Here is a 57,671-nt window from a genome sequence, read left to right as displayed (position 1 = left end):
CTTGAAATACATCAAAAAAGGGATAAAAACAAAAACTGTTTTTATCCCTTTTTTTTAACTTTAAGGTAATTTTTATTCTCTTGGCAAAAACACTTCAGCCATCATACATCGTGCACTTCCACCACCGCAAGCTTCAATGGTATCTAAACTAGAACTTAAAATCTCTGCATGCTTCTCTAATTGCTCAATTTGCTTAGGAGTTAAACTCTGATGTGCCGAAGCACTCATTACGATATATTTCTTATCGTTTGTTCCTCTAACTTCTAACATATTGCCTGCAAAATTATTCACTTGAGCTTCTGTAATTAAAATGATTTCTTTTTTATCAGCTTTCAAATTCTCAAGAACCATTTTACGCTCTTTTTTATCATCTATAGAATCTGCGCAAATTACAGCAAAGGTTTCTCCCAAACACATCATAACATTAGTATGATAAATTAACTTGCGTTCACCGTCAACAGTTTGGAATGCTTCAAAAATTACGGGAGCATAATCAAAATCTTCACAGAATTCTATAAACAATTCTTCATCAGCGCGAGGAGATAAAGCACAATATGCTTTTGCATTGGCACGATCTAAAAGTAGACTTCCAGTTCCCTCTAAAAAATAACCATCATCTTCTGCAGAAGTGTAATCCATTATATTAGAAATTTCAAATCCCTTTTTTTCAAGGATATCTAAAATATCTTCGCGACGTTCCTGACGGCGATTTTCAGCAAACATAGGATAAAGTGCGACATCGCCATTTTCATGAAACGAAACCCAGTTGTTTGGAAAAATACTATCTGGAGTATCAGTTTCTAAAGTATCCTCTATAACTGTAACATCGACTCCTACTGCTCTAAGTTTTTCTACAAAAGCATCAAACTCCTGTTGTGCTTTTGCGTTTACTGTACTTGGTAAAAGTCTATCTAACACTTTTTGATAATAATTATTTACAGCGGTCTGCTCATTCATTCTGAACGCAACCGGCCGAATCATCACAATTGCATTTGTTGTTTGTTTCATTTTTTATATTTTGTTTCAGGTTTTATGTCAGGTTAAGAAAAACTTGAAACCTGAAATTTAAAACGATATTTAATCTCTAATTAATGGCAAAGTTGAACATCTTAACAATCCTTCTTGTTTTGCAATTTCAGCATAAGGTATTTCTTCAACAATAAATCCGTTTGCTCGAAGCCAATTGTTTAGTCGTGTGAAGTTTTTCTCGGAAACCACTACATTTTCATCAATTGAAAACACATTAGAAAACATATTATACATTTCATTTCTTTCGATATGAAATAAATTTTCTTTTCCAAAAAGATTGACTAGATAAGTGTAATCCGCTTCCTCGCGGAAACCTCTTTTGTAGATAATTCCTTTATTTTTCCCTACAGGCTGAAAACAGCAATCTAAATGTAAGGCGTTATCACGAGCCTCAAGTTTTGATTTAACTAAATCAAATTCCTTGACAATTTTATTAGGAAACAACTCTTTAATAAAATTTACACCTTGCATATTGGTTCTTGCAGTAATGTAATCTTTGTAATCACTTCCTTTATAAGTCCCTATAAAAATATGATCATTCCAAAGCATAACATCCCCTCCTTCAATATGCACTTCTTCAGGCGGACGAACCACTTTTAGAGGATCTATTTGATCAATTATGTATTGAATCGCATCTAATTCACGCTCTCTATCAGGTAAAATATTTGATTTAACAAAAGTATCATCAATTACAAAACCAATATCTCTCGCAAAGATCTGATTGTAATTTTCAATCATTTCTGGGCGATAAACTTTTACATCATACTTTTGAAAAACAGCATTAAAAGCTTCCATTTCAGCAACCATATCTTTTTCAACCGGATATGTCCCTGCTTTAATATGTTCCAATGATTTAGGATCATAGGCTTCATCTAAAGTTGGAGTTGGCCCATTATGAACCGCAGAACCCAAAACTACGGCCCGCAGTCTTGAAGTTTCGTTCTTTATATTTAATTGCAACATAATTCTATTATATTTTAAACAAAGATAAAAAAAGCTTTACAGTTAAGTAAAGCTTTAGTTTTTTTATTTATTAGACTTGAAGTCTCTTAAAGGGTGTCCAGTATAAATTTGTCTAGGCCTTCCAATTGGTTCTTTGTTTTCACGCATTTCTTTCCATTGTGCGATCCATCCTGGCAATCTTCCAATTGCAAACATTACTGTAAACATATCTGTAGGAATTCCTAATGCTCTGTAAATAATTCCAGAATAGAAATCTACGTTTGGATATAAGTTTCTTGATTTGAAGTATTCATCTTCAAGAGCAGCTGCCTCTAATTTTTTAGCAATTTCAAGAATTGGATCTTCAACACCTAAAGTTTCTAAAACTTCTTTAGCTGCTTTTTTAATGATTCTTGCTCTTGGATCAAAGTTTTTATAAACTCTATGACCAAATCCCATTAAACGGAAAGGATCATTTTTGTCTTTTGCTTTAGCTAAGAATTTATCTGTGTCACCACCATCTTTATTAATTTCTTCTAACATTTCAAGCACTGCCTGGTTTGCGCCACCATGAAGCGGCCCCCATAATGCTGAAACACCTGCAGATATAGAAGCAAATAATCCAGCATGAGACGAACCTACCATTCTTACAGTTGAAGTAGAACAGTTTTGCTCGTGATCTGCGTGAAGAATAAACAACTTATCTAATGCATCAACTACAACAGGATTTGCTGAATAAGGCCCTGTAGGCAATTTAAACATTAATTGCATAAAGTTTTCTACATAACCCTGTGTATTATCATAATAATTCAATGGGTAACCCATCGATTTTCTATAAGTCCAAGTAGCAATTACAAGGAATTTACCCATTGTTTTGCAAATCGCCTCGTACATTTCTTTCTCATTCTCAACGTTTACTGCTTTTGGATTAAATGCTGTTAAAGCACTTGTCAAAGCAGATAAAACTCCCATTGGATGAGCTGTTTTTGGAAAACCATCAATGATATTTTTCATTTCTTCGTTTACCAAAGTATGTTTTTTGATACCATTTTCAAACTGCTCCAATTGTTGAGCAGTTGGTAATTCGCCAAAAATCAAAAGATAAGAAACCTCTAAAAAGTTAGCTTTTTCAGCTAAGTCTTCGATTGAATATCCTCTGTAACGCAAAATCCCTAATTCTCCATCCAAGAAAGTGATTTCACTTGTACAAGATCCAGAGTTTTTATAACCTGGGTCAATTGTAATAACACCAGTTAAATCACGTAATTTGTTAATATCGATAGCAGATTCATTTTCGCTTCCAGTAATTACAGGAAGTTCAATTTTCTTACCATCTACTTCTAATGTAGCTATTTTTGACATAATATAATCGGAAATAATTCTTTAAAATAATAATTTATCAAATCTAAGGAATTTAAGACTAATTAAAAAAAGAATCCTGCTATGAATTTGTTAAAACTCCAAAAAAAACCATTCGAACAAACGAATGGTTTAATCTTAACATATAACTCTTACAATTATTTTATCTTGAAAGCGTTTAAGCCAGGGAAATAAGCAGTACTTCCTAATTCCTCCTCAATTCTTAATAATTGGTTGTATTTTGCCATACGATCTGAACGAGAAGCTGAACCAGTCTTAATTTGACCACAGTTTAATGCAACAGCTAAATCAGCAATTGTATTATCTTCTGTTTCTCCAGAACGATGAGACATCACTGAAGTATATCCAGCATTTTTAGCCATATTTACAGCAGCAATAGTTTCTGTCAAAGTACCAATTTGGTTTACTTTAACTAAAATTGAATTTGCAATTCCTTTTTCAATACCTGTAGACAAACGAGCAACGTTTGTAACAAATAAATCATCACCTACTAATTGTACTTTGTCTCCAATTTTTTCAGTTAAGTATTTCCATCCATTCCAATCATCTTCATACATACCATCTTCGATAGAGATAATTGGATATTTAGCAGCAAGTTCAGCTAAATAATCAGCTTGCTCTTCAGAAGTTCTGATTTTTCCAGTTTCACCTTCAAATTTAGTATAATCGTATTTTCCGTTTACATAAAATTCAGAAGCCGCACAATCAAGAGCGATCATAATTTCGTCTCCAAAAGTATAACCCGCTTTTTCAACTGCTAATTTAATAGTATCTAAAGCATCTTCAGTACCACCAGCTAAGTTTGGAGCAAAACCTCCTTCATCACCAACAGCTGTACTTAAACCTCTGTCGTGTAATACTTTTTTCAAGCTATGGAAAATTTCAGTTCCCATTTGCATAGAATGTGTAAAAGAAGTTGCTTTTACAGGGAAAATCATGAATTCTTGGAATGCGATAGGCGCATCAGAGTGAGAACCACCGTTGATGATATTCATCATCGGAACAGGTAAAGTATTAGCAGAAACTCCACCTACATATCTGTATAATGGCAACCCAAGTTCATTAGCAGCAGCTTTTGCAGCAGCAAGAGAAACTCCTAAAATTGCATTAGCTCCTAATTTTGATTTATTTGGAGTTCCATCTAAATCAATCATCAATTGGTCAATTGTGTTTTGTTCAAAAACAGAAGTTCCAACTAATTCTTCAGCAATAACAGTATTTACATTATTCACTGCATTCAAAACTCCTTTTCCAAGATAAGCTTTACCTCCATCACGTAATTCAACAGCTTCGTGCTCTCCAGTTGATGCTCCAGATGGAACAGCAGCTCTACCTAAAACTCCGTTTTCAGTTACTACATCAACTTCAATAGTAGGATTTCCTCTAGAATCAAGAATTTGTCTTGCGTGAACTTTAATTATAATACTCATTATTTTTATTTTTTTATTAATAAATTATATTTTTTTTCGAAATTATAAAAATATTTAATACTTAAAACGTATTTAAAATAATAAACACCTTTATTTATTAACTACATCGTTTTAGACGAAGCTGATTCTATATTCTCAACAAACTGATCGAACAAATAAGAAGAATCATGTGGTCCAGGACTAGCTTCTGGATGATATTGTACTGAAAAACAATTTTTAGTTTTCATTCTCATACCCGCAACAGTTCCGTCATTTAAATGTACATGTGTAATCTCCAATTCTGGGTGATTTTCTAATTGCTCTTTCTTAACTGCAAATCCATGATTCTGAGAAGTAATCTCTCCTTTACCAGTTAAAATATTTTTAACCGGATGATTAATTCCTCGGTGTCCATTAAACATTTTATAAGTTTCAATGCCATTAGCAAGACCAATTACTTGATGTCCTAAACAAATTCCAAATAAAGGTTTATCGTTTGCAAGAATTTGTTTTGCAACTTCAATTGCTCCAAAAAGTGGATCTGGATCACCAGGTCCGTTTGACAAGAAATATCCATCTGGATTAAATGATGCTAAATCCTCATAAGTAGAATTGTATGGAAAAACTTTTATGTAACAGTCTCTCTTAGCAAGATTTCTCAAAATATTCTTTTTAATTCCAAGATCTAAAGCCGAAACTTTATACTTAGCATTCTCTTCTCCAAAATAATACGGTTCAGTTGTTGACACTTTAGAAGCCAACTCTAATCCTTCCATATTTGGAACATCAGCTAATTCTTTCTTCAAGTCTTCTATAGAAGTTCCATCAGTACAAATAACAGCATTCATAGCACCATTATCACGAATATAACTAACAAGAGCTCTAGTATCTACATCAGAAATACATATTAGATTTTGTTTCGCGAAATAATCTTCTAAACTCTCAGAAGCTCTTTCTCTTGAAAAGTTAAAGCTAAAGTTTTTACAAACTAAACCAGCTATTTTAATGCTTTCAGACTCTATCTCTAAATCATTTACACCATAATTACCAATATGTGCATTAGTAGCCACCATTATTTGACCAAAATAAGAAGGATCTGTAAAAATCTCTTGATACCCAGTCATTCCAGTATTAAAACATACTTCACCGAAAGTTTTACCGCTAATACCGATAGATTTTCCATGAAAAATAGTTCCGTCACTAAGTAATAAAATGGCGCTTTGTCGTGTTGTGTATTTCATTCTTTAATTTGTATTGTTTTTAATCGTATTATGAAACCTTTAAAGTTTCACTTGTAATTAGATATTTTGCAAATTTACTTCTTTAAAAGAGTGCTGCCAAGATTTTTTAAAAATTTCATTAATAAAAATAAAACCAAGACATTTAAAAAAGTTAAATTTTAATTTCCTCTAAAAAAATCAAAAAAAAAGGATAAACTAAAAATTAGTTTATCCTTGATTTCTATAGAATCATTACTTTCATAATTATTCAGAAGCTTCAGTAGTCGTTTCTGATTCAGCAGCAGGAGCTTCTGGAGTAGTCTCCTCAGCTTTTTTAGCTTTACCACCACGACGGCTTTTTGCTTTTTTAACTTCTTTTTTACCACCATTGTAAAGTTCATTGAAATCTACAAGTTCGATCATTGCCATATCAGCATTATCTCCCAAACGATTTCCAACTTTAATGATACGAGTGTATCCACCTGGACGGTCACCAACTTTAGCAGCTACGTCTCTGAACAAATCAGTTACAGCATATTTACTACGTAAGTAAGCAAAAACAATACGACGATTGTGAGTCGTATCTTCTTTTGATTTTGTGATTAAAGGCTCAACAAATTGTTTAAGCGCTTTAGCCTTAGCAACAGTAGTGTTAATACGTTTGTGCTCAATAAGAGAACAAGCCATATTAGCTAACATAGCTTTTCTATGTCCAGTCTGTCTGCTTAAGTGGTTGAATTTTTTTCCGTGTCTCATGACGTGTTTTTTTTATCTTCATCTTGCTACAATCCGCTATGGAGAGCAAAATATGAAGTAAATTATTCTTTATCTAATTTGTATTTAGCTAAATCCATTCCGAAAGTTAAATTTTTAACTGCAACAAGTTCGTCAAGTTCAGTTAAAGATTTTTTACCAAAATTACGGAATTTCATTAGGTCATTTTTATTGAACGATACTAAATCACCAAGTGTATCAACTTCAGCCGCTTTCAAGCAATTTAATGCTCTCACAGATAAATCCATATCAACAAGCTTAGTTTTAAGCAATTGTCTCATATGCAATGACTCTTCATCATACGATTCTGTTTGTGCAATTTCGTCAGCCTCAAGTGTAATTCTTTCGTCAGAAAACAACATGAAATGGTGAATTAAAACTTTTGCAGCTTCAGTAAGAGCATCTTTTGGATTAATAGATCCATCAGTTTTAATTTCAAAAACCAATTTTTCGTAATCTGTTTTTTGCTCTACACGGAAGTTTTCAATTGCATACTTTACATTTTTTACCGGAGTAAAAATAGAGTCAGTAAAAATTGTTCCAATTGCAGCATTCTGTTTTTTGTTCTCCTCAGCAGGAACGTATCCTCTACCTTTTTCGATTGTTAAATCGAAGTTCAATTTGATTTTAGAATCTAAATTACAGATAACAAGGTCTGGATTCAAAACTTGGAAACCTGAAATAAATTTTTGAAAATCACCTGCTGTCAATTGATCTTTACCAGAAACAGAAATAGTAACTGATTCATTATCGATATCTTCGATCTGACGTTTGAAACGTACTTGTTTTAGATTAAGGATAATTTCGGTAACATCTTCAACAACACCTGAAATAGTAGAAAACTCATGATCTACACCTTCGATACGAACAGATGTAATTGCATAACCTTCTAATGCTGAAAGCAAAACTCTTCTAAGTGCATTACCAACTGTCAATCCATAACCAGGTTCTAAAGGTCTAAATTCGAATTTACCTTCAAAATCGGTTGAATCGATCATGATAACTTTATCGGGCTTTTGAAAATTAAATATTGCCATAAATTTCGACTAAGTCAATTATTATTTGTTGTACAACTCTACGATTAATTGTTCTTTAATGTTTTCTGGAATTTGAAGTCTTGCAGGTACAGAAACAAAAGTTCCTTCTTTAAGATCATTGTTCCAAGTAATCCATTCATAAACATGACTTGAATTTGATAAAGAACGTTCGATAGCTTCTAAAGATTTAGATTTTTCACGAACTGCAACTTTATCACCAGGCTTAAGGTGATAAGAAGGAATATTTACAACCTCACCATTAACAGTAATGTGTCTGTGAGATACTATTTGACGAGCACCTCTTCTAGATGGAGCAATTCCCATTCTAAAAACAACATTATCTAATCTTGCTTCACATAATTGTAATAAAACCTCACCAGTTACTCCTTTAGTTGCTGATGCTTTTTCGAATAAATTTCTGAATTGTTTTTCTAAAATTCCGTAAGAATATTTAGCTTTTTGCTTCTCCATTAACTGAACAGCGTACTCAGATTTTTTTCCTCTTTTTTTAGCCATCCCGTGTTGTCCAGGTGGGTAATTTCTTTTTTCGAAAGATTTATCATCTCCGAAGATTGCTTCGCCAAACTTACGAGCGATTCTTGTACTAGGACCAGTATATCTTGCCATTTTAAATTGTTTAAGATTGAGATTATGAATTCAGGTCTTATCCTTCGATAATCTATATTCAATCTAGGTTATACTATAATTTTTGAGTATTAAACTCTACGTCTTTTAGGAGGACGACATCCGTTGTGAGGCATTGGAGTAACATCGATAATCTCAGTAACTTCAATTCCACCGTTATGAATAGAACGGATAGCAGACTCACGTCCGTTTCCTGGTCCTTTTACATAAACTTTTACTTTTTTAAGTCCAGCTTCAAGAGCTACTTTACTACAATCTTCTGCTGCCATTTGAGCTGCGTACGGAGTATTCTTTTTAGAACCTCTGAAACCCATTTTTCCAGCTGAAGACCAAGCAATAACTTCACCTTTCTTATTTGTCAAAGAAATAATAATATTGTTAAAAGTAGAAGAAACATGAGCTTCACCCGTTGATTCAACGATAACTTTACGTTTTTTTGCAGTTGCTTTAGCCATATTACTTATTATTTAGTTGCTTTTTTCTTGTTAGCAACAGTTTTTCTTTTTCCTTTTCTAGTTCTAGAGTTGTTTTTAGTTCTTTGACCTCTTAATGGAAGACCAGATCTATGACGAATTCCTCTATAACAACCAATATCCATTAAACGTTTGATGTTCAAAGAAACTTCAGAACGTAATTCTCCTTCAATTTTGAATGCTCCAACAGCTTCACGAATTGCTCCGATCTCGTCATCATTCCAATCTTGAACTTTTTTATCTTGGCTAACTTGAGCTTTTTCTAAAATCTCAATAGCTCTACTTTTTCCTAATCCGAAAATATAGGTAAGTGCAATAACACCTCTTTTGTTTTTTGGGATATCTACCCCTGCTATTCTTGCCATAATTATCCTTGTCTTTGTTTAAATCTAGGATTCTTTTTGTTTATTACGTACAATCTCCCTTTTCTACGCACGATAATGCACTCGGCACTTCTCTTTTTTACTGATGCTCTAACTTTCATAGTGAATATCCTTTAATATCGATAAGTAATTCTTGCTTTTGACAAATCGTAAGGACTCATTTCTAGTTTCACTTTATCACCAGGTAATAATTTGATATAATGCATACGCATCTTTCCAGAAATATGAGCAATTACAATATGTCCATTTTCTAACTCCACACGGAACATCGCATTTGATAATGCTTCAATGATTGATCCGTCTTGTTCTATTGCTGATTGTTTTGCCATAAATATATTAAGCTACTGCTTTTCTATTTTTACCAGTCTTCATTAAACCATCATAATGCTTGTTTAACAAGTATGAATTGATTTGTTGAATAGTATCTATTGCAACTCCAACCATAATTATTAATGAGGTACCTCCAAAAAACATTGCCCAAGATTGTTGTACATCCATAATACTTACAACAATAGCTGGGAACACAGCAATCAAAGCAAGGAATAAAGATCCTGGGAAAGTTATTAAAGACATCACTTTATCAAGAAACTCAGAAGTTTCAGCACCTGGACGAACGCCCGGAATAAAACCACCGCTTCTCTTTAAATCATCAGCCATCTTGTTAGTAGGTACGGTAATTGCAGTATAAAAGAATGTAAATACAATAATTAAAGTTGCAAAAACAAAATTATACCAAAAACCAAACATATTACTAAATGCACCAACAATTGATTGTGATGTATCTGATTTAGACAATCCAGCTACAGCTGCAGGGATAAACATAATTGCCTGAGCAAAAATGATTGGCATAACTCCAGAAGCATTAAGCTTTAGAGGAATCCATTGTCTATTACCGCCTGCCAAATCTTGCTCATAATCTCCAGTTGTAGTACGACGAGCGTATTGAACCGGGATTCTACGTACTGCCATTGTAAGCAATACACAAGAAATGATTACCAATAACCACACAATAATTTCAATAACTAACAACATTGGACCTCCATTGTTATTGGTAACTCTCGTTGTAAACTCTTGTATAAAAGCTTGTGGTAAACGAGCTAGAATACCAACCATAATTAATAATGAAATTCCATTTCCAATACCTTTATCTGTAATTTTCTCACCCAGCCACATAGCAAAAATAGTACCAGTTACTAAGATGATAACAGACGAGAACAAAAATTCAGGAGAATTAAAGCCTAGTAGAAATGCACTACTAGGCAATGTTCTGTATAAATTATAGATATAAGTTGGACCTTGAACCAGTGTAATAGCTATAGTCAACCAACGAGTGATTTGATTAATCTTTTTTCTACCACTTTCTCCATCGTTCTGAAGTTTTTGCAAATATGGAATCGCAATTCCCATTAACTGAACAACAATAGATGCAGAAATATAAGGCATAATACCTAAAGCAAAAACTGAAGCTTTAGAGAAAGCACCTCCTGTAAACATGTCTAGGATAGATCCTAAACCATTTTTAGTTTGTCCCGCTAAACCTGTTAATTGAGTTGCATCAATTCCAGGAAGCGTAACGTGTGCACCAAAACGATATACTAAAAGCAACCCTAATGTAATTAAGATTCTGTTTTTCAGTTCTTCGATTTTCCAAACATTACTTATTGATTCAATAAATTTCTTCATCTTAATAGATAAGTTATATAGTTACAGCTTCTCCACCAGCAGCTTCAATAGCAGCTTTTGCAGTAGCAGTAAATTTGTGGGCAGTTACTTTTAATTTTGCTTTCAATTCTCCTCTACCTAAAATCTTAACGATTTCATTTTTGGTAGCTAGACGATTTGCTACGAAATCTGTCATAGAAACAGAATCAGTAATCACACCATTGTCTACTAACAATTGAAGCGTATCTAAATTAACACCTTCGTATTCTTTACGATTGATGTTTGTGAAACCAAACTTAGGCACACGTCTTTGAAGTGGCATTTGCCCTCCTTCAAAACCAATCTTTTTAGAATAACCAGAACGAGATTTTGCTCCTTTGTGACCTCTTGCAGCAGTGCCACCTTTTCCAGAACCTTCTCCTCTACCTAATCTTTTATTTTGATTGTGTGTAGATCCTTCAGCAGGTTGTAAGTTACTTAAATTCATAACAGTATTTGTTATTTAGCTTCTTCTACAGAAACTAAGTGTTTAACTTTGTTTATCATCCCAAGGATAGCAGGATTTGACTCATGCTCCACAACTTGTCCCATTTTACGTAGACCTAAAGCTTCTAAACCTCTCTTTTGAGAAAGAGGACAGTTGATCTTGCTTCTTACTTGTTTTACTAATAATTTAGCCATAATTTCCTTGATTAACCTTTAAAAACTTTTTCTAAAGAAACTCCTCTTTGTTTTGCAACAGTATGAGCGCTTCTCATTTGTAATAAAGCATCAAAAGTTGCTTTAACTACGTTATGTGGATTTGATGATCCTTGAGATTTTGATAATACGTCGTGAATACCTACTGATTCAAGAACTGAACGAACAGCTCCACCAGCAATAACTCCTGTACCATGAGAAGCAGGAATTAAGAATACACGTGCACCACCAAATTTTCCTTTTTGTTCGTGAGGAACTGATTGCCCATTCAAAGGAATTTTTACTAAATTTTTCTTAGCATCTTCTACTGCTTTCGCAATTGCTTCAGAAACGTCTTTAGATTTTCCTAATCCATGACCAACTACTCCATTTTCATCACCTACAACTACAATAGCAGAAAAACCGAAAGCTCTACCACCTTTTGTAACCTTAGTAACACGATTAACACTTACCAGACGATCTTTAAGTTCAAGACCACTTGGTTTTACCAATTCTACATTTTTGTATTTAGACATAATATATTAGAATTTAAGTCCAGCCGCTCTTGCGCCTTCTGCTAATGATTTAATACGACCGTGATATAAGTATCCACCTCTATCAAAAGTGATGGTTTCAATCCCAGCTTTTAACGCTTTCTCTGCAACTAATTTTCCAACAGCAGCAGCGATTTCAACGTTAGTACCTTTTCCTATTTCTTTTTCTCTTGAAGATGCAGCTAATATAGTAACTCCATTTACATCATCAATAAGTTGAGCGTAAATTTCTTTATTACTTCTAAATACAGATAGTCTTGGGTTAGCAGCACTACCACTAATCGATTTTCTAATTCTGAATCTAATTCTCTGTCTTCTATCAGATTTTGTTAATGACATAATCTTATTTTTTAAGCTGATTTACCTGCTTTTCTTCTTAATACTTCACCCACAAATTTAACACCTTTTCCTTTGTATGGCTCTGGCTTACGGAAACCTCTGATTTTCGCAGCTACTTGACCTAAAAGTTGTTTGTCAAATGATGTTAATTTTACGATTGGGTTCTTACCTTTTTCAGATATTGTCTCTAAAGCTACTTCTGGAGCAATTTCTAAAACAATATTGTGAGAATATCCAAGAGCTAAATCTAATTTTTGACCTTGGTTTGAAGCTCTATAACCAACTCCAACTAATTCTAGTTCTTTAGTAAAACCTTCAGATACACCAACAATCATATTATTGATCAATGATCTGTATAATCCGTGTTTTGCTCTTTGGTCTTTATGATCAGATGATCTTTCAACTGAAACTTGATCACCTTCAACTTTAACAGTTACGTCCGAAAACTCCTGAGTCAGTTGACCTTTTTTTCCTTTTACTGTAATAATACCGTCTTTAACTTCAACAGTTACACCAGCAGGGATTACAATTGGGCTTTTACCTATTCTTGACATCTTATCTAGTGTTTAAAATTAGTATACGTAACAAATTACTTCACCACCTACATTTAACTGCTTAGCTTGTTTTCCAGTCATTAAACCTTTTGATGTAGAAACAATAGCAATTCCTAATCCGTTAAGGATTCTAGGTAATTTGGCAGCACCAGCATACTTACGTAAACCTGGTTTACTAATTCTTTGGATATCTTTAATCACAGGCTCTTTAGTATCTTTATCGTACTTTAAAGCAATTTTGATAGAACCTTGAACAGTGTTCGTTTCAAATTTGTAACTCAAGATATAACCTTGATCAAATAAGATCTTAGTTATTTCTTTTTTAAGATTAGAAGCTGGAATTTCAACAACTTTGTGGTTTGCAGCCACAGCGTTACGAACTCTAGTCAAATAATCTGCAATAGGATCTGTATACATATGTATTTGATTGCGATTATGGTTTTCGGGAGACACCCGTCTCCCGAACCTTTAATCAATTAAAATTATTTTTTGGTTTGCAAAAGTAATAACTTATTGCGAGATTACCAAGATGCTTTTTTTACTCCAGGAATTAACCCATTATTAGCCATCTCACGGAAAGTTACACGTGAAATACCGAATTGACGGATATAACCTCTTGGTCTACCTGTTAATTTACAACGATTATGCAAACGAACTGGTGAAGCATTTTTAGGTAATTTTTGTAAGCCTTCATAATCTCCAGCTTCTAATAAAGCTTTTCTTTTTTCAGCGTACTTAGCTACCGTTTTCTCTCTTTTAACCTCACGGGCTTTCATTGATTCTTTAGCCATGTCTTAATTCTTTTTAAAAGGTAATCCTAATTCAGCCAATAATGACTTTGCTTCCTTGTCTGTTTTTGCAGTAGTAACAAATGTAATATCCATTCCTGAAATTTTGTTTACTTTGTCAATATCAATTTCTGGAAAAATGATTTGCTCTAAAACTCCAAGATTGTAGTTACCTCTTCCGTCGAAACCTGTAGCTTTGATACCACTAAAATCTCTAACACGCGGTAAAGCAGAAGTAATAAGTCTATCTAAAAACTCATACATTCTTTCACCACGCAAAGTAACTTTTGCTCCAATAGGCATCCCTTTTCTCAATTTGAATGACGCAACGTCTTTCTTTGAAATTGTAGATACTGCTTTTTGTCCAGTGATCTTTGTTAACTCATCAACCGCATAGTCAATAAGTTTTTTATCAGATACAGCTGCACCAACTCCACGGCTCAAAACGATTTTTTCAAGTTTAGGAACTTGCATTACGTTTGTATATCCGAACTCTTCTTTAAGAGCAGAGATTACTCTACTCTTATATTCTTCTTTTAGTCTAGGTGTATATGCCATTACTATAGTACTTGATTAGATTTTTTTGAAAATCTTACTTTCTTATCTCCTTCTACTCTAATACCAACTCTAGTTGTTTCCTTAGTTTTAGGATCAATTAGAGAAATGTTAGAAATTTGAATAGAAGCTTCTTTCTTAACGATACCACCTTGAGGGTTTTTAGCACTTGGTTTTGTATGTTTCGAAACCATGTTTACACCTTCAACTATCGCTTTATTTTTCTCACGGTAAACACGTAAAACTTTACCTTCAGCACCTTTATGGTCTCCAGCAATAACTCTTACGATATCTCCTGATTTTATTTTTAGCTTTATCATCTTAAAACGAATTAAAGCACTTCTGGTGCTAATGATACAATTTTCATGAATTGTTTTTCACGAAGTTCTCTTGCTACCGGACCAAAAACACGAGTTCCTCTCATTTCCCCTGCAGCGTTCAAAAGAACACATGCATTGTCATCGAAACGGATATAAGAACCATCAGCTCTTCTCACTTCTTTTTTGGTACGCACAACAACTGCAGTTGAAACAGCTCCTTTTTTCACGTTACCGTTTGGAGTTGCATCTTTAATAGATACTACAATCTTGTCACCAACAGAGGCATACCTTCTTTTGGTACCTCCTAAAACACGGATAGTTAAAACTTCTTTTGCTCCCGTGTTATCTGCTACTTTTAGTCTTGATTCCTGTTGTACCATAATTATTTAGCTCTTTCTAAGATTTCAACTAATCTCCAACATTTTGTTTTACTTAAAGGACGCGTTTCGCTAATTCTTACAGTATCTCCAATGTTACAGTCGTTTGTTTCGTCGTGTGCAACATATTTCTTAGTTTTCAACACGAACTTACCGTATAATGGGTGTTTTACTTTTCTTACTTCAGCAATAACAATAGATTTATCCATTTTATTTGAAGTAACAACACCTATTCTTTCTTTTCTTAAATTTCTTTTTTCTTCCATCTTTCAGCAGAATACAATTATTGTAACTCTCTTTTAGTTAACTCTGTAGCCAATCTTGCAACTGTTCTTCTAACGCTTCTAATTTGAAGTGGGTTAGCAATTGGAGAAATAGCGTGAGCCATTTTTAGGTCAGCATATACTTTCTTAGTTTGACTAAGTTTTTCTTGCAACTCCGCTGCAGAAAGATCTTTTATTTCTGATTGTTTCATAATAAATATTAATTATGCTTCGAAATCTCTAGCAACGACGAACTTAGTTTTTACTGGAAGTTTTTGAGCTGCAAGACGCAAAGCCTCTTTTGCAACTGACAATGGAACTCCTCCAACTTCAAACATAATTCTTCCTGGTTTAACAACAGCAGCCCAATACTCAACTGCTCCTTTACCTTTACCCATACGTACTTCAAGAGGTTTCTTAGTGATAGGTTTGTCTGGAAATATTTTAATCCATAATTGTCCTTCTCTCTTCATGTAACGAGTTGCAGCAATACGCGCAGCTTCGATTTGACGAGAAGTTAAGAACATTCCATCTTCATGTACAGATTTAATACCAAACATTCCATTAGAAAGTTCATGCCCTCTTTGAGAGTTACCTTTCATTTTACCTTTTTGTACCTTACGGTATTTTGTTCTTTTAGGCTGTAACATTTTTCTTTAGTTTAAAAATTTACTTTCTTTTACGAGCGTCTGGTTTTCCACCTTTATTAAAGTTAGATTTACCTCTAGGGGCATCTCCACCTTTACCACCGCCAGTACCAGATTGTTTTTTATCCATTCCAGCAAGTGGAGAAAGATCTCTCTTTCCATAAACTTCACCTTTCATGATCCATACTTTGATACCCATTCTACCATAAGTAGTGTGAGCTTCAGCCAAAGCATAATCAATATCAGCTCTGAAAGTTGATAGAGGAATTCTACCTTCTTTGAAACCTTCTGAACGTGCCATTTCAGCTCCATTCAAACGACCAGAAATCAAAACTTTGATACCCTCAGCATTCATACGCATAGAAGCTGCAATAGCCATCTTAATTGCACGTCTGTAAGAGATACGGCTTTCGATTTGACGAGCGATGCTAGTCGCCACAAGATAAGCATCTAACTCAGGTCTTTTAATTTCAAAGATGTTGATTTGAACCTCTTTGTCAGTAACTTTCTTAAGTTCTTCTTTTAACTTGTCTACCTCTTGTCCACCTTTTCCGATAATGATACCAGGTCTAGCAGTAGTGATAGTAACGGTTACAAGTTTCAAAGTTCTCTCGATGATTACTTTTGATACACTAGCTTTTGATAAACGAGCGTGGATATACTTTCTGATTTTGTGATCTTCGGCTAATTTATCACCGTAATCATTTCCACCATACCAGTTTGAGTCCCACCCTCTGATGATACCAAGTCTATTTCCAATTGGATTTGTCTTTTGTCCCATGCTGCTTAAGAATTGCTTTGTGTGTTATTGATAGCTCCAAGCACGATTGTTACGTGATTAGAACGTTTTCTGATTCTGTGTGCACGACCTTGTGGAGCTGGACGAAGTCTTTTTAACATCATTCCACCATCTACTCTGATCTCTTTAACAAATAAACCAGCTTCTTCTAAATTACCTTCACTATTTTTTTGCTCCCAGTTGTTGATTGCAGATAATAATAGTTTTTCTAATTTTCTTGAAGCTTCTTTAGAACTGAATCTTAAAATGTTAAGTGCTCTTTCTACCTTCTGACCTCTTACCAAGTCCGCTACTAAGCGCATTTTTCTAGGTGAAGTAGGGCAGTTATTCAATTTTGCGAAAGCAATAGACTTATTAGCCTCTTTTCTCGCATCTGCTGTTTCTCTTTTACGAACTCCCATTGCTTCTTATTTTTTACCTTTATTTTTTGCTCCAGCATGACCTCTAAAAGATCTAGTTGGTGAAAACTCTCCTAATTTGTGACCTACCATGTTTTCTGTTACGTAAACTGGTACAAATTGACGACCGTTATGAACTGCGATAGTTTGTCCAACGAAATCTGGAGTAATCATTGAAGCTCTAGACCAAGTCTTAACAACTGCATTTTTACCACTTTCTACGTTTTCCTGAACTTTCTTGTCTAATTTATAATGAACGAAAGGTCCTTTTTTTAATGAACGTGCCATATCTTATTATTTCTTTCTACGTTCTACGATATACTTGTTACTCGGGTTTTTCTTAGAACGAGTTCTGTAACCTTTAGCTGGCAATCCGTTTCTTGAACGTGGGTGCCCTCCAGAAGAACGTCCTTCACCACCTCCCATAGGGTGATCAACTGGGTTCATCGCTACTGGTCTAGTTCTAGGTCTTCTTCCTAACCATCTTGTTCTACCTGCTTTTCCAGATACAACTAATTGGTGATCAGAATTAGAAACAGCTCCAATTGTAGCCGAACAAGTTAACAAGATCAATCTTGTCTCACCAGATGGCATTTTAATTGTAGCGTATTTCCCGTCTCTTGCCATTAACTGAGCAAAAGTTCCAGCTGAACGAGCGATAACCGCTCCTTGTCCTGGACGTAACTCAATACAAGATATAACAGTTCCAAGAGGAATTCTGCTTAAAGGTAATGTATTACCAATTTCAGGTTGAGATTCTGGACCAGAAACTAATTTCTGACCAACTTTCAATCCGTTTTGAGCAATAACATAAGTTTTCTCACCATCAGCATAAGCTAATAAAGCGATAAATGCAGTACGATTTGGATCGTATTCGATTGATTTCACTGTAGCCGGAATTCCGTCTTTAGTTCTTTTGAAATCAATAATACGATATCTCTGCTTGTGACCACCACCCGTATAACGCATGGTCATCTTTCCTTGACTATTTCTACCTCCAGAGTTTTTTATCGGCGCTATCAAAGAGCGTTCCGGCTTATCAGTTGTAATGGCGTCATAACCATTCACAACTCTAAATCGCTGACCTGGGGTAATAGGTTTTAATTTTCTTACTGACATTTTTCTATCTTAGATATTGTTGTAAAAATCAATTGTTTCTCCTTCTTGTACTTGAACAATTGCTTTTTTAATTGCATTTGTCTTTCCACTGATTAAACCACTTTTAGTGTATTTAGTAGATCTATCTGGTCTCACATTCATTGTGTTAACAGAAACGATAGTTACTCCATAAGCAGCTTCAACAGCTTTCTTAATCTGAACTTTGTTTGCTTTTTTGTCAACAACGAATCCGAAGCGGTTTAGAACTTCACTTTCTTTGGTTACTTTTTCAGTTACTATAGGTCTAATTATGATACTCATACTCCTATTATTTACTTAAATTTTCTTCAATTAACTCCAAAGAACCTTCTAAAAGCACCAAATTATTAGTGTTTAATATTGCGTAAGTGCTTAATTCTGAGCTAGTTACGACATTAGAAGCCTTTAAATTGCGTGACGACAAATATACATTTTTATTTGACTCTCCCAACACAAATAGAGATTTTTTATTTTCTAACCCTAAAGCTTTCAAAACGTTAATGAAATTTTTAGTGTTTGGCGCTTCAAAATTAAAGTCTTCAAGAACGATAATATTCGACTCTTTTGCTTTGATTGAGAAAGCTGATTTTCTTGCCAATCTTTTTAAGCCTTTATTCAATTTAAATGAATAACTTCTTGGTCTTGGTCCGAAAATTGTTCCACCACCTTTAAACAATGGATTCTTGATACTTCCTGCACGAGCAGTACCAGTTCCTTTTTGTTTTTTAATCTTACGTGTACTACCAGTTACTTCAGCTCTTTCTTTAGCCTTGTGAGTACCTTGTCTTTGATTAGCAAGATATTGCTTAACATCAAGATATACAGCGTGATTGTTTGGTTCAATTGCGAATACTGAATCAGAAAGTTGAACTTTTCTACCAGTATCTTTTCCGTTGAAATCTAATACTTTTACTTCCATTACTTCTGAATGATTACATAAGAGTTTTTGTGACCAGGAATACACCCTTTAACAACAAGCAGGTTCTTTTCAGCAACTACTTTTAAAACTCTAAGGTTTTGAACTTTTACATTATCTCCTCCCATTCTTCCAGCCATACGCATTCCTTTGAATACTCTAGATGGATAAGAAGAAGCTCCCACAGAACCTGGCGCTCTTAAACGGTTGTGCTGACCATGAGTAGCTTGTCCAACACCACCAAAACCGTGACGTTTAACAACACCTTGGAAACCTTTACCTTTAGACACACCTTGTACATCTACAAATTCTCCTTCTTCAAAAATAGAAACATCAATAAGATCTCCTAATTTTTGTTCAGTTGCAAAATCTTGGAATTCAACGACTTTTTTCTTAGCAACAGTTCCAGCTTTTTTAAAGTGCCCTAAAGCAGCTTTAGTAGAATGTTTCTCGTTTTTGTCATCGAAACCTAGCTGCAACGCTTCGTACCCGTCAACACCTTTGGTTCTGACTTGGGTAACAACACATGGACCAGCTTCGATTACTGTACAAGGAATGTTTTTCCCGTTTTCGTCGAAAATACTAGTCATGCCGATTTTCTTACCAATTAACCCAGACATAAATATTAATTATTAATTACTAAAATTCCCTTCAATTTGAAAATAACAGAAATTTCCAAACAGGGAGTGCAAAAGTAGACATTAAAATTGAATATACCAAACAGTTAGAAAAATTAAATCGCTCATTATCAAAATCCAAGAGCTTAACTCACAAATAATAGATCTTAATTTCCACCAAAGAATAAATCACAAAACACAAAAACAAAATAAAGTTATCAACAAAAACAGCGCTTAAAATTAAAAGAAAAACTTCGGCAAGTACCTAAACGAAAGACCTTTCAGCAAAAAACACAACATTTACATAAACCGAAAGCAGCAAAAATTTAACACCAAAACCAAAAGAAGGACAACAAAAAAAGCGAGACATTTCTGTCTCGCTTTTTATATATAAAATATAATAAAAATTATACTTTTATTTCCACTTCAACACCACTTGGCAATTCAAGTTTCATTAAAGCATCAATAGTTTTAGATGAAGATGAATAAATATCAATCAATCTCTTGTATGACATTACTTCAAATTGTTCTCTCGCTTTTTTGTTAACGTGCGGAGAACGCAACACAGTGAAAAGTTTTTTGTGAGTTGGCAACGGAATTGGACCTGTTACAACTGCTCCAGTAGTTTTTACTGTTTTTACGATCTTTTCAGCAGATTTATCTACCAACATGTGATCGTAAGATTTTAGTTTTATTCTGATTTTTTGACTCATTTTCTTAAAATTAAGCGTTACCTTTTGCTTTTTTGATTACCTCTTCTGAAATATTAGAAGGTGTTTCTGCATAGTGAGAAAACTCCATTGTTGAAGTAGCTCTACCAGAAGATAAAGTTCTTAACGTAGTTACGTATCCAAACATTTCTGACAAAGGCACATCAGCCTTAATAGTTTTAGCACCATTTCTATCACCCATATCATTAACCTGACCTCTACGACGGTTCAAGTCACCCACGATATCACCCATGTTTTCTTCTGGAGTAATAACCTCGATTTTCATGATTGGCTCAAGAATAACAGCTCCAGCAGCACGTCCTGACTCTTTATAACCCATTCTTGCAGCTAATTCAAAAGATAATGCATCAGAATCCACAGGGTGGAAAGATCCATCAGTTAAAGTAACTTTTAAACTATCCACAGCATAACCTGCTAACGGACCAGTTTTCATAGCTTCTCTAAATCCTTTTTCAACAGCAGGGATATATTCTTTAGGAACGTTACCACCTTTTACAGCATTGATAAATTGTAATCCAACTGGAACTTTACCATCAACTTCATCAGCAGGCTCGATTGTAAATACGATATCACCGAATTTACCACGACCTCCAGATTGTTTCTTGTAAGTCTCTCTATGTGTTGCAGATCTTGTAAACGCTTCTTTATACTCAACTTGAGGCTCACCTTGGTTCACTTCAACTTTAAATTCACGTTTCATACGATCTACTAAGATATCTAAGTGAAGCTCACCCATACCTGAAATAATAGTTTGACCAGAAGCCTCATCAGTTCTAACTGTAAATGTAGGATCTTCTTCAGCTAATTTAGCTAAAGCCATACCCATTTTATCAACGTCAGCTTTTGTTTTTGGCTCGATAGCAATACCAATTACAGGATCAGGGAATTTCATAGATTCCAAGATAATTGGATTCTTTTCATCACAAAGAGTATCTCCTGTTTTAATATCTTTAAATCCAACAGCAGCACCAATATCTCCAGCCTCAATAAATTCGATTGGATTTTGTTTATTAGCGTGCATTTGGTAAATACGAGAAATTCTTTCTTTGTTACCAGAACGAGTATTTAAAACGTAAGAACCAGCATCTAAACGCCCAGAGTAAGCACGGAAAAAAGCTAAACGACCAACGAATGGGTCAGTAGCAATTTTAAATGCTAAAGCAGCGAACGGCTCCTTAACATCTGGCTTACGCAAGATTTTAGTCTGATCTTCTTCTAATAAATCAGCATCATCAGGGTGAATCCCTTCAATACCTTCTTTATCTAATGGAGATGGTAAATACTTACAAACTGCATCCAACATAAACTGAACACCTTTGTTTTTGAAAGATGAACCAGCAAGCATTGGAATAATTGCCATATCAATAGTAGCAGCTCTTAATGCATTGTTGATTTCTTCCTCTGTAATAGAGTTTTCATCTTCCATATATTTATCCAAAAGATTCTCATCATAAGTAGCAATCTCTTCGATAAGAATTGAACGATAATGCTTCACATCATCAATCATATCTGCAGGAATATCAACGATATCAAAAGTAGCTCCTTGAGTTTCATCATGCCATACAATAGCCTGATTTTTAACTAAGTCAACGATACCTTTAAAATCAGCCTCATCACCAATAGGCAAAGTAATTGCAACCGCATTCGATTTCAACATATCTTTTACCTGTCCGCAAACTGCCAAAAAGTTAGCACCTTGACGGTCCATTTTATTTACGAATCCCATACGAGGAACTCTATATTGATCAGCAAGTCTCCAGTTTGTTTCTGATTGAGGCTCAACACCATCAACAGCACTAAACAAGAAAACTAAACCATCTAATACACGTAAAGAACGGTTTACTTCTACAGTAAAGTCAACGTGTCCAGGAGTATCAATAATATTAAAGTGATATGGTAATGATTCTGGAAGAACTTTACCTTGCTCAGTTGGAAAATTCCAAGTACAAGTTGTAGCTGCAGAAGTAATTGTAATACCTCTTTCTTGCTCTTGTGCCATCCAGTCCATTGTCGCTGCACCATCGTGCACCTCACCAAGTTTGTGTGACTTTCCAGTATAAAAAAGAATACGCTCTGTTGTTGTTGTTTTACCAGCATCAATATGAGCAGCAATCCCAATATTTCTTGTATATTTTAAATCTCTAGCCATTTCTTACGAATTAAAATCTAAAGTGAGAGAATGCTTTGTTAGCCTCTGCCATTTTGTGAGTATCCATTCTTTTCTTAACCGCAGCACCTTCTTCTTTAGCAGCAGCTAAACATTCTGACGCTAAACGTTGTGCCATAGATTTTTCATTTCTTCTTCTAGAATAAAGTATTAACCACTTCATTGCCATAGAAATTTTTCTATCTGGACGAATCTGCATTGGAATTTGGAATGTAGCTCCACCAACTCTACGACTACGTACTTCTACGTGAGGCATAACGTTTGTTAAAGCATCTTTCCAGATCTCTAATGAAGTTTTCTCATCATTTTGCTTTTTAGATTCAATGATATCAATTGCATCATAAAATACTTTAAAAGCTGTAGATTTCTTACCATCCCACATTAAGTTGTTCACAAAACGCGTTACTAATTGGTCGTTAAACCTCGGATCTGGTAAAAGTGGTCTTTTCTTTGCCGCTCTTTTTCTCATGTCTTTTTCTTAAAAGTTTTTAAATTACTTTTTTGCTTCTTTTGGGCGTTTAGCACCGTACTTAGATCTTCTTTGCGTTCTTCCTGCAACTCCTGACGTGTCAAGCGCTCCACGAACGATATGATATCTAACACCTGGTAAATCTTTTACCCTTCCGCCTCTAACTAATACTATCGAGTGCTCTTGTAGATTGTGTCCTTCTCCAGGAATGTAAGCATTCACCTCATTACCATTTGTCAAACGTACACGCGCAACTTTACGCATTGCAGAGTTTGGTTTTTTTGGTGTAGTAGTGTAAACACGCGTACAAACCCCTCTTCTTTGAGGACAAGAATCTAAAGCAACCGATTTACTCTTCTTAGTTATCTGAGTTCTTCCTGTTCTTACTAATTGTTGAATTGTTGGCATAATTAATACTAAAAATTATTTATGTATATTAAATTCCCGCTTTTTACGGGGTTGCAAATGTATAAAATATTTTTCACTATACAAACGTTAATTCATTAATTTTCAACAACATTATTTATCACTATGTTTTTACGAGCAAACAATAGATATTTGTAACGCATTTAATCAACACAAAACAACACTTGAAACAATTTATACTTATATTTTTCTTCAGCCTAAGTTTTTCTTGTTATGCACAAAACTTTCACTTAACCATTAATGGATCAAATCCTGCCGAAACCCAAATTATAGACTCAACAAATTATTCAAAAACCCATACAAACACAAAATCACTTATTAACGAAATAAGAATCACATCACAAAAGCTATCAAGAAAGGGATACATAGACAACCAAGCAACAACTACCACCAAAACAAACGACAGCACTTATAACACTTTAATAATCTTAAAAAAACAAATCACCAGTATTCACTTAAACATAAAATCGATTAATTCCATTTTCAATTTACAAACAAAAAAAACGACAGCATAATCATTCCATATAATGAAATAGAAAGCTATTTAAGCAAAACAACAGTTGATGCAGAAAAACAGGGTTACGCACTAAGCAAACTTAAACTTGAAAATATTCGCAGAAAAAATCAAATAATATATTCTGACTTAAAATTCGAATCAGAAAAAAAACGCGTCATAAACTCCATCATTATAAAATATCAAAACACAACTAAAACAGATTATTTCCCGAAAGGACACCTAAAACAGCTAAACAAAAAATACACACACAAAACCTTTAACCAAGAAACATTAAAAGAACTCTACACAGATATTAACAATTACGAATTTCTTAATCAAACCAAATATCCCGAAATTCTTTTCACAAATGATTCTACAAAGATCTACTCGTACATAGAAAAAAGAAAAGCAAACACTTTTGACGGCTATTTAGGCTTCACTAATGAAGAAAACAAAAAAATAAGACTCAACGGATATCTTGACATCACCTTATTAAACACATTACACTCAGGCGAACAATTTTCACTGTACTGGAAAAGCGATGGCAACCAACAACAATCTTTCAATACAAAAATCGAAATTCCATACATCTTTCAAAGTCCTCTTGGAATAAAAGCACAATTAAACATATTTAAACAAGACAGCACTTTTCAAAATACCAAAACATCAATTGATCTTGGCTATTATTTAAAATACAATTCCAAAATCTATCTAGGCTATCAAGCAACAGAATCAAGTGACATCCAAAACACAAACAACTCAACTATTAGTGACTATAAAAATTCCTTCACAACACTAACCTTCGATTACATAGAAAACAACGACAGCAACGATCTTTTTTACAAAAAAGCAAACATCTACTCCACAATTGGCTTTGGAAAAAGAAACACTTCCAACTCATCATTATCAACAAAAACAACCCCACAACTACTCCTTAACTTAAACCTATCTTACAACTTTGAAATTAACAAAAAAAACTTTTTTTTCACTAACATTCAAAGTCAGTATCTAAAAAGCAAAAACTACATAACAAACGAGCTATTCCGATTTGGCGGACTTAAATCAATTCGAGGATTTGCAGAAAACAGCCTTCAAGGCAACAACATCAATTTACTACTGACAGAATACAGATATCTCACAAGCCAAAACTTATACATACACAGTATACTCGACTACGGCCTATACCAAGACCAAACCAACCCAGCAAGTCCAAAAAAAATCAACACATTGTTTTCTGCCGGTCTCGGACTAGGACTTCTAACAAAAAGCGGACTTCTAAAAATCACAATAGCAAACGGAAGCACAAACAAAACCGAAATCAAACTATACAACAGCATGCTAAACATAAACTACAACGTCAAATTTTAAGAGTCACCACTACATCAAAAACCAACAAAAAATTTAACCATTATTTTACATTACAAAAAAGAAACAACCAATATTAAACACCGAATGCCACTTCTTTTTTATTGCATTACAAATAACTTAACACATAACCTTCTAGCGATTATCACAATTTTAACAAAAAGCAACAGGGCTAACAAACTCTTTTTTAAGATAAAAGTTATAAAAAAAACAATTAAAAAGCCCTCTTGAATAAATTTAACATTTCGCGCATTGTCAATATTTTTAATTATTCTCAATTTTAACACAAAAAAATACGGATTTGTAATTTTAGACCAGTTTTTACGAATAAAACAACAATATACCTACTCAAAATTATAATTTAACTAAAAAAAAGCTCCTTATATTAGGTAGATTAACAAATTATTAAGATTTTTGTCGAACTAATTCAAAATATTTAAAAATGAAACTAAAGTTCAATGGATTCTTAGTGCTTTTACTAGTACTAGTTGCGCAACTTTCTTTTGCGCAAGAAAGAGCTGTTTCTGGAACAGTTTCTGACAATGCAGGAATGCCTTTACCAGGTGTGAGTGTATTAGTTAAAGGAACCAAAACAGGAACACAAACAGACTTTGATGGTAAATTCTCTATCAAAGTATCATCAAGCCAAGTTTTGGTATTTAGCTACATCGGGATGAAATCTCAGGAAGTAGCAGCAACCTCAACTTCTATTAATGTAAAATTAAAAGATGATTCAGTAGAACTTGAAGGTGTAGTTGTAACTGCATTAGGGATTAAAAGATCTGAAAAAACACTTGGATACGCAGTATCAAAAGTAAGTGCAGATGAAATCTCAAAGTCAGGTGAACAAAACGTTCTTCAAGCTTTAGCTGGAAAAGCAGCTGGGGTTCAAGTTATTGGAACGGGAGGTACTCCTGGAGCATCAAGTAAAATTATTATTAGAGGTGTGAACACTATTAATCGTAGTTCTGACCCTCTAATCGTTGTTGATGGTGTGCCAATTGACAATACTACAAGTCAAACAGCAGCTGGAGACAATCCTTTTAATGCCAATTTATCTGGTATCAACAACTCTAATAGAGCATTGGACATTAATCCTGACGACGTAGAAAGCGTATCTGTACTTAAAGGACCTGCTGCTGCTGCGTTATACGGAGAAAGAGCTGGTAATGGTGTAATCCTTTATACAACTAAAAAAGGTAGAGCAGGAAGAGGTTTAGGAATTGATTTTTCTACTTCGTTAGGAATTGACAAAGTAAGTCAATTACCAGCTAGACAAGGAAAGTATGTACAAGGAACTAGCGCTACTGCTACTTCAATCCCAACTAATACACCTCAAAGCTGGGGACCTGCTGCATCAACTTTAGGTGTACCAATGTATGACAATGTTGGAAACTTCTTCCAAGAAGGATTAACTTACACAAACAACATCTCTTTTTACGGAGGTGACAACAAAGCTACATACAGAGCTTCTTACGGGAATACTACACAAACTGGTATGATTCCTGAAACAGGATTGAAAAGAAATACCTTAAGAGTTGTAGGAGATTTAAAACTTAGCGATAAATGGAAAACTGGAGGTAGTTTACAATACACCCACACTACAAATACCCTAGCTCAAAACGGTAGTAACGTTTCTGGAGTTATGTTAAGTTTATTGCGTTCAGTAGGAAACTATGACTTAAGAAACTACATGGATGCTGAAGGAAATAACAAAAACTATTTCGCATCTTATGATAACCCATATTTCACAGTAAACGAAAACCCAGCAACAAGTGATGTTAACCGTGTTTTCGGAAACATGTTTTTAACTTACACCCCAGCTGAATGGTTATCTTTAACTGCAAAAGGTGGTATTGACGCTTACTCTGATTACCGTAAACAAATTTACGCAATCTCCTCTAATGGTGACAACCTTGCAGGAATTGGAGAAGTAGCATTTAACAATATCAACAACAAACAGTACTATGCTGACTTCATCGCGAGTGGTTTACTTCCATTACAAACTGAATGGTTAAAAATCAACTATACAGCAGGTCTTAACTTACGTTCAAGTCAAAATACCGATGTATTCTCAAGAGGTAAAGAACTTGCTGTAAGAGGACTTTATAACTTATCAAACGCTACTCAATTATATGCTTCAAACGCTGACGAAAATATAATGTCAAGAGCCGTTTTTGGACAATTAGAATTTGATATTAAAAACCAACTTTTCATAACAGGATCTGTTAGACAAGAATGGTCATCTACTTATGGAACGAACGCTAACAGCGCTATTTTTCCTGCAGCATCTGCATCATGGGTCCTAACAAGTTCTTTTGATTTACCAGAGGCAATTAGTTTTGCAAAACTAACCTATGGTTACGGTGAAGTAGGTATCGCTCCTGCTCCATACAGAACAATTACTACTTACACCCAACCATTTATGACTGACGGTTTTACAGATGGCCTAAGTTTTCCTTACAATGGAATTAATGGAATGACAGTTGCTGGAAGTTTAGGAAACCAAGATTTAAAACCTGAAAGAGTATTAGGTCATGAATTAGGTTTAAGTGCTAAATTCTTAAACAACCGTTTATCATTTGACGTAAACGCATACTACAAAACATCTAAAGATTTATTAATCACTTTACCATTACCAGCATCAAGCGGTTTCCAATCAGTTTACCAAAATGCTGCCGAGTTAGTTAACAAAGGATTAGAAGTTGAATTAGGATATGATATTTTCAGCAAAAGCAATCCTTTCCAATGGAATATCAATGCAAACTGGGCCAAAAACGAAAATGAAGTAACTGATATTTCAGGAAGCTTAAACGATATTCAAATTGAAGCAGCTTTTGGATCAATTGGATATTATGCTGTTAAAGGTCAACCATTAGGAAGCTTCTACGGAACTAGATGGGCACGTGATGCAAACGGAAATAAACTTATCGGAAGTGATGGTTTAGCAATTATCGATGGAGAAACTGGTAACTTAGGAAACTCTGCACCGAAATGGACGGGAGGTCTAAGAAACACTTTCACATACAAAAGAGTAACATTATCAGGTTTATTAGATTTTAGACATGGTGGAGTCGTTTACAACGGTACCTTGGCAAGACTTCATAACTTTGGTGTTTCTGAGGCATCTGCTGACAGAGAGCGCACATACATAATTGATGGTGTTAAAGCTGACGGCTCTAAAAATGACATTGCAATTACAGCTAAAAACTACTACCAAAAATACCTAGGTGATGGTGGTGGAGCTGCTGAAGAAGCTGTAACAGACGTTAACTGGATCAGATTACGTGATGTGACTTTAAGCTATGACTTTGATGTAAAAAGATTTACAGCAATCAATTCAGCTCAAATATCATTTACCGGAAGAAACTTATGGTTAAACACAAATTATGAAGGTGTAGATCCTGAAACAAGTTTAACTGGTGCTGGTTCAAGAATCAACGGATTAGATTACTTTAATAATCCAGGAAGTAAGTCATTTATCATGACTCTTAAAGTCGGCTTTTAAATTTAAAACAAATAAAAATGAAAAAATATATAAAAAGTATAATTCTTACAGCTGTTGGTGCTAGTTTACTTACCAGCTGCCAGACAGAATTAGACACCTTTAATGAAAACCCAAACTCTCCTATAACAACCACACCAACTTTATTGTTGTCTGCTATGGAAGTTTCGACATTTTCAACACACACAAGTGGTCTAATCAGAACTTCGAATATTTTTGACCAACACTTGGCTGGTACTAGCGTTGGACAATTAGGAGATATTCAACGTTATATTCTAACAGAACAAGACGTAAATAATGAATGGAACACAGTTTATGGAACTACTTTAATTAGTGGTCACATTTTAAATCGTGATTTTGCTGATAAATTCCCTTACTATAATGGTATTGGACAAGTATTAACAGCCTTAAACTTAGGATACGCAACAGACGTTTGGGGAGATGTTCCTTACGATGAAGCTTTTAGAGCTGAAGAAGGAAACAGAGCTCCAAAATACAATACACAGCAAGAAATCTATCAAAGATTACAAACAATACTTGATGAAGCTATTGTAAACTTAAAAAAACCTGCAGCTAGCAATGAAACTAGACCAGGAGCTGACGATTTTATTTTTGCTGGAAACACCGCAAAATGGATCAAAGTTGCTTACGTATTAAAAGCAAGATATGCATTAAGATTAACGCAAGTTGATACAGGTGCAGCCCAAAAAGCATTAGATTACATTACTGCTGCTGGAATGACTGCAAATACTGATGACGCTAATGCAATTTTCTTTTCAACTGCAAACACACTAAATCAATGGTATGCTTTTGATAACAGCCGTAAAAACTATCTTAAAACGGGAGCTTATTTTGTTAACTCTTTAAAAAATACCACTGACCCAAGATTAAAATTTTCTATTGCCCTGAGTACTCCTTCAGCAGAGGTGCCAGTACCAACATATATAGGTAACGCACCTGAAGATTTAGAAACAACTTATTCTTCATATATCGGATCTGCCTACGCAAGTGCCACTTCACCTGTTGGAATGGTAACTTATGCAGAAGCTAAATTTATTGAAGCAGAAGCTAAATTTAGATTAGGTCAAAATGCTCAACCAGCTTTAGAAGCTGCTGTTGCTGCATCTGTTTTAAAAGTTACAGGAACTCCAGCAACACCGGCTTTCTTAGCTACAGCAGCTACAACTGTTACTTTGGCAAACATTATTCAGCAAAAGTACTTGTCTCTTTTCTTAACAATGGAGCCATATAACGATTACAGAAGAACAGGATTGCCGGCATTGGTTCCAAACCAATCATCAAATACTAAAACTATTCCTGTAAGATTCCCAACTCCTTCGGACGAAAGAAATTACAATCCAAACGCAACAGTTGTTAGTAATGTAACAACTAAGGTATGGTGGGATAAAGACTAATTTATTTCAACAAGTAAATACACTAAACCACTCTGTTCATTCAGAGTGGTTTTTTTATATAAACAATATACCTATATTTGTCCTATGGAAAAAGAACATCAAATATTTGGCATTAGAGCCATTATAGAAGCAATACAAGCAGGTCAGGAAGTAGATAAAGTATTTATTCAAAAAGATATTTCTGGCGAACTAATGAAAGATTTAATGAAGGTAATGAAACGTGCCAACATTAATTTCTCTTATGTTCCTGTTGAAAAACTAAACCGACTAACTCCAAACAATCACCAAGGTGCAGTAGCAACTATTTCACCTATTGGATTCATAGATATAGAACACCTTGTAGAATCTACAATTGCTTCGGGTTCTAAACCATTATTTTTAATACTGGATCAAATCTCAGATGCAAGAAATTTTGGCGCTATTATTAGAACCGCTGAATGTACTGGTGTAAACGGAATTATAGTACAAAAAGCTGGTTCTGCTCCCGTAAATGGCGATACTGTTAAAACATCAGCTGGTGCTGTTTTTAATGTTCCTATCTGCAAAGTAGAACATATTAAAGATGCAATATTCTATCTTCAGGGTTCAGGAATTAAAACTGTGGCAGCAACCGAAAAAACAGATCAGAACATTTATGATATATCATTAAATGAGCCTGTAGCGATTATCATGGGATCTGAAGACAGAGGAATCAATCCATCTGTGCTTAAGATTGTTGATGAAAAAGCAAAATTACCAATGTTTGGATCAATAGGATCACTAAATGTATCTGTTGCCTGCGGTGCTTTTTTATATGAAGCCGTTCGCCAAAGAAGCTAAAAAAATTTTGAAATAGGGTGGCAACTTAATACAATATTGAATGTCTTTAAAACCTGTTTATAAAATAATATTTAACAAACTCAGCTTAATTGTTGCAGTATTCCTAACTGCAACAATTAACTATGGACAAACCACAAAATACAATCAATTTTGGGGCGAAGTTCAATTTAACAGAACGCTCAGTGAAAAGTGGTCTACGGAACTAAACATCGGAACGAGTTATAGCAGTACAGAATCTTCTCCCAATATATTTGACCAAAACACACAAAGATCTCTTCGAGGATGGGCGCATTATTACCTTTCGCCACGCTGGAAACTATCTTCATTCGTTGCATATTTTAACAACAAAGATGTACCAGAAATAGGTCAATTTCAATCGCCTGAATGGAGATTTGCTCTACAGGGTATTTATTACTTTCATAAAACCGGATATACTCTCAGCACACGCTTAAGAACTGAGCTTCGACATATGAAAAATCAAGATGATACTTTTGAAAATGTATTACGATACAGACAGCAAATTAAATATATCAAACCAATAAACAGCAAAGTTTTACGCGAAGGTGTTATATATGCAATTGCATCCGATGAAGTTTTTTTCAAATCGGGCACAAAAGTAACCGGGCAAAGTTTCTTTGACAGAAACAGATTAAATATAGGTGCAGGATACCTATTTACAGAAGACACACAAATTGAACTAACTTATGCTAATGAATACCTGCCAAGAAATGACAATAATCAAATTGTAAATGCAGTATCATTAACCTTAACGTTCAACAACCTGCTAAAGAATATAAATAAAAAGATTTTACACAAGCCTGAGGCTCCACACGAAGACTAACCTCACTTCTCCTCTTTTTTCAAAAAGCAAGCAAGCTGCTTCATGATTGCATCTTTATGAAGTTTAAAATTATAATCTCGAACAAATTCAGTTCCCTTCATATTGATTGCTGCTACAACGGCTTCAAATTTAGAAAACGCCTCCAAATCTTTATTGTCTATTAGATATAAAACCTGCATAATAGAATCATTTTCTAAATACTGCGTATCAAAATGAGTCAGCTTATACTCTTTATGATCCGCCAGCTGAATAACTAGATCATCCTTAATTTTTTTTCCTTCTTTTTTTAACGGAAAAGGAGTTGGCTGAAGCGCCACAAAATAACTCTCTTTATCAGTAACAATATTAATTTTTAGAGATTTAGACTTCGTTGTATAAAAAACTGCCGGATCAAAATAATATACCATAGATCCATCGGCCAGCACCTTATTTTTAACATCGCACTGCGCATAAAAATTAGAACTGCAAAACAGCAAAACCAAGACAGCAAATAATACTTTTCTCATAATCTCAAATTAATAAATGCACTAAAACAAAAATAACTAATTTCCACGAAAATCAATTATCCTTTTCCTCATTATCTACTGATTCCGATTTAGTTATAACATAATACACATTAGTATCGGAATGAAAATACGATTGAATCTCATTCATCTCATCATCATCCTTTTCAATATTTACAAAATTTCCATTCTCATCAAAATGTTTCATAAATGGATCTTCAAGAGGATTAAAATCGGGCTTCTGCCATTCATAAACAATAGGTTTCGAATATTCAGGTGTTTTATAAAATAAACTGAGTGCAAATCCCGTTAAAAGACCTGCCAAATGACCTTCCCAAGAAACCTTGGCATCAACATCAGGAAAAACATACCAAATCATTCCTCCATAAAGCAAAATCACCGACAATGAAAGTGCAACCAATCGATAATATTTTGTTTGAATTCCTTTAAAGAAAATAAAACTTACCAAAACATAAATTAAACCGCTTGCACCTATATGAAAATTTTCGCGACCTATAATCCATGTAATTAATCCCGAAAACAAAATACCATAACCAATAACAGGAATGGTTTGTTTAGGATAAAAATATTGTAATGCGGCCAACAAAACCAAAAGAGGAATGGAATTATTGTATAAATGTTCTAAATTTTCATGAATAAATGGACTAAAGAAAACGCCTTGTAATCCATAAAAATCTCGTGGATAAATTCCATTCTTATAAAAATCGAAATCAAATCTAATCTGAACCCAATAAACAATCCACAACAAGAGGACAAAAATTACTGGAAGGCCAATAACAGCATTAGAAAACTTAAAGTGGTTATCATTCATCTATGTCAAATTATAGTCTAATAATTTACATCAAAAAACTATCCAGTTACAATTTACTGATAATTTGTCAGTCAGCAAAAACTTCTTAAAACTTACTTCTTACCAAGTTCCGAACCTCTAAATAATAAGAAATACATTTGAAAATAGTAATTTTACAAAATGGAAGCACCGTTAGCCGAGCGTATTCGCCCACAGAAACTAGAAGATTACATTAGCCAGAGCCACTTAGTAGGACCTAATGGTTCATTAACGCAACAAATTTCTAAAGGAATAATTCCCTCTCTAATTTTATGGGGACCGCCGGGAACTGGTAAAACTACCTTAGCACAAATTATAGCTCAAGAATCAAAACGCCCGTTTTACATCTTAAGTGCTATTAATTCTGGTGTAAAGGATATTCGTGATGTAATTGAGAAAGCTAAGCAAAGCGGCGGCTTATTTACAGCCAAAAACCCCATTTTGTTTATCGATGAGATTCATAGATTTAGTAAATCTCAGCAAGACTCCCTTTTAGCTGCTGTTGAAAGAGGCTGGATTACTTTGGTTGGCGCGACCACCGAAAATCCAAGTTTTGAAGTTATACCTGCATTACTGTCACGTTGTCAAGTTTACATTCTTAATGCTTTTACAAAATCAGATTTAGAAGCATTATTACACCGCGCACTAAAAAGTGACAAATACTTAGCGACAAAAAATATTGTACTAAAAGAAACAGAAGCATTACTACGTCTTTCTGGTGGTGACGGTCGAAAATTGTTAAACATTTTCGAACTTGTAATCAATGCCGCAGCCACCGAAGAAGTTGTTATTACAAATGACCGCGTGTTTGAGTTAGTCCAACAAAATACAGTTCTGTATGACAAAAGCGGAGAACAACATTATGATATTGTTTCTGCCTTTATAAAATCAATTAGAGGAAGCGATCCTAATGGAGCTGTTTACTGGCTGGCAAGAATGATTGAAGGTGGTGAAGATGTAAAATTTATTGCGCGCAGAATGTTGATTCTATCAAGTGAAGACATTGGAAATGCAAATCCAACGGCGTTTATTATGGCAAACAACACCTTTCAGGCTGTAACTACTATTGGATATCCTGAAAGTCGAATAATCCTTAGTCAATGTGCTATTTATCTCGCTACTTCTCCAAAAAGTAATGCCTCTTATATGGCAATAGGAAACGCACAGCAATTGGTAAAACAAACAGGAGATTTACCCGTTCCTATTCATCTGCGAAATGCTCCAACCAAACTTATGAAAGAGTTACGTTATGGTGACGATTATAAATATTCGCACGATTATGCAAATAACTTTGCTGAACAAGAATTTTTGCCTGATGCCATAAAACAAACGGTTCTTTATAATCCAGGAAACAATTCAAGAGAGAATAGCAACCGTGAATTCTTAAAGAACCGTTGGAAAGATAAATATGGTTATTAAACCATCAATTTATTTAAAATTTTACTGAAACTTTTTCAGAAACTAATTTGTCGTTTTGATAATATTCAAAATACCATTGATTGTCTTTTGCGTTCAAACTTCCTTGAACACCATTTTTAATTGCAATAAACGAATCTGGGCGTGACGTTTTTAAAAGTTTCATAACAACTTTTGGAGTTTTGTCTATTAACTGATATCCGTTTTCCATTGGCTGTGCGTACAATAAATTAGGATCAGAAATATCTGCAGTTGGTGTTGCAGCAATTTGCACAGCAGGAACTAAAGGTGTTGCCGCTATAACTGTTTGTGCTTTATTAGAAACAGGCGCTGCCGATTTACCACTATATTTATAGTGCAAAGCATTAACAGATTTAAAAGCATCTTCTAAACTTTCCTTATATGCCAATTCATAGTCTTTTTCTTTGCTTCTTCCTGTTTCAGATGTGTAAATTACTTTTCCGTAACAATCTTTAAACTCAATAAAAAGTTTAGTTACTAAAAATGCATTATCTCTTTTTACATCAATATACAAAAGATCACATCTATCACTAAAACCTGCAGGAATTTCTTCGTTTACATAAAAAGCCTGAAAACCCGCTTTGACTAAATTCATTTTAGTCATTGTGGCTAATCTGTACTGATTATCTGTTTTAATAAAATCATATTTAAGCGGTATAATAACAGCCTTATAATCGTTAATCGATTGCGAAAATCCAAGGACTGAACAAAGAAGCAAAGTCAACAAAACTTTTAATTTCATAATTATAAATATTTTTTAAGTTCTAATAAATGATTAATTTGTTTATATTTTTCAGGTATTTCAATGTTTTTAACATTAAAAAAAATAGCATCTAGACCAGCATTCAATGCTCCGTTTACATCAGCATCAAAATCATCACCAATCATTATACTTTTCTCCTTTGATGTTTGTGCCAAATTGACTGCATAATCAAAGATAATACTATTTGGCTTTTTAACACCTGCTGATTCTGAATTTGTAATGGTAGTAAAGTAACCGCCTAAGGCCGCATTATTAATCTTTCTATCTTGTACGTTTGCAAAACCATTTGTTATGATATGAAGCTTATACTTTGGTTTTAGATATTCTAGAACCTCAATAGTTCCATCAAAAAGATGATTATTATCTGGCAAAAATGCTATATAATCATTAGCAATCTGATTAATGTTATCGTCAGAAATTGTATAATCTAGCGCTTCAAAAGAAAGCTTCAATCTATTGTAACGCAATTCTTGATGTGTAATTTTATCCTCTTGATATAATTTCCAACAAGCCTGATTAATAGGAGCATATTTTTCAATAAAATCTTCGACTCTAACTTCAGAATACTTCTTGCTAAAAATTCGGTCAAAAGCCATTTCTGAGTTTTTATCAAAATCCCAAAGCGTATGGTCTAAGTCAAAAAAAATGTCTGTAATAGTGGTATTCATAAATTAAAATATTCCTTCATCTACAAAACTATAATAATTTGTTTCAGTAATAATCAAATGGTCTAAAATTTTAACATCTAAAATCGCTCCAGCAGTTTTTATTCGTCGCGTTATATCTTTATCAGCATCACTTGGAATCAGATTACCCGAAGGATGATTATGACACAAAATCAAGCCGGTAGCTCTATTTTCTAATGCCAGTCTAAAAACCAATCGAGTATCGACAATCGTTCCAGAAATCCCGCCTTTACTTAATTGTGTTTTAGAAATTACTTTATTTGAATTATTCAGAAAAAGCACCCAAAACTCCTCGTGAGGTAATTCTCCAATAATAGGCCGCATAATTTCGAAAGCAATTTTGCTTGAGGTAATCTTTTTTAACTCAACAGTATCCTCTGCCCTGCGCCTGCGTCCCAACTCTAAAGCTGCAATAATAGTAATCGCTTTTGCCTCTCCAATACCTCGAAAGTTAATTAATTGAGAAATATCCAACTTTCCTAATGAATTAAGATTGTCAACACTCGCTAAAATACGTTTACTCAAAGCAACCGCTGATTCATTACGACTTCCAGAACCAATTAAAATGGCCAACAACTCAGCATCACTCAAAGCATCTTTTCCTTTCAGCATTAATTTTTCGCGCGGCTTATCATCATCTGACCAATCTTTAATAGGAAAATGATTTAATTTCATAAAAAAGCATTATTTATCATTAACTGAAAAACTAAATCAGCTTATTTTTCAGGAGGACGAATATATTAAAAAATAAGAAAAATCATTCATAAAAAATCATTCTATTTATTTATTCCTTATTTTTAGATCGCTATAAATTAATTTCAAAAAAAAAGCCGATTGTAAAACAATCGGCAAAATATCTCATTATCAAATTGACTAATTGACATATTATCTAATTACCAAATTATCTAATTACCAAATTCTCTAATTAATCAACCCTTTTACTTCATCAAAATTCAAACCTCCGTAATTTCCAGAGCTCATTAATAAAAGTGCTGAATTATCAAGGTTTAAGCTAAACAAATACTCTTTAAATTCAGCTGGACTAGTATAAATAATTAAATCTTTTCTATTAAACGAAGTTGCAATCTGCTCGTAAGTCACTTCTTCTAATTGCTTAATTTTCACCGCATCTGGGGAATAAAAAACAACAGCAACATCAGCATACTCAAGTGCTCCTTCATATTCTTTTAGGAACTCCGCATTAAGACTGCTGTAAGTATGCAATTCTAAACAAGCAACCAAAGTTCTATTTGGATATTGTTCTTTTACGGCTTTTGTCGTCGCAGCCACTTTACTTGGCGAATGCGCAAAATCTTTATAAGCCACTTTTCCTTTTCCTTCAGCAATTTTCTCTAAACGTTTAGAAGCGCCTTTAAAACTTGCAATTGCTTCGTAAAAATCAGCTTCGTCAACACCCATGTTTTGACAAATCCATTTTGCTCCAGCCAAATTATTTAAATTATGGGCTCCAAAAACTTCAATTGGCATATCGCCTTCAGGTGTTTTTAAAAGCGTTACACCATCTGCAACAGAATATTCTGGAGTATGGTAAGCCATTTTACGAATTGGGTTTGTCGCCGCTTCTGAAACTCTTTTTACTTCAGGATCATTTTCGTTATATACTAAAATCCCGCCATTGGTAATCTTCGAAATAAAAATCTCAAACTGTTCTACATAGTTTTCATATGTTGGAAAAACATTAATATGATCCCAGGCAATTCCAGAAATTAAAGCAATATTTGGCTGATATAAATGAAACTTCGGACGACGATCTATTGGAGAAGACAAATACTCATCTCCTTCTAAAACCATAAAATCATTCTCTTCCGTTAAATGAACCATAGTATCAAAACCTTCTAACTGTGCTCCTACCATATAATCTACCTCGATATTATGATAATGCATTACATGCAAAATCATCGAAGTAATTGTAGTTTTTCCGTGTGAACCGCCAATAACAACACGAGTTTTGTTTTTAGACTGCTCGTATAAAAACTCAGGATACGAATAAATTTTTAACCCTAATTCCTGCGCTTTCAACAATTCAGGGTTATCTGCTTTTGCATGCATTCCTAAAATGATGGCATCAATATCAGAAGTTATTTTCTCAGGAAACCAGCCCATTTCTGCAGGAAGAATTCCTTTCTTTTCTAATCTTGATTTTGAAGGTTCAAAAATAGCATCGTCACTTCCTGTAACCTGATATCCTTTATTATGTAATGCCAATGCAAGATTATGCATAGCGCTCCCGCCAATAGCGATGAAATGTGTTTTCATTTAAAATGTTTAATCGTTAAACTGTTTCATTGGTTAATCGAAATAGCAAGTAACTAATAAAACCTCAATTATTATTCTTCAAAAATAAGGAAATATAGATTGTATAATTTGGTTTTGAAGATAAATTGCTAATTTGTGCGAAAATTATCTTTAAATAATTTGAACCATTAACAGGCTTACCTAAAATTTGAACATTTATAGATTAAAACTCTTCCATGAAAAACATACTATTTGTATTCTTATTGATTTCCTCTATACTTTTTGGACAGCAAAATGACAAAAAATGGGATAAGGTTATTGCTCTTGAAAAAGAAGGCAAAGTAAAATCTGCTTATTCGATCGTTAACAAAATTTACAAAAAATCAGTTGCCGAAAAAGACGAAGTTCAAATGATAAAATGCTTTTTCTATCAATCTAAATTTTTACAGGTTGTTGACGAAAATGCGCAAACTAAAATTTTAAACAATCTAAAAACAGATATTAATCGAGTTTCAATACCATCAAAAGCTATTCTGAATTTGGTATATGCAAAATGTCTTAGTGATTTTTACAAAAAAGAACCCTACTATTCATACAATAGAACCGATACTACTTTTCAAGAAGACAATTTTAAAACTTGGACCGACGCCTTTCTTATCAGTCAAATTGTAAATTGTTATATGAATTCACTAGAAAATGAAGCCATTTTAAAAAGCACTCCACTTACAAATTATGAAACTATTTTTGATTATTCGACTATAAGTGATTTTAAAAATCAAACATTATATGTCTATGCTTTAACTGAAAATATAAATTATTTTTCAGCTAAAATTTATGAATGGGAAATTTCAAAGAGCGAATATTATACCTATAAAAAAGAATTATTAGGCAGTACAAGCGATTTTGTAAATCTAAATTTAGATTTTATAAAAAATACAAAACTGAAAAATGTATTAGCACTATATCAAAAACTAGAAAAAGCAAGTTCAACACTAGAAAATCAGTGGAATAGAATACAGTTTTGTAAAAAACACATGATTGCTTACGACAATAATTATCTCTCTTTTTTAAATAATTTTCAAAAAAACACTGACAATCAAAACTTAATTGAAAAAATCCAATTAGAAAAAGCCTTGTTTTATGCGCAGTTTGCTTCTAAAAAAAGCCACCCAGATTATAAAATTAAGGCTGTCGCTTTACTTGACAGTATTTTATCATCAAATATTCATTCGAATACATACAAACTTGCCTTGCAACAAAAAGCAGAAATACAAGCTAAGTATTTATTAGTTCAACTTCAAAAAAACAGCTACATAGGCGAAAACACAAGAACGCTTATTTATTACAACAATATCAATAAAGTAAAAATATCCTTTTACAAAATCAATCAAAATCAATTATCAGAATTAAAAAGTTTCCCTTATAACGTAGATATTCGTTCGCATAAAATACTCGAAAATAAAAAACCAGTTGTTACGCAAGATTATATTCTTCCTGAGAAAAAAGATTATTTTCAGTATTCAACAGAAGTACTTTTACCACCATTAGAAAAAGGCTCTTATGTCGCATTTATCGAAAGTGATTCTGACACAAAAACACAAAAAGCTTTCTCTGCCGATTTTATAAACATCACCAATATTACAGTTGCAGCCAAGAAAGGAGCTTCTAAGGACTTGTTACAAACTCTCGATAGAAAAACAGGAATGCCTCTAGAAAATGTAACGATAAAACTACCAACCCAAACTATTAAAACCGACAAAAATGGTTTAGCATTTGCAGACAAAACGGCACAAAATTATTATAACGATGATTATATACAATTTGCAACCTCAAACGATACGCTTTCAATTGAAAAAAGATCGTTAAACGATCTCTATGGTTCAAATAATAATCTAGAGGAAAAGCCCAAAGGAAATGTAAAACTATATTTAGACAGAGCTATCTATAGACCCGGACAAACGATTTATTTTAAAGGGATTGCTTTTCAAAAAGACAAAAACATAACTTCTGTTGTAAAAAACACGTTTTTTAAAATTGTAATTATTGATCCTAACTACAAAAAACTTAAAGAATTTGAAGTTACCAGCAATGAATTTGGTTCTTTTTCGGGTGAATTTCTTTTACCAAAAAATGGAAGAACTGGTAATTTCACCCTAAAAATTGCTTCTCCTAAAGACTATCAATACGGTTTTGAATATGATGTAAAAAAACAAGAACATGCATTTTGGAACAATGCCGATTTTGAATATTCGCAAACTGATTTTAAGGTTGAAGAATATAAACGACCTAAATTCGAAATTAAATTTAATCCTATAAAAGAAACTTTTCAAATTGAAAAAGAAGTCAAACTAACAGGCTTAGCAAAAGCATTTGCAGGTAGTTCTATTTCTAATGCAAAAGTTGAATACCAAATCAGCGCAAAGTCTTACGTTCTTAACCATGGCAGATATTATCATAGAAATGGAAGAATTGAACCCATTTCTGAAGGAAAAACACAAACAGATTCGTCAGGAAAATTTGAAATTAATTTTATTGCCAAAACTATTGAAGCTCTTTCTAAAGAAGATTTACCAATTTTAGAGTACATCATTAAAGCTACTGTAACCGATATTAATGGCGAAACTCAAACGGCTAAAACAACGATAAAAGTAGGTTATCATGAACTTGTCTTAAACGCTTCTGTACCTTACTATATAGTAACTAAAAATGAGAACAAAATTAAGATAACAAGTACCAATTTAAATGGCGAGTTTATTCCTGCCAAAGGACATCTTAAAATATATTTAACCACCCCATTTTCAAATAAATTCAAAGAAAGAATATTTCAACAACCAGAAATAGAAACGATCTCAAAAGAGGAATTTGAAAAATTATTTCCGTTTGAAAAAAAAGAAAATATAAAAACAGACGAACTTGGAACTTTAGTTTACAGCAGGGAATTCAATACAGAAAAGGACAAGGAAATCCCTTTAGACTTTATGTCCGAATATAAATCCGGAGATTATGTTGTTGTACTAGAAGCCTTCGATACTCTAAAAAACAAAATCGAATGCAAGTCCAAATTCTCACTTTTTCAAAGTAAAGACAAACTTAATTCTTCGATACTGATTACTGCGCAGCAAATCAATACAGATGCCAAAAAGGATGGTTTCGCAATTGTAAAACTAACCTCGGCAATACCAAATCTCTTTATTAATATCTACGGCAGTTATCATAATATCTCTTATTATGAAGATAATATCAATTTACAGAACAATCAATACACCATTAAAGTTCCCATAAAAAATCATTTTGAAAATGCAATGAACATAAGTTTCGAAAGTGTTTATGAGAATCAATTACACAGCGGTCAAATAGATATTCCCCTAAAAGCTGAGGAAAAAAAATTAGAGTTAGATATTGAAACATTTAGAAGTAAAATAGATCCAGGAAAAAATGAAAATTGGTCATTTAAATTAAGCGCTCTTAACACCTCAAATGAAGCTGAAATTTTAGCTTCGATGTACGACAGTTCCTTAGATCAATTTAGCGAACAGAAATGGACGCTTTTACAATTTTACCACTTAAACTACAGCAGCGGTACTTTTAAAAGTGACATCGCTTCTGGTATCACATCAAATATTTTACAAAATTTAAATCCAATTGAGACTAAAATTGAATTGAACAACGAAAGCAACCCCAAATTAATGTGGTTTGGTTTTAACTTTAATGACTCGTTTACAGCTTACCAGCAAAGAGAATATCAAAAAGAATTAAATAAAAAAGTAAAGAAACCATCTAATACTAAACTGGTTTTTGGAATAATTACTGACGCTGAAAATTCACCAATCCCAAAAGCATCGGTTCAAGTAAAAGGAACACAGCGAATTCAAATCTCAGATAATGATGGTTATTATGAAATAGAAACTGGATCAAATGAAGAACTAATCTTTAGCAGCCTTGGTTTCAAACAGCAATCGATCTTTCTTGAAGATAAAAAAAACATAAACATCAAACTTATTGAAGATACAAATCATTTAAATGAAATTGTAGAAATTGGATATGGCGCATTGCGATCAAAAAAAACATTACCTAATGAGACTCTTGTAGAAGAAGATAACAGCGTTTACAATTCTGCAGGAATTGATATCGCTTTAGAACTTGGAAAAACAAAAGATAACAAAATTAAAAACTATGCATTTGGAAATGCACCAGCGCCTCTATACATTCTTGATGGAGAAACGGTAACACAAAATGAAGTTCAAAATCTAGATTCAAATGATATTGTTGAAATTGAAATTGTAAAAGATAAAGATGTCAGAGCACAATACGGTGCCAAAGGTGCAAACGGGGTAATACTTATAACTACCAAGAAAGCTATTCAAGCTTTAAATCAAGTAAAAGCTAGAAAAAACCTATCTGAAACCGCATTCTTTCTGCCAAATCTAAAAACAGATTCTAAAGGAAAAGTAAGCTTCAATTTTACTTCACCCGAAGCTTTAACAGCTTGGAAACTTCGTTTATTGGCTCATAATAAAGAAGCAGTTTCTGCTTATTTGGAGAAAAATGTAATTACGCAAAAAGAGCTGATGATTCTGCCAAATTTCCCTCGCTTTTTTAGAGAAAATGATACTATTGTAATCAGCGCCAAAATTTCGAATGTTACTGCCGAAGCAAAAACAGGAATTGCCAGTTTACAATTTTTTGATGCCGTTACCATGACACCAATTGATGTTAAGATGAGCAATGCAAAAAACATCAAAAACTTCACTGCCGGCGCTTTTGGAAACACAACAGTAACTTGGAAAATTTCTATTCCTAAAAATCTGCAAGGTATTCAATATAAAATAGTAGCAAAATCAGGTCATTTTTCTGATGGAGAAGAAAACATTATTCCAGTTCTAACAAACAATATGCTTGTTACAGAAAGCATTCCTATTTGGGTACGTGAAAATTCCACAAAACAATACACGTTCGAGAACTTAAAAAACAATACTTCTTCAACTCTAAAAAATCATCAACTTACATTAGAATATACTTCTAACCCAACTTGGATTGCCATTCAATCATTACCGTATTTAATGGAGTATGAACACGAATGTTCTGAACAGACTTTTGCGCGTTTTTATGCCAATGCTTTAGCTTCAGAAATTATTTCAAACAATCCGAAGGTTGCAGCTGTTTTTGAAAATTGGAAAAAAAACGGAGCACCAATCTCTAAACTAGAAGAAAACGAAGAACTAAAATCAATACTTCTTGCCGAAACACCTTGGCTGAATGATGCTCAAACCGAAGATCAAAAGAAAAAAAATCTGGCTCTTTTATTTGATCTAGAAAAAATGAAAACTTCGCAAGAAGCTGTCTTCGAAAAATTAAAACAAAAACAAAAAGCTTCGGGAGGATTCTCATGGTTTGACGGAAGCGAAGAAAGCGAATATATTACCAGACATATCCTGGCTGGCTTGGGTCATTTATCAAAATTGACTAAAACCACTGATAGCAATAATAAAAAGGACCAAATTGCAAAAACAGGAATTCCTTTTCTAGATACTAAATTTATAGAAGATTATAAAAACAGAACCAAAGATTTAAAACTTTCGGAGAAAATAATTTGGGGCAGTCCCTATTCTAATCTTCATTATTTGTATACAAGAAGTTTTTATTTAGAAAAACATCCTCTTTCAGATACTTTAAAAAAGGCAGTCAAACTTTATCTGGAAACTGCTAAAAATAATTGGCTAAATTATTCTATTTACGAGAAAGGATTAGCTGCATTAACTTTGAATCGCTTTGACGAAAAAGAAACGGCTAAGAAAATCATAGAAAGTCTAAAAGAAACGGCATCTAGCAATGAAGATTCGGGAATGTATTGGATTGCTAACAAATCAGGCTGGTATTGGTACCAATCTCCAATAGAAACGCAGGCGTTATTAATTGAGGCTTTCTCCGAAGTGAATAACGACAAAAAATCTATCGACGCAATGAAAGTATGGCTGTTAAAAAATAAACAAACCAAAAACTGGCCAACAACTAAATCGACAACTGAAGCTGTTTATGCTTTATTAACACAAGGTACGGACTGGCTTTCTATAAAAGACAATACGATTATAAAATTAGGAGACGAAAAAATCGTAACTAAAAAACTGGCAGAAAATGAAAAAGAAGCCGAAACGGGTTATATCAAATTAAACTGGAAAGCCAAAGAAGTTAAAAAAGAAATGGCATCAATAAACATTCAAAACAAATCTAAAGTTCCTGGATTTGGAGGCGTTTATTGGCAGTACTTTGAAGATTTGGATAAAATTAAAAATAATTCAGGATCTGCTCTATCAGTTTCGAAAGAATTGTATTTAAAGAAAAACACATTAAAAGGAGATCAATTAGAAAAAATCACTTCAAAAAATGCTTTAAAAGTTGGCGACTTAGTTACCGTTCGATTAATCATTATTTCGAAAGAAGACACAGAATATATTCATTTAAAAGACATGCGCGCTTCTTGCTTTGAACCTATAAATGTACTTTCTAAATATCAATACAAAGATCGTTTAGGATATTACACAAGCACAAAAGATGCTGCAACACATTTTTTCTTTGATAGAATTGATAAAGGAACTTATGTTATAGAATATGATATTCGGGTAAATAATAGCGGCGAATTCTCCAACGGAATTACAACAATTCAAAGTATGTATGCTCCAGAGTTTGCAAGTCATACCAAAGGAATTCGAGTGAAAGTTCAGTAGAAGTTCTAAAAAAATAGGCATAAAAAAAACCGACAGATTAAAATCTATCGGGTTTACTTTTATGAATAAATTGAGATTATTTCACAATCGTCAATTCGTCAATAATGTTTTTAGCTCCAGCGTATTTATCGATAATCCAAAGTACATAACGAATATCAACATTGATAGTTCTTTGCAATTTAGGATCAAAAATAACATCTCCAGCCATAGCTTCAATGTTACCATCAAAAGCAATTCCAATTAATTCTCCTTTTCCGTTAATAACTGGAGAACCCGAGTTACCTCCTGTAATATCATTGTCAGTCAAAAAGTTTACCGGCATATAACCTGCTTTATCAGCATATTGCCCAAAATCTTTTTTCTTGTTTAACTCTAACAAACGAGCTGGTAAATCAAATTCTTGATCTCCTGCTTTATACTTTTTCACCATACTTTCCATTGTAGTATAGTTGTTTATTTTAGCATCGTTACGAGGATCTGCAGGTAAAGCACGAACTTTTCCGTAAGTCAATCTCAAAGTAGAGTTTGCATCAGGATATTGAATCGCATTTAATTTTGATTCTCTTAAACCTTCAACTAATTTGCGGAAAGCAATTGCAAAACCATCATCAGCCTTAGCTTGATCGTCAGTTTTAGCACGGTATTTTGTCAATAAATCATTAGAGATGATATACAAAGGATCATGTACAATTGCTAATGGTTTTGGATTAGCCATAAATGCTAATACTTTTTCTTTAGTTGTAAAATAACTGATTTCAGTCGCTTTAGCAACATCATTAGTAAAGTCTCCGTTATTTTCAGATTTCATTTTAGCTATTTGTGGAGCTAAACCATATTCAGCCGCTTTAGAAGAATATAAATTCAATTGAGCAGTCAATACATCTTTCTCTAATGGAGCATAAAATTCGCCATAGATATTATCAATCATTGCGTTTATCTTAGGAAGCATTTCTGCTTTTTTCGCATCATTTTCATTATAATATGCAATTAAAGCATTTCCTAAATTAGCTGGTCCAGTTGCATAACTTGATGTACGCAAAAGTTGTGTAAGATAATTATCATGAGTCGCTTTTAAATTCGTTTCTCTGTAATAATCATTGATAGTAGGAATTACATTCTCATACTTTTCTTTATTAGCAGGTTTAGTTGCCCACTCATAGAACTTATCTTCTTGTTCTGTTTTTGTTGCTACTGTTCCCGCTTTTGTTAAGGCATCAATCATACCTTGACGGTTTTTCCAATAGTTGGCAGTAGAAGCATATTTAGACGCGTATTGCAAACGAACTGTTGCATCTTTGTCCATATACTTTTTCATTACATCCATTCCCGTTTTAGCACCTTCAACCCATGCAGGATAAGCATACTTAATGTTTTGCTCGATTCCGCCAGCCGGCATCCAACGGTTTGTACGCCCAGGATAACCTAAAATCATAGCAAAATCATTCTCTTTTACGCCTTTAAGACTTACAGGTAAGTAATGTTTTGGCTGTAACGGCACATTGTCTTTAGAATATGCAGCAGGATTTCCGTTTTTATCAGCGTATACTCTAAACATAGAGAAATCTCCTGTTTGACGAGGCCATTCCCAGTTGTCTGTATCTCCACCAAATTTACCAACACTTTCTGGCGGCGTTCCAACTAAACGAACATCTGTATAATCTTGATAAACGAAATAGTAATATTCATTTCCTTGAAAGAAAGGACGAACAGAAACAGTGTATTTTCCGCCTTCATTATTTTCCTTTTCGATCAAAGCAATTTCTTGCTGAATGATTTTGTTTCTTTCAGCTTCAGTCATTTGATCATTTACTTTTGACAAAATCCTTTTTGAAACATCATCCATACGAACAAAGAAACGAACATACAATGATTTTGGTTTCAACTCAGCACTTCTTTGCTTTGCCCAAAATCCATTTTTTAAATGATTTTGTTCTGCAGTCGAAAGTTCTGCAATCGCACTATATCCACAGTGGTGATTAGTAAGTACCAAACCGCTGTTTGAAACGATTTCAGCTGTACAACCTCCATTAAATTGTACAATAGCATCTTTTAAACTATGGTGATTAATGCTGTAAATTTCTTCGGCTGTTAATTGCAAGCCCATTTTTTCCATATCTCTATGGTTCAATCTTTCGATAAACATCAAAAACCACATTCCCTCATCAGCTCTTACAGGAAAAGCCATTAGGCACATGGTCAAGAATAAAACTACTTTTTTCATGTTATTTTGTTTAAGTTCTGCGAATATAATTCATTTCGACAATTATTTCATCTTAAAGAATACCAAAATTAAACATGATATCAATTTTGCACTCATTTATTACGAATTTAACATTATAAAAACAAAAAGGCGCTCTATTTCTAGAACGCCTTTCTTACTTATTTAAAAATATAAATTACTCATTAAGCATTTTCCAAAGTTTATCCTTCAAATCAGTTAAACCTTGTTGCGCAACAGATGAAATAAACATATATGGAACATCTTTAAAAGACACGTCCAATTCTGCTTTTAATTCTGCTTTAAGCTCATCATCCAGCATATCACATTTTGAAATTACTAAAAGACGTTCTTTATCTAACATTTCAGGATTGTATTTTGTTAATTCATTTACCAAAATATCATATTCCGCTTTAATGTCTGGCGTATCAACTGGAACTAAAAACAACAATGTCGAATTACGCTCAATGTGACGCAGGAAATAATGTCCAAGACCTTTACCTTCTGCCGCACCTTCAATAATTCCAGGAATATCAGCAATTACAAAAGATTGAAAATCTCTGTAAGCCACAATTCCTAAATTCGGTTTTAAAGTTGTAAAAGGGTAATCGGCAATTTTTGGTTTAGCCGAAGTCAAAACAGACAACAATGTTGATTTTCCAGCATTAGGAAAACCAACTAAACCAACATCAGCCAAAACTTTAAGTTCTAGAATAACATCCATCTCAACACCTGGTAAACCCGGTTGAGCATATCTTGGCGTTTGATTAGTAGAACTTCTAAAATGCCAGTTTCCTAAACCTCCTTTTCCTCCTTTAGAAAGAATTCTTTTTTCTCCGTGTTCAGTAACTTCAAAAAGAGTTTCTCCAGTTTCTTTGTCTTTTACAACAGTCCCTAACGGCACCTCGATAAATTTATCTTCACCATCTGCTCCTGTACTGCGATCTCCTCCACCGTCTCCACCGTGTCCAGCTTTAATATGACGCGCAAACTTTAAATGAAAAAGTGTCCAAAGACCTTTATTCCCAACTAAATATACGTGTCCGCCACGGCCTCCATCACCACCGTCAGGACCTCCTTTTTCAATAAATTTCTCTCTATGTAAATGCGTAGATCCCTTTCCTCCCTTTCCGGAAGAAACATAAATCTTAACGTAATCTACAAAATTCCCTTCTGTCATTTTTTTGAATTTCAGATTTTAGATTTTAGATTTTAGATTTCACTAAACTCTATTTCTAAACTCTATTATTTTAAATACTTAGTCTCGCTTTTCAGTACAAATTACAGCCGTACATTGCCACTGAAAGCTATTTTTTTTTGTGTTTCAGACTTTCAGGTTTCAAGTTATGCGTTACACAACTTCAAACTTTAAACTTGAAACAATTTCCCTTACTCTTTAAGCGTTTTTACAAGCACTTTATCAATCTTTACTCCATCCATGTCGATAACTTCTAAGACAAATTTCTGCCAAATTAGTTTTTCTCCTTCTTTTGGAATATGAGAGAGTTCCGTCATAATCATCCCGCTTACCGTATTTACTTCGTAATCATTTGTTAACTCATCCAATTCAAAATAAGTTAAAAAATCATGCAATGAATAATGTCCGTCAACCAGCCATGAACCATCTTCTCTCTCTATAAGCTGAAACTCATCTTTATAAAACTCTGATGCATCACCAACTAAAGCTTCCAAAATATCATTTAAAGTAATCAATCCTTGAAAAACTCCGTATTCATCTGAAACTAAAGCATAGTGAACTCCCGTCTTTTTAAAATTTTCTAATGCTTTGTAAGCAGTAGTTTGCTCCATTAAATATGGTGCATCTGTCATTATAGCTCGCAAATCGAAATTATCCTTTTCAATATTAGCAAAAATATTTTTTAAAGTAACAACTCCAGCAATATCATCATAATTCTCATTATATACTGGATAAACGGCATGTAAATCCTGAACGACCAACTCTTTTACTTTGATTTTATCAGCATTCAAAGGTAGCATATCAACAGATTTTCGGTGTGTCATCAAAGAACTTACTTTTCTGTCTCCAATATGAAAAACACGCTCCACAATATCTTGTTCAATCTCCTGAACTTCTCCAACCTCAGTTCCTTCTTTTATAATTGCCTTAATTTCTTCTTCCGTAACTTTTCCGTCAGCTGTTGGTTTTATCTGTAAAACATTCAGTAAAAAATCAGTAGAAGTTGTTAAGAGCCAAATAAAAGGTGCCGTGATAATAGAAACTATTTTCATTGGCATCGCAACCATTTTTGCAATCGCCTCTGGATAATTCAATCCAATACGTTTTGGCAATAACTCACCCAAAACAAGAGAGAAAAAAGTCAAAACAACAACTACAATTCCAACTGCTATTGAATGTGCATAAGGTTTTAAAACTTCAAATCCGCTTACAAAAACTTCTACATCCATTGTGATTTTATCACCGCTGTAAATACCCGTCAAAATTCCAATTAAGGTAATTCCGATTTGTACAGTTGATAAAAACTTATTTGGAGAATTAGCCAGATCCAACGCAATTTTGGCACTATTGTTCCCTTTTTTCGCTGCCGTTTCCAGTCTGTTTTTTCTAGCCGAAATCAATGCAATTTCTGACATCGAGAAAACTCCGTTTAATAGTATTAGAAAAAATATTATTAGTATTTCCAATGTTTTGTAGATTCGTTACTTGTCTGGTTATTTAATTTTTATTGTAATCTTGGTATTCTTTTAGCCCGAAGCTAAAAAACTAATTTTTCCCGCCAGAAAACAGTTAACTCCCAAAGCGTCGGGAGAAGCTCGTTTTATGGAAAAGAAAAATAGTTTTTTTAGTGTCCCGATAACTATCGGGATAAATTCTCAGCTCAATCAGTTTCTACAAATTATCTATAACTGATGTTAAGCGCTCTGTAATTTCTTCAATAGTTCCAATACCATTTACAGCATGGAATTTATTTTGTTCTTTATAATAACCAATCAATGGAGCCGTTTTTTCATTGTACTCCTGATATCTTACACGAATTTTCTCTTCGTCCTGATCATCTGCTCTTCCGCTTGTTTTTCCTCTTTCTAGTAAACGTGCTACCAAAATCTCGTCATCAGCCTCTAAAGCAATTGTCGCTGTTACGCTAGAACCAATTGTTGGCAAAAATTTATCTAAAGCCTCAGCTTGATCAATTGTTCTTGGGTAACCGTCGAACAAAAATCCTGCTGTATTAGGATGTTTATTTACTTCATCTATTAACATTGCAGTAGTAACTTCGCAAGGAACCAATTCTCCATTGTCCATAAATACTCTTGCTTTTTTACCTAAGTCTGTATCATTTTTTAAATTAAAACGAAAAATATCTCCAGTCGAAAGATGTGTTAAATTGTATTTTTCTTTTAAAAATTCTGCCTGAGTTCCTTTTCCTGCTCCCGGCTTTCCAAATAAAACAATGTTAATCATAATACGTGTGAGTTGTGTGACTTCTTAATTTTCGAAGAAGTTTAAAATGAATATATAGTTGTGTGTCTTTAAAATTATTCTGCTAATTTGTATACTTCGCCAAGATTTCGTCCTAAACCATCATAGTCTAATCCGTAACCTACAATAAATTTATTCGGGATTCTGATTCCGATGTAATCTATTTTTATATCTTTTTTATAAGCTTCAGGCTTAAAAAACAAAGTTGCCACTTTAAAATGTTTTACATTTTGTGCTTTAAACAAATGTTTTAATTCTTCCAGAGTATTTCCGGTATCAATAATATCCTCAATAACAACAACACTTCTGCCAGTCAAATCCTGATTGATTCCGATTAATTCTTTAACCGAATTTGTTGTTTCAGTACCTTCATAAGAGGCCATTTTAATGAACGAAACCTCGCAAGGTTTTTTATATTTTTTCAAAAAATCGGCTACGACCATAAAAGCGCCATTCAAAACTCCAATAAAAATTGGAGTATCATCTCCAAAATCATCTTCTACCTGCGCAGCTAATTTAGTCAAAGCAAAATCAATTTCTTTAGCCGAAATAAACGGAACAAATTGTTTATCGTGAAGTTGTATCATTATTTTTAAATTTAAAATAATGGACAAAGATACAGATTTCGAATTTGAGAACCGAAAATTGAGCCTAAATTTGTATTTTTAAATCAAATTCAAAAAAATGCTTTCCGAACTGCAAGAAAAACTGGATTATGTTACGGCTCATAGAGAAAATCGCTTAAAGTGCGCTCAGTTCATTCTTGAAAGCCCTCAATTTTTTAACGAATTAGTTTCTATTTGTTTTACGCCCGAAGACAAAAACAATCACAAAGCCTGTTGGATCCTCGAATTTGTGTCTTACGAAGAGCTTCTTTGGCTTCAACCTCATCTTGATTTTTTCTGTTCAAATTTAAAAGTACTTAAAGATGAAAGTTCCATTCGGCCAATTGCAAAAGTGACACAACTTCTAGTAAAATCACATTATAAAAAAGATGAAAACAGCATTCTTATGTCCGAAGAAAATCTGCAGGATTGCATCGAAGCAAGTTTCGATTGGCTTATAAATGATGTAAAAGTGGCTGCAAAAGCATATTCAATACGAACTTTATATGTTTTGGGAAATCATTACGATTGGATTCATCCCGAACTTCAAATAATTTTAAACAAAGATTACGGAGATCATTCCGCAGCTTACAAAGCTGTCGCTCGAGAAGTTTTAAAAAAAATCGAATAGTTTTCTTAGCCACAGATTAAAAAGAGTAAATAGATTTTCCGTTTCTATCTTTTTGCCATGACCCGTGTGATAGCGACAGGCAAAGCCATTACATTAATTTCTGCGAATTTTTATTTAACTCAATTTCCAAATTAATTAGTGAAAATTCGTCTAATTCGTGGCGAAAAAAATCACTCTAATCTTTTTAATCTGTGGCAAAAAACTAAATTTTGGCTAAAAAAAGATTAAAAGGTATCTTTGCAAAAACACAACACAAAATGAATTATTTTTCTTCTGATTTTAAATTAGGAATCTTAGGTGGAGGACAATTAGGCAAAATGCTTTTGTTTGACACCAGAAAATTTGACATACAAACTTATGTTCTTGATCCAAGCGACGAAGCGCCGAGTAAAATTGCCTGCAACAAATTTTTTCAAGGTGATTTAATGGATTATGAAACGGTTTATAACTTTGGTAAACAAGTTGATGTTCTTACTTTTGAAATCGAATTAGTCAATCTTGAAGCATTGACACAATTAGAGAATGAAGGTTTAAAAATTTATCCTTCGCCAAAAACTCTAAAAGGAATTCAGAATAAAGGCGTTCAAAAAGAATTCTACGCTAAAAATAATATCCCAACCGCTCCTTTTGAAAGATTTGACAATTTAGACGAACTGAAATCTGCTGTCACATCGAGCGAAGTCGAGATGCCGTTTGTATGGAAATGTACTGAATTTGGTTATGACGGAAATGGCGTAAAAGTTATTCGTCAGGTTTCTGATTTAGATACTCTTCCAAATGTCGAATGTATTGCAGAAACTATGGTTCCGTTTAAAAATGAATTAGCGGTAATCGTGGTAAGAAATCCATCAGGAGAAATAAAAACATATCCGGTTGTAGAAATGGAATTTCATCCAGAAGCAAACCAAGTTGAATACGTAATCTGCCCAGCAAGAATTGATGATAAAGTGGCCGAAAAAGCAAGAGCAATTGCTTTGAATGTTTCTCAAAACTTCAATCACGTTGGACTTTTGGCTGTTGAAATGTTCCAAACTCAGGATGATGAGATTTTAGTAAACGAAGTGGCTCCTCGCCCGCACAATTCAGGACATTACTCTATCGAAGCAAGTTACACTTCACAATTCGAAAATCATTTACGCGCTATTTTAGATCTTCCGTTAGGAAACACAGACAGCAAAGTTGCCGGAATTATGGTAAATTTAGTTGGTGCCGAAGGTTTTTCTGGAAATGTAGTATATCAAAACATCGAAACCATTTTAGGATGGAATGGTGTTACTCCACATATTTACGGAAAAAAACAAACTCGCCCGTTCAGAAAAATGGGTCACGTGACTATTGTAAATGAAGATATGGCGGAAGCAAGACGAATTGCGCAAGAAGTTAAGAACACTATTAAGGTGATTAGTGAATAGTAATTAGTGATTAGTCGCAATTTTAAACTAAAAAAATAAACAATTTCCAGTCGCAGAGTTTTAGTCCCAGCAAAACTTGAAACTTGAAATAAAACAAACAATAAAGCAATGAGCAAAGTAGCTATTATAATGGGAAGCATCTCAGACATGCCAGTTATGCAGGATGCAATCGACATATTAAAACAATTTAATGTAGAAGTTGAAGTAGATATCGTTTCGGCACACAGAACGCCGGAAAAATTATTCGATTTCAGTAAAAATGCACATACTCGCGGAATTTCGGTAATTATTGCTGGTGCGGGCGGTGCAGCACATTTACCTGGAATGGTAGCTTCAATGTCTCCCCTTCCTGTAATTGGAGTTCCTGTAAAATCAAGCAATTCGATTGATGGATGGGATTCAGTTTTATCGATTCTTCAAATGCCAGGCGGTGTTCCTGTTGCAACTGTGGCGCTAAACGGAGCAAAAAATGCGGGAATCTTAGCAGCACAAATCATCGGAAGCCATGATAAAAAAGTCCTTGACACTATTATTTCTTATAAAGAAGAATTGAAAGCTGCGGTTAATAAAGCTGCGGAAGGTCTTAATAAATAAATTTAGTGATCAGTGGTCAGTTTTTTAGTATTCAGTAGTTGTCTTTATGAGAACTGAATACTAAAAAAACTGACCACTGACTACTTTTAAAAAACTCTACTTATGAGCGTCTTAACCCAATATTTCAATACCAAACATAATACTGCCCCTTTTTCGCAAATTAAAATCGAAGATTATGTTCCTGCATTCAACGAAGGAATTGCTTTGGCTAAAGCCGAAATTGACGCTATCGTAAACAATCCAGATGCGCCGACTTTTGAAAATACTGTTGTTGCTATGGACTTTTCGGGCGATGTTTTAGATCGTCTTTCTAGTATTTTTTTCAACTTAAATTCGGCTGAAACGAATGACGAAATGCAGAAAATTGCTCAGGAAGTTTCGCCTTTATTATCTGAATTTGGAAATGACATTACGCTAAACGCAGCTTTATTTGCCAAAATAAAAGCCGTTTACGATCAAAAAGAAAGTTTGAATCTAAACTCGGAGCAAACAACTCTTTTAGACAAAAAGTACAAAAGCTTCTCCAGAAACGGAGCCAATTTACCTGAAGACAAGAAAGATCAATTGAGAGAAATCGACAAAGAATTATCAAAATTGAGTTTACAGTTTGGCGAAAATGTTTTGGCAGAAACGAATGCTTTCGAACTGCATTTAACAGACGAAAAAGATTTATCTGGTTTACCGGAAGGAACAATCGAAGCGGCAAGATTATTAGCTAAAAATCAGGAAAAAGAAGGCTGGATTTTTACATTAGATCATCCAAGTTACGTTCCGTTTTTGACTTATGCTGATAATCGCGAATTACGTAAAAAAATGGCAATTGCTTTTGGCGCAAAAGCATTTCAAAATAACGAATTCGACAATCAGGAAAATGTTTTAAAAATTGCTAAACTGCGTTTTGAAAGAGCTAATTTATTAGGTTACAAAACGCATGCACATTTTGTTTTAGAAGAAAGAATGGCCGAAAGTCCAGAAAAAGTTTTTTCTTTCTTGAATGATTTATTAGCAAAAGCAAAACCGGCAGCTCAAAAAGAATTTGCTGAGTTAACTGCTTTCGCTAAACAATTAGACGGAATCGAACAACTTGAAAAATGGGACGGCGCCTATTATTCTGAAAAATTAAAACAACAGCTTTTTAATTTAGACGATGAAAAACTGAAACCTTATTTTCAATTAGAAAAAGTTTTAGACGGTGCATTTACAGTGGCCAAAAAATTATACGGTTTAACTTTTACCGAAGTTTTTGATATAGACAAATACCATGAAGAAGTTACTACTTACGAAGTTCACGATGCTGAAAACAATTTAGTTTCGATTTTTTATGCGGATTTCTTTCCAAGAAAGGGAAAAAGAAACGGCGCGTGGATGACTTCATTTAAATCACAATATGTAAAAGACGGCGTAAACGAAAGACCTCACATTTCGAACGTTTGCAACTTTACAAAACCAACTGAAACAAAACCTTCATTATTGACTTTTAATGAAGTGACTACTTTATTCCACGAATTCGGACACGGCTTACACGGAATGTTGGCAAACACAGTTTATCCAAGTTTATCTGGAACTTCTGTTTACTGGGATTTTGTAGAATTACCAAGTCAGATTATGGAAAACTGGTGTTACGAACCAGAAGCTTTGGCTTTGTTTGCTAATCATTATGAAACAGGAGAAATCATTCCGATTGAGTATGTACAGAAAATTAAAGAAAGTGCGAGTTTTCAGGAAGGTCTAGCAACATTGCGTCAGTTAAGTTTCGGATTATTAGATATGGCTTGGCACGGACAAGACCCAACTTCTATTACAAATTTAAAAGCTTTTGAAACAGAACAATTTGCCAATACACAATTATATCCAGATGTAAAAGAAAATGCGATGAGTACAGCTTTCTCTCATATTTTTCAGGGTGGATATTCTTCAGGATATTACAGCTACAAATGGGCAGAAGTTTTAGATGCTGATGCTTTTGAATACTTCCAAGAAAAAGGAATCTTCAATACAGAAGTAGCAAAGAAATTCAAAGATAATGTACTTTCAAAAGGAGGAACTGAACATCCTATGACTTTATATAAACGTTTTAGAGGACAAGAACCAAAACCTGAAGCTTTATTGAAGAGAGCAGGATTATTATAGAATTTTTAAGATACTAAGCTTCTAAGTTGCTAAGTTTCTCAGAAAATTAAATTTTGAAACCGAGGTAGGAATACTTCGGTTTTTTATTTGGTTTTACTTTAACTATCTTCGTATTTTTAAATCTTAATCTTACAAATACAAGCCGTGAAAAAATATTTTAAAATAGCGTTTTACCTTTTAATTATTGGACTGATTGCCATTGTATCGGTAAATTATTATGTGAAATCTTCAACTAAAAAGAACATTTATTATTCGATTAAAAGGTTTCCTAAAAATGATGTTGGAATTATTTTTGGAGCAGGAATTAATGGAAATCAACCGAGCAAATATTTAAAAGATCGCTTAGACGCAGGAATTATGCTTTGGAAAGCAAAACGTATTAATAAAATTTTACTTTCTGGAGACAATGGCCGTGATGAATATGACGAATTAACGGTTATGAAAAACTATTGTTTCAATCACGGAGTTGATACCACCAAAATATTTATTGATTATGCAGGTTTCGATACTTACTCAACAATGTATCGCGCTAAACACATTTTCAAAATCAAAAAAGCCACTTTAATTTCTCAGGAATATCATTTGAATCGTGCGATTTATATCGGTCAAAAACTGGGAATTAAATCAGTTGGATATTCTGCAAATAAAGGAGAATATTTGGGTTATAAATATGTGACTTTTAGAGAATATGGTTCGATTTTCAAATCCTTTTTTGATGTTTTCAGAAATAGAGAACCTCGTTTTCTAGGCAGAGAAATTAATATTAACGGAGAATCTAATTATTCTAAAGAAGATAAACGATAAAAAAATCCGAAACATTTCTGTTTCGGATTTTTTAATTTAAAATTTCTTCATGTTTGACAACATAAGACAAAGCTTCTTTTACAACTTCATTCAAGTTTAATCCTTTTTTAGTAGCTAAGAGTGCTATTTTTTGATGCAACTCCTGAGATACTCTAACATTAAAAGAACCTTTATACGTTTTATCAGGTACTTTATTCAATAGTTTACATGTCTCTAAGTAATCATTTACAGATTCTTTAAAAGATTCTTCCAATTCTGTAACTGAAGAACCTTCAAAAGTTACTAAATCATTTATACCGTGAATTTTTCCAAAGAATATTTTATCATCTGCAGAAAATTCTAATGTACCAATATAGCCGTTATATTCTAAATAGTTTTTCATTTTATAATTCCAAATGTTCAATAATAATATCAAGTTGATATCCCTTCAAAACTCTTTGCGGATGTGGTTCATGTAAACTTATAATCTG

General features: G+C 33.6%; 60 protein-coding genes. 11 read left to right on the top strand and 49 right to left on the bottom strand.

Annotation, left to right across the window (positions count from 1 at the left end):
- Positions 1-72: 72 nt before the first annotated feature.
- The 37 genes from ctlX to rpsL all read right to left on the bottom strand — a co-directional run bounded on the left by ctlX (position 73) and on the right by rpsL (position 23,671).
- The gene (ctlX, locus tag BOW55_RS07470) at positions 73-1,008 is read right to left on the bottom strand and encodes a citrulline utilization hydrolase CtlX (protein ID WP_129023600.1); all 936 of its coding nucleotides are present in this window, start codon (positions 1,006-1,008) and stop codon (positions 73-75) included.
- 69 nt (positions 1,009-1,077) lie between these two features.
- Positions 1,078-1,992 carry a dimethylarginine dimethylaminohydrolase family protein gene (locus tag BOW55_RS07465; protein WP_129023599.1) on the bottom strand — a complete coding sequence of 305 codons (915 nt, stop codon included), beginning with the start codon at positions 1,990-1,992 and terminating at the stop codon, positions 1,078-1,080.
- Between the two features lie 63 nt (positions 1,993-2,055).
- Complete coding sequence (locus tag BOW55_RS07460; RefSeq protein WP_089055319.1) at positions 2,056-3,333, bottom strand: citrate synthase; 1,278 nt, start codon at positions 3,331-3,333, stop codon at positions 2,056-2,058.
- Between the two features lie 155 nt (positions 3,334-3,488).
- Positions 3,489-4,781, bottom strand: a complete 1,293-nt coding sequence (eno, locus tag BOW55_RS07455; protein ID WP_089055320.1) for a phosphopyruvate hydratase — start codon at positions 4,779-4,781, stop codon at positions 3,489-3,491.
- 101 nt (positions 4,782-4,882) lie between these two features.
- Positions 4,883-6,001: a glutamine-hydrolyzing carbamoyl-phosphate synthase small subunit gene (gene carA / locus BOW55_RS07450; RefSeq protein ID WP_129023598.1), complete on the bottom strand. Its 1,119-nt coding sequence runs from the start codon at positions 5,999-6,001 to the stop codon at positions 4,883-4,885.
- 243 nt (positions 6,002-6,244) lie between these two features.
- Complete coding sequence (gene rplQ / locus BOW55_RS07445) at positions 6,245-6,736, bottom strand: 50S ribosomal protein L17 (protein ID WP_031456031.1); 492 nt, start codon at positions 6,734-6,736, stop codon at positions 6,245-6,247.
- A 62-nt stretch (positions 6,737-6,798) separates the two neighbouring features.
- On the bottom strand, positions 6,799-7,791 hold the full coding sequence (locus tag BOW55_RS07440) for a DNA-directed RNA polymerase subunit alpha (RefSeq protein WP_008464329.1): 993 nt from the start codon (positions 7,789-7,791) through the stop codon (positions 6,799-6,801).
- A gap of 21 nt (positions 7,792-7,812) precedes the next feature.
- Entirely contained in the window at positions 7,813-8,418 is a 606-nt protein-coding gene (gene rpsD, locus BOW55_RS07435; RefSeq protein ID WP_029272055.1) for a 30S ribosomal protein S4, read from the bottom strand.
- Positions 8,419-8,507: 89 nt separating this feature from the next.
- Entirely contained in the window at positions 8,508-8,891 is a 384-nt protein-coding gene (gene rpsK / locus BOW55_RS07430; protein ID WP_053470832.1) for a 30S ribosomal protein S11, read from the bottom strand.
- Between the two features lie 8 nt (positions 8,892-8,899).
- Positions 8,900-9,274, bottom strand: coding sequence for a 30S ribosomal protein S13 (rpsM, locus tag BOW55_RS07425; protein WP_089055322.1), 375 nt, complete (start codon positions 9,272-9,274; stop codon positions 8,900-8,902).
- Positions 9,275-9,276: 2 nt separating this feature from the next.
- Positions 9,277-9,393, bottom strand: a complete 117-nt coding sequence (gene ykgO, locus BOW55_RS07420; protein ID WP_002987490.1) for a type B 50S ribosomal protein L36 — start codon at positions 9,391-9,393, stop codon at positions 9,277-9,279.
- A gap of 12 nt (positions 9,394-9,405) precedes the next feature.
- A complete protein-coding gene (infA, locus tag BOW55_RS07415) occupies positions 9,406-9,621 on the bottom strand; it encodes a translation initiation factor IF-1 (protein WP_007136545.1) in 216 nt (71 codons plus the stop codon).
- A 7-nt stretch (positions 9,622-9,628) separates the two neighbouring features.
- Positions 9,629-10,975: a preprotein translocase subunit SecY gene (secY, locus tag BOW55_RS07410; RefSeq protein ID WP_089055323.1), complete on the bottom strand. Its 1,347-nt coding sequence runs from the start codon at positions 10,973-10,975 to the stop codon at positions 9,629-9,631.
- 13 nt (positions 10,976-10,988) lie between these two features.
- The gene (gene rplO / locus BOW55_RS07405) at positions 10,989-11,441 is read right to left on the bottom strand and encodes a 50S ribosomal protein L15 (protein ID WP_026982954.1); all 453 of its coding nucleotides are present in this window, start codon (positions 11,439-11,441) and stop codon (positions 10,989-10,991) included.
- An 11-nt stretch (positions 11,442-11,452) separates the two neighbouring features.
- Complete coding sequence (gene rpmD, locus BOW55_RS07400; protein WP_056068811.1) at positions 11,453-11,635, bottom strand: 50S ribosomal protein L30; 183 nt, start codon at positions 11,633-11,635, stop codon at positions 11,453-11,455.
- A gap of 11 nt (positions 11,636-11,646) precedes the next feature.
- Positions 11,647-12,171: a 30S ribosomal protein S5 gene (rpsE, locus tag BOW55_RS07395; RefSeq protein ID WP_085950926.1), complete on the bottom strand. Its 525-nt coding sequence runs from the start codon at positions 12,169-12,171 to the stop codon at positions 11,647-11,649.
- Between the two features lie 3 nt (positions 12,172-12,174).
- A complete protein-coding gene (gene rplR, locus BOW55_RS07390) occupies positions 12,175-12,525 on the bottom strand; it encodes a 50S ribosomal protein L18 (RefSeq protein WP_129023597.1) in 351 nt (116 codons plus the stop codon).
- Positions 12,526-12,536: 11 nt separating this feature from the next.
- Positions 12,537-13,079: a 50S ribosomal protein L6 gene (gene rplF / locus BOW55_RS07385; protein WP_129023596.1), complete on the bottom strand. Its 543-nt coding sequence runs from the start codon at positions 13,077-13,079 to the stop codon at positions 12,537-12,539.
- Between the two features lie 18 nt (positions 13,080-13,097).
- Entirely contained in the window at positions 13,098-13,496 is a 399-nt protein-coding gene (rpsH, locus tag BOW55_RS07380) for a 30S ribosomal protein S8 (RefSeq protein ID WP_029272051.1), read from the bottom strand.
- A 104-nt stretch (positions 13,497-13,600) separates the two neighbouring features.
- Positions 13,601-13,870: a 30S ribosomal protein S14 gene (gene rpsN / locus BOW55_RS07375; protein ID WP_031456037.1), complete on the bottom strand. Its 270-nt coding sequence runs from the start codon at positions 13,868-13,870 to the stop codon at positions 13,601-13,603.
- Between the two features lie 3 nt (positions 13,871-13,873).
- A complete protein-coding gene (rplE, locus tag BOW55_RS07370) occupies positions 13,874-14,425 on the bottom strand; it encodes a 50S ribosomal protein L5 (protein WP_017495015.1) in 552 nt (183 codons plus the stop codon).
- Positions 14,426-14,427: 2 nt separating this feature from the next.
- Positions 14,428-14,742, bottom strand: coding sequence for a 50S ribosomal protein L24 (gene rplX / locus BOW55_RS07365; protein WP_007803650.1), 315 nt, complete (start codon positions 14,740-14,742; stop codon positions 14,428-14,430).
- Positions 14,743-14,753: 11 nt separating this feature from the next.
- Positions 14,754-15,122, bottom strand: coding sequence for a 50S ribosomal protein L14 (gene rplN / locus BOW55_RS07360; protein WP_007803649.1), 369 nt, complete (start codon positions 15,120-15,122; stop codon positions 14,754-14,756).
- Positions 15,123-15,124: 2 nt separating this feature from the next.
- The gene (gene rpsQ / locus BOW55_RS07355) at positions 15,125-15,385 is read right to left on the bottom strand and encodes a 30S ribosomal protein S17 (protein WP_007803646.1); all 261 of its coding nucleotides are present in this window, start codon (positions 15,383-15,385) and stop codon (positions 15,125-15,127) included.
- 17 nt (positions 15,386-15,402) lie between these two features.
- Positions 15,403-15,594: a 50S ribosomal protein L29 gene (gene rpmC, locus BOW55_RS07350; RefSeq protein ID WP_008464297.1), complete on the bottom strand. Its 192-nt coding sequence runs from the start codon at positions 15,592-15,594 to the stop codon at positions 15,403-15,405.
- Between the two features lie 12 nt (positions 15,595-15,606).
- Positions 15,607-16,032 (bottom strand): 50S ribosomal protein L16, encoded by a 426-nt coding sequence (gene rplP, locus BOW55_RS07345; RefSeq protein ID WP_017495016.1) that lies wholly within the window; start codon positions 16,030-16,032, stop codon positions 15,607-15,609.
- A 19-nt stretch (positions 16,033-16,051) separates the two neighbouring features.
- Positions 16,052-16,810 (bottom strand): 30S ribosomal protein S3, encoded by a 759-nt coding sequence (gene rpsC, locus BOW55_RS07340; RefSeq protein ID WP_012022487.1) that lies wholly within the window; start codon positions 16,808-16,810, stop codon positions 16,052-16,054.
- 5 nt (positions 16,811-16,815) lie between these two features.
- Positions 16,816-17,229 carry a 50S ribosomal protein L22 gene (gene rplV / locus BOW55_RS07335; protein ID WP_007803631.1) on the bottom strand — a complete coding sequence of 138 codons (414 nt, stop codon included), beginning with the start codon at positions 17,227-17,229 and terminating at the stop codon, positions 16,816-16,818.
- Positions 17,230-17,235: 6 nt separating this feature from the next.
- A complete protein-coding gene (rpsS, locus tag BOW55_RS07330) occupies positions 17,236-17,514 on the bottom strand; it encodes a 30S ribosomal protein S19 (protein WP_008464288.1) in 279 nt (92 codons plus the stop codon).
- 6 nt (positions 17,515-17,520) lie between these two features.
- Positions 17,521-18,345 (bottom strand): 50S ribosomal protein L2, encoded by an 825-nt coding sequence (gene rplB, locus BOW55_RS07325; protein WP_035650459.1) that lies wholly within the window; start codon positions 18,343-18,345, stop codon positions 17,521-17,523.
- 9 nt (positions 18,346-18,354) lie between these two features.
- Complete coding sequence (gene rplW / locus BOW55_RS07320; protein WP_012022489.1) at positions 18,355-18,645, bottom strand: 50S ribosomal protein L23; 291 nt, start codon at positions 18,643-18,645, stop codon at positions 18,355-18,357.
- Positions 18,646-18,652: 7 nt separating this feature from the next.
- The gene (gene rplD / locus BOW55_RS07315; protein WP_089055327.1) at positions 18,653-19,282 is read right to left on the bottom strand and encodes a 50S ribosomal protein L4; all 630 of its coding nucleotides are present in this window, start codon (positions 19,280-19,282) and stop codon (positions 18,653-18,655) included.
- On the bottom strand, positions 19,282-19,899 hold the full coding sequence (rplC, locus tag BOW55_RS07310; protein ID WP_057124294.1) for a 50S ribosomal protein L3: 618 nt from the start codon (positions 19,897-19,899) through the stop codon (positions 19,282-19,284). The genes rplD and rplC overlap by 1 nt, the downstream gene beginning before the upstream one ends.
- Positions 19,900-20,303: 404 nt before the next feature.
- A complete protein-coding gene (gene rpsJ, locus BOW55_RS07305; RefSeq protein WP_007803605.1) occupies positions 20,304-20,609 on the bottom strand; it encodes a 30S ribosomal protein S10 in 306 nt (101 codons plus the stop codon).
- A 10-nt stretch (positions 20,610-20,619) separates the two neighbouring features.
- Positions 20,620-22,776 (bottom strand): elongation factor G, encoded by a 2,157-nt coding sequence (gene fusA / locus BOW55_RS07300; RefSeq protein WP_089055328.1) that lies wholly within the window; start codon positions 22,774-22,776, stop codon positions 20,620-20,622.
- Positions 22,777-22,786: 10 nt separating this feature from the next.
- On the bottom strand, positions 22,787-23,263 hold the full coding sequence (rpsG, locus tag BOW55_RS07295; protein ID WP_017495022.1) for a 30S ribosomal protein S7: 477 nt from the start codon (positions 23,261-23,263) through the stop codon (positions 22,787-22,789).
- 24 nt (positions 23,264-23,287) lie between these two features.
- Positions 23,288-23,671, bottom strand: a complete 384-nt coding sequence (gene rpsL / locus BOW55_RS07290) for a 30S ribosomal protein S12 (protein ID WP_007136570.1) — start codon at positions 23,669-23,671, stop codon at positions 23,288-23,290.
- A gap of 2,321 nt (positions 23,672-25,992) precedes the next feature.
- On the opposite strand from rpsL, the gene BOW55_RS07280 reads away from it, so the two are divergent.
- From BOW55_RS07280 to BOW55_RS07265, 4 genes are all read left to right on the top strand, one after another.
- Positions 25,993-29,058, top strand: coding sequence for a SusC/RagA family TonB-linked outer membrane protein (locus BOW55_RS07280; RefSeq protein ID WP_129023595.1), 3,066 nt, complete (start codon positions 25,993-25,995; stop codon positions 29,056-29,058).
- Between the two features lie 17 nt (positions 29,059-29,075).
- Positions 29,076-30,470, top strand: coding sequence for a SusD/RagB family nutrient-binding outer membrane lipoprotein (locus BOW55_RS07275; protein ID WP_129023594.1), 1,395 nt, complete (start codon positions 29,076-29,078; stop codon positions 30,468-30,470).
- 84 nt (positions 30,471-30,554) lie between these two features.
- Positions 30,555-31,289 (top strand): 23S rRNA (guanosine(2251)-2'-O)-methyltransferase RlmB, encoded by a 735-nt coding sequence (rlmB, locus tag BOW55_RS07270; RefSeq protein ID WP_129023593.1) that lies wholly within the window; start codon positions 30,555-30,557, stop codon positions 31,287-31,289.
- A gap of 40 nt (positions 31,290-31,329) precedes the next feature.
- On the top strand, positions 31,330-32,130 hold the full coding sequence (locus BOW55_RS07265) for a DUF2490 domain-containing protein (protein ID WP_129023592.1): 801 nt from the start codon (positions 31,330-31,332) through the stop codon (positions 32,128-32,130).
- A 2-nt stretch (positions 32,131-32,132) separates the two neighbouring features.
- Here the strand turns inward: BOW55_RS07265 and BOW55_RS07260 are convergent, their stop codons facing one another.
- Together BOW55_RS07260 and BOW55_RS07255 are read right to left on the bottom strand one after the other, a co-directional pair.
- Complete coding sequence (locus tag BOW55_RS07260; RefSeq protein WP_129023591.1) at positions 32,133-32,636, bottom strand: hypothetical protein; 504 nt, start codon at positions 32,634-32,636, stop codon at positions 32,133-32,135.
- A gap of 52 nt (positions 32,637-32,688) precedes the next feature.
- A complete protein-coding gene (locus BOW55_RS07255; RefSeq protein ID WP_129023590.1) occupies positions 32,689-33,465 on the bottom strand; it encodes a rhomboid family intramembrane serine protease in 777 nt (258 codons plus the stop codon).
- Between the two features lie 159 nt (positions 33,466-33,624).
- On the opposite strand from BOW55_RS07255, the gene BOW55_RS07250 reads away from it, so the two are divergent.
- Positions 33,625-34,902, top strand: coding sequence for a replication-associated recombination protein A (locus tag BOW55_RS07250; protein WP_129023589.1), 1,278 nt, complete (start codon positions 33,625-33,627; stop codon positions 34,900-34,902).
- Positions 34,903-34,915: 13 nt separating this feature from the next.
- Here the strand turns inward: BOW55_RS07250 and BOW55_RS07245 are convergent, their stop codons facing one another.
- The 4 genes from BOW55_RS07245 to murC form a co-directional block, all read right to left on the bottom strand.
- Positions 34,916-35,662 (bottom strand): hypothetical protein, encoded by a 747-nt coding sequence (locus BOW55_RS07245; protein WP_129023588.1) that lies wholly within the window; start codon positions 35,660-35,662, stop codon positions 34,916-34,918.
- A 2-nt stretch (positions 35,663-35,664) separates the two neighbouring features.
- Positions 35,665-36,351 (bottom strand): YjjG family noncanonical pyrimidine nucleotidase, encoded by a 687-nt coding sequence (locus tag BOW55_RS07240; RefSeq protein WP_129023587.1) that lies wholly within the window; start codon positions 36,349-36,351, stop codon positions 35,665-35,667.
- A 3-nt stretch (positions 36,352-36,354) separates the two neighbouring features.
- Positions 36,355-37,044, bottom strand: coding sequence for a DNA repair protein RadC (gene radC / locus BOW55_RS07235; RefSeq protein WP_129023586.1), 690 nt, complete (start codon positions 37,042-37,044; stop codon positions 36,355-36,357).
- A 246-nt stretch (positions 37,045-37,290) separates the two neighbouring features.
- Entirely contained in the window at positions 37,291-38,646 is a 1,356-nt protein-coding gene (gene murC / locus BOW55_RS07230) for a UDP-N-acetylmuramate--L-alanine ligase (protein WP_129023585.1), read from the bottom strand.
- A gap of 215 nt (positions 38,647-38,861) precedes the next feature.
- Here murC and BOW55_RS07225 point away from each other — a divergent pair, with 215 nt between their 5' ends.
- Positions 38,862-45,347, top strand: coding sequence for an MG2 domain-containing protein (locus tag BOW55_RS07225; protein WP_129023584.1), 6,486 nt, complete (start codon positions 38,862-38,864; stop codon positions 45,345-45,347).
- Positions 45,348-45,423: 76 nt separating this feature from the next.
- On the opposite strand, the gene BOW55_RS07220 is transcribed toward BOW55_RS07225, so the two are convergent.
- The 5 genes from BOW55_RS07220 to hpt all read right to left on the bottom strand — a co-directional run bounded on the left by BOW55_RS07220 (position 45,424) and on the right by hpt (position 51,612).
- Entirely contained in the window at positions 45,424-47,568 is a 2,145-nt protein-coding gene (locus BOW55_RS07220) for a S46 family peptidase (RefSeq protein ID WP_129023583.1), read from the bottom strand.
- Between the two features lie 175 nt (positions 47,569-47,743).
- Positions 47,744-48,745 carry a GTPase ObgE gene (gene obgE / locus BOW55_RS07215; RefSeq protein WP_089055342.1) on the bottom strand — a complete coding sequence of 334 codons (1,002 nt, stop codon included), beginning with the start codon at positions 48,743-48,745 and terminating at the stop codon, positions 47,744-47,746.
- A gap of 209 nt (positions 48,746-48,954) precedes the next feature.
- Complete coding sequence (locus BOW55_RS07210) at positions 48,955-50,229, bottom strand: hemolysin family protein (RefSeq protein ID WP_089055343.1); 1,275 nt, start codon at positions 50,227-50,229, stop codon at positions 48,955-48,957.
- A 205-nt stretch (positions 50,230-50,434) separates the two neighbouring features.
- Positions 50,435-51,007: an adenylate kinase gene (locus tag BOW55_RS07205; RefSeq protein WP_089055344.1), complete on the bottom strand. Its 573-nt coding sequence runs from the start codon at positions 51,005-51,007 to the stop codon at positions 50,435-50,437.
- 74 nt (positions 51,008-51,081) lie between these two features.
- Positions 51,082-51,612 carry a hypoxanthine phosphoribosyltransferase gene (gene hpt, locus BOW55_RS07200; protein ID WP_089055345.1) on the bottom strand — a complete coding sequence of 177 codons (531 nt, stop codon included), beginning with the start codon at positions 51,610-51,612 and terminating at the stop codon, positions 51,082-51,084.
- Positions 51,613-51,709: 97 nt separating this feature from the next.
- Between hpt and BOW55_RS07195 the strand changes: the two genes are divergently transcribed.
- The 5 genes from BOW55_RS07195 to BOW55_RS07175 all read left to right on the top strand — a co-directional run bounded on the left by BOW55_RS07195 (position 51,710) and on the right by BOW55_RS07175 (position 57,201).
- Positions 51,710-52,261: a hypothetical protein gene (locus BOW55_RS07195; protein ID WP_089055346.1), complete on the top strand. Its 552-nt coding sequence runs from the start codon at positions 51,710-51,712 to the stop codon at positions 52,259-52,261.
- A gap of 257 nt (positions 52,262-52,518) precedes the next feature.
- Positions 52,519-53,673 carry a 5-(carboxyamino)imidazole ribonucleotide synthase gene (locus BOW55_RS07190; RefSeq protein WP_129023582.1) on the top strand — a complete coding sequence of 385 codons (1,155 nt, stop codon included), beginning with the start codon at positions 52,519-52,521 and terminating at the stop codon, positions 53,671-53,673.
- Between the two features lie 108 nt (positions 53,674-53,781).
- On the top strand, positions 53,782-54,267 hold the full coding sequence (gene purE / locus BOW55_RS07185; RefSeq protein WP_068843754.1) for a 5-(carboxyamino)imidazole ribonucleotide mutase: 486 nt from the start codon (positions 53,782-53,784) through the stop codon (positions 54,265-54,267).
- 102 nt (positions 54,268-54,369) lie between these two features.
- Positions 54,370-56,397, top strand: a complete 2,028-nt coding sequence (locus BOW55_RS07180) for a M3 family metallopeptidase (protein ID WP_129023581.1) — start codon at positions 54,370-54,372, stop codon at positions 56,395-56,397.
- Between the two features lie 144 nt (positions 56,398-56,541).
- Positions 56,542-57,201: a vancomycin high temperature exclusion protein gene (locus BOW55_RS07175; protein ID WP_129023580.1), complete on the top strand. Its 660-nt coding sequence runs from the start codon at positions 56,542-56,544 to the stop codon at positions 57,199-57,201.
- Positions 57,202-57,232: 31 nt separating this feature from the next.
- Here the strand turns inward: BOW55_RS07175 and BOW55_RS07170 are convergent, their stop codons facing one another.
- On the bottom strand, positions 57,233-57,583 hold the full coding sequence (locus BOW55_RS07170) for a type II toxin-antitoxin system HicB family antitoxin (protein ID WP_129023579.1): 351 nt from the start codon (positions 57,581-57,583) through the stop codon (positions 57,233-57,235).
- Positions 57,584-57,671: the final 88 nt, after the last annotated feature.

Origin of the sequence: Flavobacterium sp. YO12 (assembly GCF_004119495.1) — a bacterium.
Classification (GTDB): domain Bacteria; phylum Bacteroidota; class Bacteroidia; order Flavobacteriales; family Flavobacteriaceae; genus Flavobacterium.
This window is presented reverse-complemented; position numbering and strand designations above follow the sequence as displayed.

Bases quoted from the DNA above. Each gene is read 5' to 3' on its own strand.
- ctlX (WP_129023600.1), bottom strand. From the start codon at position 1,008: ATGAAACAAACAACAAATGCAATTGTGATGATTCGGCCGGTTGCGTTC.
- BOW55_RS07465 (WP_129023599.1), bottom strand. From the start codon at position 1,992: ATGTTGCAATTAAATATAAAGAACGAAACTTCAAGACTGCGGGCCGTA.
- BOW55_RS07460 (WP_089055319.1), bottom strand. From the start codon at position 3,333: ATGTCAAAAATAGCTACATTAGAAGTAGATGGTAAGAAAATTGAACTT.
- eno (WP_089055320.1), bottom strand. From the start codon at position 4,781: ATGAGTATTATAATTAAAGTTCACGCAAGACAAATTCTTGATTCTAGA.
- carA (WP_129023598.1), bottom strand. From the start codon at position 6,001: ATGAAATACACAACACGACAAAGCGCCATTTTATTACTTAGTGACGGA.
- rplQ (WP_031456031.1), bottom strand. From the start codon at position 6,736: ATGAGACACGGAAAAAAATTCAACCACTTAAGCAGACAGACTGGACAT.
- BOW55_RS07440 (WP_008464329.1), bottom strand. From the start codon at position 7,791: ATGGCAATATTTAATTTTCAAAAGCCCGATAAAGTTATCATGATCGAT.
- rpsD (WP_029272055.1), bottom strand. From the start codon at position 8,418: ATGGCAAGATATACTGGTCCTAGTACAAGAATCGCTCGTAAGTTTGGC.
- rpsK (WP_053470832.1), bottom strand. From the start codon at position 8,891: ATGGCTAAAGCAACTGCAAAAAAACGTAAAGTTATCGTTGAATCAACG.
- rpsM (WP_089055322.1), bottom strand. From the start codon at position 9,274: ATGGCAAGAATAGCAGGGGTAGATATCCCAAAAAACAAAAGAGGTGTT.
- ykgO (WP_002987490.1), bottom strand. From the start codon at position 9,393: ATGAAAGTTAGAGCATCAGTAAAAAAGAGAAGTGCCGAGTGCATTATC.
- infA (WP_007136545.1), bottom strand. From the start codon at position 9,621: ATGGCAAAACAATCAGCAATAGAACAAGACGGATCAATCATTGAAGCA.
- secY (WP_089055323.1), bottom strand. From the start codon at position 10,975: ATGAAGAAATTTATTGAATCAATAAGTAATGTTTGGAAAATCGAAGAA.
- rplO (WP_026982954.1), bottom strand. From the start codon at position 11,441: ATGAATTTAAGTAACTTACAACCTGCTGAAGGATCTACACACAATCAA.
- rpmD (WP_056068811.1), bottom strand. From the start codon at position 11,635: ATGGCTAAATTATTAGTAAAACAAGTAAGAAGCAAGATCAACTGTCCT.
- rplR (WP_129023597.1), bottom strand. From the start codon at position 12,525: ATGTCATTAACAAAATCTGATAGAAGACAGAGAATTAGATTCAGAATT.
- rplF (WP_129023596.1), bottom strand. From the start codon at position 13,079: ATGTCAAGAATAGGTAAAAGCCCAATTGTAATCCCTGCTGGTGTAACT.
- rpsH (WP_029272051.1), bottom strand. From the start codon at position 13,496: ATGTATACAGATCCTATTGCAGATTATTTGACTAGAGTTCGTAACGCT.
- rpsN (WP_031456037.1), bottom strand. From the start codon at position 13,870: ATGGCTAAAGAATCAATGAAAGCCCGTGAGGTTAAAAGAGAGAAAACG.
- rplE (WP_017495015.1), bottom strand. From the start codon at position 14,425: ATGGCATATACACCTAGACTAAAAGAAGAATATAAGAGTAGAGTAATC.
- rplX (WP_007803650.1), bottom strand. From the start codon at position 14,742: ATGATAAAGCTAAAAATAAAATCAGGAGATATCGTAAGAGTTATTGCT.
- rplN (WP_007803649.1), bottom strand. From the start codon at position 15,122: ATGGTACAACAGGAATCAAGACTAAAAGTAGCAGATAACACGGGAGCA.
- rpsQ (WP_007803646.1), bottom strand. From the start codon at position 15,385: ATGGAAGAAAAAAGAAATTTAAGAAAAGAAAGAATAGGTGTTGTTACT.
- rpmC (WP_008464297.1), bottom strand. From the start codon at position 15,594: ATGAAACAATCAGAAATAAAAGATCTTTCTGCAGCGGAGTTGCAAGAA.
- rplP (WP_017495016.1), bottom strand. From the start codon at position 16,032: ATGTTACAGCCTAAAAGAACAAAATACCGTAAGGTACAAAAAGGTAAA.
- rpsC (WP_012022487.1), bottom strand. From the start codon at position 16,810: ATGGGACAAAAGACAAATCCAATTGGAAATAGACTTGGTATCATCAGA.
- rplV (WP_007803631.1), bottom strand. From the start codon at position 17,229: ATGGGAGTTCGTAAAAGAGAAACAGCAGATGCGAGAAAAGAGGCTAAT.
- rpsS (WP_008464288.1), bottom strand. From the start codon at position 17,514: ATGGCACGTTCATTAAAAAAAGGACCTTTCGTTCATTATAAATTAGAC.
- rplB (WP_035650459.1), bottom strand. From the start codon at position 18,345: ATGTCAGTAAGAAAATTAAAACCTATTACCCCAGGTCAGCGATTTAGA.
- rplW (WP_012022489.1), bottom strand. From the start codon at position 18,645: ATGAGTATCATAATTAGACCTATAGTAACTGAAAAAGTAACCAAAGAA.
- rplD (WP_089055327.1), bottom strand. From the start codon at position 19,282: ATGGAAGTAAAAGTATTAGATTTCAACGGAAAAGATACTGGTAGAAAA.
- rplC (WP_057124294.1), bottom strand. From the start codon at position 19,899: ATGTCTGGGTTAATTGGTAAGAAAATCGGCATGACTAGTATTTTCGAC.
- rpsJ (WP_007803605.1), bottom strand. From the start codon at position 20,609: ATGAGTCAAAAAATCAGAATAAAACTAAAATCTTACGATCACATGTTG.
- fusA (WP_089055328.1), bottom strand. From the start codon at position 22,776: ATGGCTAGAGATTTAAAATATACAAGAAATATTGGGATTGCTGCTCAT.
- rpsG (WP_017495022.1), bottom strand. From the start codon at position 23,263: ATGAGAAAAAGAGCGGCAAAGAAAAGACCACTTTTACCAGATCCGAGG.
- rpsL (WP_007136570.1), bottom strand. From the start codon at position 23,671: ATGCCAACAATTCAACAATTAGTAAGAACAGGAAGAACTCAGATAACT.
- BOW55_RS07280 (WP_129023595.1), top strand. From the start codon at position 25,993: ATGAAACTAAAGTTCAATGGATTCTTAGTGCTTTTACTAGTACTAGTT.
- BOW55_RS07275 (WP_129023594.1), top strand. From the start codon at position 29,076: ATGAAAAAATATATAAAAAGTATAATTCTTACAGCTGTTGGTGCTAGT.
- rlmB (WP_129023593.1), top strand. From the start codon at position 30,555: ATGGAAAAAGAACATCAAATATTTGGCATTAGAGCCATTATAGAAGCA.
- BOW55_RS07265 (WP_129023592.1), top strand. From the start codon at position 31,330: ATGTCTTTAAAACCTGTTTATAAAATAATATTTAACAAACTCAGCTTA.
- BOW55_RS07260 (WP_129023591.1), bottom strand. From the start codon at position 32,636: ATGAGAAAAGTATTATTTGCTGTCTTGGTTTTGCTGTTTTGCAGTTCT.
- BOW55_RS07255 (WP_129023590.1), bottom strand. From the start codon at position 33,465: ATGAATGATAACCACTTTAAGTTTTCTAATGCTGTTATTGGCCTTCCA.
- BOW55_RS07250 (WP_129023589.1), top strand. From the start codon at position 33,625: ATGGAAGCACCGTTAGCCGAGCGTATTCGCCCACAGAAACTAGAAGAT.
- BOW55_RS07245 (WP_129023588.1), bottom strand. From the start codon at position 35,662: ATGAAATTAAAAGTTTTGTTGACTTTGCTTCTTTGTTCAGTCCTTGGA.
- BOW55_RS07240 (WP_129023587.1), bottom strand. From the start codon at position 36,351: ATGAATACCACTATTACAGACATTTTTTTTGACTTAGACCATACGCTT.
- radC (WP_129023586.1), bottom strand. From the start codon at position 37,044: ATGAAATTAAATCATTTTCCTATTAAAGATTGGTCAGATGATGATAAG.
- murC (WP_129023585.1), bottom strand. From the start codon at position 38,646: ATGAAAACACATTTCATCGCTATTGGCGGGAGCGCTATGCATAATCTT.
- BOW55_RS07225 (WP_129023584.1), top strand. From the start codon at position 38,862: ATGAAAAACATACTATTTGTATTCTTATTGATTTCCTCTATACTTTTT.
- BOW55_RS07220 (WP_129023583.1), bottom strand. From the start codon at position 47,568: ATGAAAAAAGTAGTTTTATTCTTGACCATGTGCCTAATGGCTTTTCCT.
- obgE (WP_089055342.1), bottom strand. From the start codon at position 48,745: ATGACAGAAGGGAATTTTGTAGATTACGTTAAGATTTATGTTTCTTCC.
- BOW55_RS07205 (WP_089055344.1), bottom strand. From the start codon at position 51,007: ATGATTAACATTGTTTTATTTGGAAAGCCGGGAGCAGGAAAAGGAACT.
- hpt (WP_089055345.1), bottom strand. From the start codon at position 51,612: ATGATACAACTTCACGATAAACAATTTGTTCCGTTTATTTCGGCTAAA.
- BOW55_RS07195 (WP_089055346.1), top strand. From the start codon at position 51,710: ATGCTTTCCGAACTGCAAGAAAAACTGGATTATGTTACGGCTCATAGA.
- BOW55_RS07190 (WP_129023582.1), top strand. From the start codon at position 52,519: ATGAATTATTTTTCTTCTGATTTTAAATTAGGAATCTTAGGTGGAGGA.
- purE (WP_068843754.1), top strand. From the start codon at position 53,782: ATGAGCAAAGTAGCTATTATAATGGGAAGCATCTCAGACATGCCAGTT.
- BOW55_RS07180 (WP_129023581.1), top strand. From the start codon at position 54,370: ATGAGCGTCTTAACCCAATATTTCAATACCAAACATAATACTGCCCCT.
- BOW55_RS07170 (WP_129023579.1), bottom strand. From the start codon at position 57,583: ATGAAAAACTATTTAGAATATAACGGCTATATTGGTACATTAGAATTT.